Consider the following 56295-nt stretch of genomic DNA (forward strand, 5'->3'; position numbering starts at 1 on the left):
GCCGATCAATGTCACAGGATTCATTTCACCACCCCAAGGCCATCACGCCAGCAGCGATCAGCACGGCACCTGCGATGCGTGGGCCCCGGTCTTTTTCGCCCAGCAGATGGCCGCCCAGCAAGGCGGCAAACAGCATGGACACCTCCCGCGCCGGGGCCACATGCGACAGCGGGGCGACCTGCAGGGCGTAAAGCACCAAGACATAAGACACGGGGCTGAAGATGCCGACGATCAAGGCGTAGCGCTTTTGCTGCAGCCACAGTGCCCACACAGCTGGTCGATCGCGCAGCAGAGTGGGCGTCAAAAAAACCAGGCGCACCAGGTTGCCAAAGTAGTCCACCAAAACGGGCGACATCAGCGCCACCTTGACAGCGTAACCATCGACCACGGTGTAGCTGGCGATGAAGAGGCCCGTGACGCCGCCATAAAAAATGCCCGCGCGCACACGTGCTTTCTTCTCAGGGTCTTGCGCAGCCTGCCAAAGGCCCGGGCCCCCAGCAATCAAAAACACACCGCCCACCACCCCCAAGATGCCGAAGAGGCCCAGCGAAGTAATTTGCTCGCCCAGGAAGAAAATCGCCACCATGGACGACAGCAGCGGCCCCGAGCCCCTGGCCAGCGGGTAAACCACCGTCAGGTCGGCCTGTCGGTAGCCGCGCAACAGCACAATGAAATAAACGATGTGCAGCAAGGCACTGGCCAACACCAGGCCCCACTCCAACAGACCCCAAGCGGGCACTTGTTGCCAGCCCATCCACAGGCCCACGGGGGCCCAAAACAGCATCAAGACCACCGAGGTGAAGGCCACAAAGCGCACGTCGCCCCCAGCCTTTTTGGCGGCGATGTTCCAGCTGGCATGGATCAGCCCAGCCAGAACAACCAGGGCAAGTGCACTCAGGGGCATGGGCGTGAAAAAGCCCCTTGCGGGGCTTGGGGTGAAGGGACTTTTTAAGCCCGGCCGATGATGGAGGCCGTGGCCATCAGCTCTTCAAGCAAAGCCAATGAGACTTTACCCGAGACGTTGTAAGGGTCCAGCTCGGCTCGCTCGGAGTACTTGAGCAAGATGTTCGTGTTCACGCGCGAGGCATCGACCTGACCCATGGTCCAGCCACCAAAGCGGCGTTCAGAAATTTCTTCGTAATGCAGCAGCACCACATCTTTGTGTCGGGCATCTCTTTGGATGTGGCCGTACAACTCGCTCACTGCGGTACGACCGCCTTCAATGGCTTGCAAGAAAATGCCGCCGCCGTAACAAAGAATGCCGGTGATGCCACTGGTCGGGTTGAACTGGCGCGACTGAGCCAGAATGGATTCGATGGTCTCGGGGCGAGTATCCACCGCACGGCTGGCGTAAAGCAGGCGTACCAACATGGTCAGTTCTTCCCAGGAATCAATGACAGAAATTCACGGCGCAGATTCGGGTCCTTGAGGAACGCCCCGCGCATGACCGAATTGATCATCTTGCTGTCCATGTCTTTGACGCCACGCCAGCCCATGCAGTAGTGGCTGGCCTCCATGACGATGGCCAAGCCATCAGGCTGGGTTTTGCGTTGAATCAGGTCGGCCAATTGAACCACGGCCTCTTCCTGGATCTGGGGGCGGCCCATGATCCATTCGGCCAGGCGAGCGTACTTGGACAGACCGATCACATTGGTGTGTTCGTTGGGCAACACGCCGATCCAGATCTTGCCGATCACAGGGCAAAAGTGGTGGCTGCAGGCGCTGCGCACGGTGATGGGGCCGACGATCATCAGCTCGTTGAGGTGCTCGGCGTTGGGGAATTCGGTGATCTCGGGGCCTTCGACATAGCGACCCTTGAACACTTCCTTGAGGTACATCTTGGCCACACGTCGGGCAGTATCGCCCGTGTTGTGGTCGTTCACGGTGTCGATCACCAGGCTGTCGAGCACGCCCGCCATCTTGCTGGTGACTTCGTCGAGCAGCTTGTCCAACTCGCCGGGCTGAATGAACTCGGCAATGTTGTCGTTGGCATGGAAACGCTTGCGGGCGGCGTGGATGCGCTCTCGGATTTTTACGGAAACAGGTACGCCTTCGTCTTCGGGCGTGGGAGCAGAAGCAATCATGGCGTCTGGGGAATTCATTAACATGTTGAAGATACTACCAGCGAATGATCGACGCACAGCCATCAGGGACATCTGAAAAGGCTGCCATCAATAACGATAGCCTGTTAAAAAAAGTGCCAAGCGCATCAAGCCAAATGCGATGCGGTCGCGCACACGTTGGTGCCATTGCCGCTGGCTGTAAACCCCCATTTCCACAAGCGTGCTTTGCGTGTCAATCACATGGCACAAACGACGATGCAAGCCTTGCGCAAATTCCCGGTCAGCCACCACCACATTGGCCTCCCGAGCAAGCAATAGGCTCAAAGGGTCCAGGTTCGAGGACCCCACTGTGGCCCAAGGCCGGTCATTGTCGGGATCGACCACCGCCACTTTGGCATGTAAAAAACTCGGCGCGTATTCATGAATTTCAATGCCTGCGGCCAACAAGGCACCATACACGGGCTTGGCGGCATGGTATTGCATGAAATATTCATATCGACCTTGCAACAACAAGCGCACCCGCACTCCACGCTGGGCCGCGTGCACCAGCGCTTGGCGCAATCGGCGACCTGGCAAAAAATAAGCACTGGCAATCAGAACATCATGACGCGCCGAGCCAATCGCCTTCAAGTACGCTCGCTCAATTTGCCCTCTGTGCAACAAGTTATCCCGCAGTAAAAGACCTGCTCTTCCCTTGGCAAAACCATCCTTGGGGTGAAGCGCGTTGCGCTGCCAAGGCAAGGTCAGGCCTGCTGTTTTGAACAAACGGATGGCTTGGGGAATCTGGTGCCTGCGCACGCTCTCGACGCTTTGTAAGCGCAGCCTGAGTTGGGACATGGCTTCCTCGATGTGTGACACCAAATCACCCTGCACACCGACAGCGAAGTCCAAGCGCGGCTGACTCAATGGGCCGTGGTGCGGATCATGCCAATCGTCCAAAATATTGATCCCGCCACAAAAAGCCATTTGTCCATCCACCACACAGAGTTTGCGGTGCAAACGACGCCAACGACTGGGGATGAGCAAGCCCAAAGCACCCAAGGGTGAATAAACATGCCATTCAACCCCAGCCACATCGAATCGCTTTCGCCATGGTGCAGGCACATTGGACGTGCCCACACCATCGACCAGCAACCAGACATTGACGCCACGCGCAGCCGCTTTCTCCAATGCCTCTGCCACGATGAGCGCGGCACCATGAAAGTCAAAAATATAGGTTTCCAGCAAAACATGGCTTTGCGCTTGGGCCAAGGCCTGTGCCAATGATTCGAAATACGCCTGACCGCCTTCGATCAAGCGAATTTGATGGCCATCGCTCAACGCGTTGTGCCGCATGCTCAGTCGTTCCAAGCGAATTCCGCCACCAAAGGCAAGTGATCTGACATGCGACGCCAAATGCGCCCCGAAGGCACCATGGCGTGCACAGGCGTGAGCCCTCGGGCATAGACATGGTCCAACTGGTTCAGGGGTAAGCGTGAGGGGTAGGTGGGCGTCGACTGCTCGCGCCACTCCTGAAACCCCGCCAAGGCCATGCGTTGGCCCAGCCCCCGCCCCCAATCATTGAAATCCCCCGCGACCAAAACAGGTTCGTGTGAGGGAATTTCCTTCTCAATGTGAGAGAGCAATTGCTGGACCTGACGCACCCGACTGGAGGGAATCAAACCCAAGTGAACCACCAACACATGCACCAAACGGTCCACAACTTGCACTTGGGTGTGCAGCAGCCCACGTTGCTCAAAACGATGATCTGACATGTCACGGTGCTGGTGCGTCAAGACGGGCCAGCGCGACAACAGGGCATTGCCATGCTCGCCGTGACGGGTGATGGCATTGGTGTGATAAATGGCCTCATAACCCTCTGGGGCCAGGAACTCGGCCTGCGACTGTTCAGGCCAGCGACTGAAGTGTGCAGCTTCAAGGCGATGCATGCGCCTGACTTCTTGCAAGCAAACAATGTCGGCATCGAGTTGTTCCACCGCATGTCCAAGGTTGTGGATTTCCAGTCGCCGAGCGGGACCCAAACCTTGCACGCCCTTGTGAATGTTGTAACTGACCACCCTCAAAACCGGGTGTTCATGGCGCTGCGGGGTCAAGGGGCGACCTGCTGCAAAAAACGCGGCAACATCAGGATGGCCTCTGCATTGGAGGCTGAAAAACACTGATCTGCTGCGGCGTGAAGGGGTAACCACTGCGACTCGGTGTGCTCTTGCGGGCTCAACACAATGGGATGATCTTGCGGCACCAACAAGCCAAAAACCCGCTCTGTGTTCCGACTGACATCAGGGTGATAACGCCAACGCCATTCTGGGTAGATGTCATATTGATTTTCAAGTTGCCAATCGTGCAAATGACAACCCGGGCTGTGCGCTTGGATGCCGGTTTCCTCGAATACCTCTCGCACAGCCGTGTCAGCCCAGCTCTCATGGGGGTGGTCTTTGCTGCCGGTCACCGACTGCCATGTGCCCGAATCGGTGCGGCGAATCAACAAAACTTGACCCGCTGGGGTATGGATGACCACCAGCACCGACTGCGGAATTTTGAAGAGTTTTGTCGTATCGCCCATGGCGACATTCTAGGGTGACACGCACAACCCTTGAGCAGCATCCAACTCACAAGAACACTGAATTCTTGACCCAAATCATGTGGCGGCCATCCAAGCCCGAAATTTGTGCTCTCGGCTCAGAACTGAAAAAACAATGGCCTTTTTTTGCTGTTTGTAAGGTGCCTTGACATGACATGTCAAAGACCAAGTTCTGAAAATCAGATGGGCTTGGGAGTGGGACGCAAGTCAAAGCCGATCAGAAAAAGCACTTTGACTTTTTTCAGGCAACAAATGGGCAAGCAATGATTTTTGAAGTGGTTTAGACAACACCTCCTGCATGCCTGCCAATTTGGCTTGCTCAACGGTGTGGGCATTCAAATCAGCGGTTAAAGCCACCATGGTCACAAACGCTTGAGGCCCAGGCAATGCCCGAATGAGTCGGGCACAGGTCAAACCATCCATGAGCGGCATATGGATGTCCATCAAGACCAAATCAATGCCCCCCAACTTGGCCAACTCCAAAGCCTGAACACCATCCTCGGCATAACTGACACGATGTCCCATGCTTTGCAGCAAAACACCCACCACCTTGCGGCTGAGTTCTTGGTCTTCTGCTACCAAAACATGGTAACCGTGTGGTTGAGGCGAATGTGCCGATGCAGATGGGGCTGTGTCTGAAAAAAATTCGTCAGTGGTCTTTGAATGGACGGAAAACCGCTCCGCTATTTTTTTTAATAAAGCGATCATTGTGGGCAGATAAATACATGAATGTAATTCTTAAATGAACTTTAAACCCTTTCACCCAAGCACTCCAACATCTTGTGCTGACAAGCTTGCTAGGATGACGGCATGCTGATCTCATCACTTTCACCATTTGTCATTGAGGTGCACCAACTCCAAGGTGGCCCAGCCCATCAAGACCTTTTTAATGACCTCCATCACGGCTGGCCGCCTGGCGTGAACTGGATTTACGGAGAAGAAGGCTGTGGAAAAACCACGCTGTTGAGGCTTTTGGCGGGTGATTTGAGTCTCTTTTCAGGCGAAATCCGCAGGCCTTCGGGGGGTGTTTTCTGGGTCAACTTGCAAACACCTGAATTCGACGAAGCCACCGTTCAAGAATGCTTGGACAAGCTAAGTCCCCTGTACCCAGGCTGGGACAAGTCATTATTGGAAAGTTTGACCGACGAGTTGTCCATGCGTGCACACCTGAACAAACGTCTGAACATGTTGTCAACCGGCAGCCGACGCAAAGTCGGATTGCTCGCCGCCCTGGCTTGCGGTGCCGATGTGACACTTTTGGATCAGCCCTTTGTCTCTTTGGACACCGCGTCCATCCGGATCATCAAATCCTTTTTGAACGAAGCGAGTGATCATCCCAGTCGGGCTTGGCTGGTGGCTGACTACGAAGTGCCCAGCGATATCCCTTTGGCATCCGTTCTTGGGCTTTGATGCAGTCCTGCCGACAAAATACTGAAATTGCGCCAATCAAAGCGCTTTTTGCCCATCCCTCTTTCATCAAACCAAAAGCCATGATGGGGGTCACTCGTCCACTGCCATGACCCCCTTCGTACTGCTGCCGGAAGGCGGACATCACTTTACCAGTGCGCCGTACACCAAATCCTGCATCTGTTCTCTGTAGTACTTGCGCAAGTCACCAGGAGCTGCAGTGCCAAACGCCACCACCAACTGTGCCTTGGGGTCGGCAAAAAAGCCCGTGCCATTGGCGCCATTCCATGAATATTCGCCAGGGTTGCCAGGCACAGCGGCCAAGCCAGGCTCCATTCTCACAGCCACGCCGAGTCCAAAGCCATATCCAGCGCGATGCGGCTCCACATTGGCCACGCGGTTTTGAATGCCTGGGCCCAGATGATTGCTGGTCATCCATTGCACAAAGGCAGGACTCAAAATTTGTTTACCCTCCAAACTGCCACCGTTGAGCAACATTTGACCGAAACGCACGTAATCGCCCATGGTGCCAAATGCACATGCACCTCCGCAGTCAAAGGTGGCGGGCTTGTTGATCAGTGCAATGGCCTGGGGTTTGCCATCCAATGGGTTTTGTGGAAAGGGTTGCGCCACTTTGGCACGCTGCGCATCGCTTAACTTGAAGGTGGTGTTCTCCATTTTCAAAGGTTTCCAAACAGTTTCGCTCAAGTGGTCACCCAGCGATTTTCCTGCTACTTTTTCGACCACTGCACCCAGCACATCCACAGACAAGCTGTACTCAAAAACCGTTCCTGGTTGGTAAACCAGCGGCAGTTTGGTCAGCGCCTCTGCAAACTCCTTGGAAGTGCCCATATAAGAAGCGGCACCACCACTGGGCCATAACGCCGCAATGGGACTGCCGCCATCGGGACGCCCACCATATGTGATGCCCGAAGTGTGACGAAACAGGTCATGAATCAAAATGGGACGTTTTTGAGGTTCCAAAGTGAACTTACCATCTGCCGTGGGCACCCCCACTTGCATGGCTTGATAACCTGGGAAGTAGTCTGATAACTTGCTTTGCAATGGGAGTCGGGCCTGCTCAGTCAGGGCCAGAGCTCCGACAGAAGCCATGGGCTTGGTCATGGAAGCGAGTTGAAAAATCGTGTCGGTGGTGGCAGAAATACCCTTGGCCTTGTCTGCATGTCCAAACGCTTTGAAATAAACCAGTTTGCCTTGTCGGGCAATGGCCACCACAGCACCGGGCACCCGCTGACGCGCCATCTCATCCTCTAAAAAGCGGTCAATATTGCGCAATCGCTCAGTTGACATGCCGACACTCTCGGGTGAAGCCACTGGCAGGGGTTGAGCCTGCACAAATGATGCACAAGCAAGCGTCAGCGCTCCCAAATAAACGACTTTCAACATGGCATTCTCCTTGGATGGATCAAAAATGTCTGGTGATACTCCAGCACCGAAAAACTTTAGCACCCCCATTTCACTGCATGTGAGCCAAAGGCGTCACCACGCAAACACATCCAAGGGTCTGATTTATCAACACCACCGCGATCCAGCAATGCCGCTGAACCGAAAACTGTGCACTTTGCACAACTCAACCGATCCAGCAAGTCATTTCAGCCGACATGCTTGGATGCAGACCAACCGTTTGGCGTCTTCAAAAACGATCAGCGTTCATCACCAGGGTCCACGCGGTCACAAAGTCACGCGCCAACTTCTCGCGGCTGTCGTCTTGGGCATAGACCTCGGCATAGGCCCGCAGCACCGAATTGGAGCCGAACACCAGGTCCACCCGACTGGCCGTCCACTTGGTTTGGCCTGTTTTGCGGTCACAAATGTCGTAAGAGTTGCGGCCCGTGGGCTTCCACTGGTAGACCATGTCGGTCAAGACCACAAAAAAGTCGTTGCTCAAGACCCCCACCCGATCGGTGAACACGCCGTGCTGGCTGCCACCGTGGTTGGTGCCCAGCACGCGCATGCCGCCGATCAGCGCCGTCATCTGGTGCGCGGTCAGGCCCATGAGTTGGGCTCGGTCGAGCAACAACTCTTCGGGGCTCACGGCGTAGTGCTGTTTGACCCAATTGCGGAAGCCATCGTGGATCGGTTCGAGCACCGCGAACGACTCGACATCGGTCATGGCCTCGCTGGCGTCGCCACGCCCCGGCTGGAAGGGCACCGGAATGTCAAAGCCCGCCGCTTTGATGGCCTGCTCCACACCCACATTGCCAGCCAGCACAATCACATCGGCCACACTGACGCCGCTGTCCTTGCCAATGCCTTCAAGCACGCCCAACACCTTGGCCAGACGGGCAGGTTCATTGCCTGCCCAGTCCTTTTGCGGGGCCAGGCGAATGCGTGCGCCGTTGGCACCGCCGCGCTTGTCGGAGTGGCGGAAGGTGCGGGCACTGTCCCAGGCAGTGGTCACCATCTCGCTCACGCTCAAGCCACTGGCCGCGATCTTGGCTTTGACCGCTGACACGTCGTAGTTGGCTTGGCCTACAGGCACCGGGTCTTGCCAAATCAGGTCTTCTTGCGGCACTTCGGGGCCAATGTATCGGGCTTTGGGGCCCAGATCACGGTGCGTCAGCTTGAACCAGGCGCGGGCAAAAACCTTGGAGAAATACTCGGGGTCTTTGTGAAAGCGCTCTGAAATCACGCGGTAGGCCGGGTCCATCTTCATGGCCATGTCGGCGTCGGTCATCATGGGTTGCAGGCGAATCGACGGGTCTTCCACATCGACTGGCATGTCTTCTGGCTGGATGTCGATGGGCTGCCACTGGTGCGCACCAGCGGGGCTCTTGGTCAGCTCCCACTCGTAGTTGAGCAACAAATGGAAGTAGCCGTTGTCCCACTGCGTGGGGTGGGTGGTCCAGGCTCCTTCGATGCCGCTGGTCACGGTGTCACGACCCACACTGCGTGTGCTGTGATTCATCCAGCCCAGGCCCTGTTCGTTCACATCGGCACCTTCTGGAGCGGGGCCCAGGTTTTGCGCCTTGCCGTTGCCATGTGCTTTGCCCACGGTGTGACCGCCTGCGGTCAGGGCCACGGTTTCTTCGTCGTCCATGGCCATGCGGGCAAAGGTCAGGCGCACGTCTTGCGCCGTTTTCAAGGGATCGGGCTGGCCGTTGACGCCTTCGGGGTTCACATAGATCAAACCCATTTGCACGGCGGCCAAGGGGTTTTCCAGAGATTGACGGTCACCGCCGTCGTAGCGTTCCGAACCCAACCATTCTTTTTCTGCGCCCCAATAAATGTCTTGCTCGGGGTGCCAAATGTCTTCGCGGCCAAAAGCAAATCCATAGGTCTTGAGGCCCATCGATTCATAAGCCACGTTGCCCGCCAGCACGATCAAGTCGGCCCAGCTGATGCGGTTGCCGTATTTCTTTTTGATCGGCCAGAGCAGGCGACGCGCCTTGTCGAGGTTGGCGTTGTCGGGCCAAGAATTGAGCGGCGCAAAGCGCTGGTTACCCGTGCCCGCACCGCCCCGGCCGTCGGCAATGCGGTAAGTGCCCGCGGCATGCCAGGCCATGCGGATCATCAAACCGCCGTAATGCCCCCAATCGGCAGGCCACCAGTCTTGGCTGTCGGTCATGAGCGCCGTCAGGTCTTTTTTGAGCGCAGGCACATCCAACTTTTTGACTTCTTCGCGGTAGTTGAAATCGGCCCCCATGGGGTTGGTCTTGGTGTCATGCTGGTGCAGGATGTCCAGATTCAACGCCTTGGGCCACCACGCCTTGGCGGCGTTGGCGGAACTGGCATGGGTATTGGCACCGTGCATGACGGGGCATTGGCCTGCGGTGGTGGAAGTGGGGTTCATGGTGCATCCTTCGTGGTGGGTATCTCGAGGTTCGGTGTTTGCAAATACGGTCTTGTGGAAACCGCTGCAGAAAGAAAAAACTTTCACATCCGAGATCTCAGTTTACGCATGCCGTGACGACTGAATCAGCGATTTATTCAATGACCGCGATAGCCACGGCCTGCTTGCGTTATCCAAGCCACACAACGTGGCGCATGCTCGAATAAACCTTTTGCACTGACTCCAATGACGCGGAAACACCTTCGATCAACGAGGTCAAATGCACAACAAGTGAAGTTATTGACCCCTTTTCTACGCTATGCCCCATAATGCATGCGTGTACGTCATAAAAAACGGCACAAGTCAGGTGATCGGTCAGTTTCGCGCGCTACGGCGGCAGTTCTCAGTTTGTTGTGCTTTCGGGACCCCATCGCTTTGTTTTATGTATTTCTGAGGAGTCCCCATGGGCAATAAACTTTACGTCGGCAACTTGCCGTACACCGTTCGCGACGAAGACCTGCAACAGGCCTTCGGCGAATTCGGCGCCATCACCAGCGCCAAAGTCATGATGGAACGCGACACAGGTCGTTCCAAAGGTTTCGGCTTTGTCGAAATGGGCAGCGATGCCGAAGCACAAGCTGCCATCGCTGGCATGAACGGTCAATCTTTGGGTGGCCGCAGCATCACCGTGAACGAAGCCCGTCCGATGGAGGCACGTCCTCCCCGTACAGGCGGCTTCGGTGGTGGTGGCGGTTACGGCGGTGGCGGTGATCGCTCCGGCGGTGGCGGCTACGGTGGCGGTGGCCGCTCTGGCGGTGGTGGCTACGGCGGTGGCGATCGCTCCGGTGGTGGCGGCTACGGCGGTGGTGGTGATCGTTCCGGTGGCGGTGGTTACGGTGGCGGCGGTCGCGGCGGCTACTAAGCCCTCCCTTTTCGCTCGTGGCAGACGTTCTGCTGCGTAACTTCTGAACCAGTCAACACTGGGATACAGATGTCAAAGGCTTCAAGACTTCGGTTTTGAAGCCTTTTTACTGGGTCGGTGCCAAAACCACTTTCATCCCACGAACTTGCAAAAAAAACGCCACATCTGTGGCGTTTTTTTCAAAACCACATCAACGAAGATGTGGCACTGATCAAGTCATCAAGCTGACTTGACGGCATCCAAGTTACGCAAGCGAATGTGCAGTTCTCGCAACTGTTTCTCGTCGACCGGGCTTGGTGCCTGGGTCAGCAAACACTGAGCACGTTGGGTCTTGGGGAAGGCGATCACGTCGCGGATGGATTCAGCACCGGTCATGAGCGTGACGATGCGGTCCAAACCGAAAGCCAGGCCACCGTGTGGAGGTGCACCGTATTGCAGCGCGTCGAGCAAGAAGCCGAACTTGATCTGGGCTTCTTCGGGTGTGATCTTCAAGGCGTCAAACACCTTTTGCTGCACATCGGCACGGTGAATACGCACTGAGCCGCCGCCCATTTCCCAGCCGTTCAAGACCATGTCATAGCCCTTGGAGATGCACTTCTCTGGCGCGGTGACCATCCAGTCTTCGTGACCGTCTTTGGGCGCGGTGAAGGGGTGGTGCACAGCGGTGTAGCGCTGGTTTTCGTCGTCGTACTCGAACATCGGGAAGTCGACCACCCACATCGGGGCCCAACGGTCTTCAAACAGACCATTGGCTTTGCCAAATGCGCTGTGACCGATCTTGATGCGCAGGGCACCAATGGCATCATTGACGATTTTTTCTTTGTCAGCACCGAAGAAAATCAGGTCGCCGTTTTGAGCACCCGAGCGCTCCAGCACAGCCGTCAATGCAGCGTCGTGGATGTTTTTAACGATGGGTGACTGCAAACCTTCGCGGCCCTTGGACAGGTCGTTGACGCGGATGTAGGCAAGACCCTTCGCACCGTAAATCTTGACAAACTCGGTGTACGCGTCGATTTCGCCACGGCTGATGCCACCGCCTTCGACCGAACCATTGGGCACACGCAGGGCGACCACACGGCCGCCTTTCATGTTGGCAGCACCGGAGAACACCTTGAAGTCCACGTCACCCATGACGTCGGTCACTTCGGTGAACTGCAGCTTCACGCGCAGATCAGGCTTGTCGGAGCCATAAATGTGCATCGCGTCCTGGTAGGTCATGACCGGGAACTCGCCCAGGTCCACGCCAATGGTTTTGACGAACACGCGCTTGATCATGCCCTGGAACATGTCGCGAATTTCTTCTTCGGTCAGGAAGGAGGTTTCGATATCGATCTGGGTGAATTCGGGCTGGCGGTCAGCACGCAAGTCTTCGTCACGGAAGCACTTGGTGATTTGGTAGTAACGGTCATAGCCCGCCACCATCAAGAGCTGCTTGAAGAGCTGAGGCGACTGGGGCAAAGCGAAAAACTGACCATCGTGCACGCGGCTGGGCACCAGGTAGTCGCGGGCACCTTCGGGCGTGCTCTTGGTGAGCATGGGGGTTTCAATATCAACAAACCCATTTTCATCGAGGTACTTGCGCACTTCCATGGCCACTTTGTAGCGCAGCATCAGGTTGTTTTGCATGTAGGGACGGCGCAAGTCCAGCACACGGTGTGTGAGGCGAGTCGTTTCAGACAGGTTTTCTTCGTCAATCTGGAAAGGAGGTGTGACGGAGGCGTTGAGCACGATCAGTTCGTGGCACAACACCTCGATCTTGCCGCTCTTCATGTTGTCATTGGTCGTGCCATCAGGACGGGCACGCACCACGCCTTTGATTTGCACGCAGTACTCGTTGCGCACGTCTTCGGCCACTTTGAACATGTCGGGGCGGTCCGGGTCGCAAACCACTTGCACATAGCCTTCGCGGTCGCGCAGGTCGATGAAGATCACGCCACCGTGGTCACGGCGACGGTTGACCCAGCCGCACAGGCTCACGGATTCGCCCGTCAGGGCTTCGGTCACCAGACCGCAGTAGTGGGAACGCATGGACATGTTGTTGGACTTTCAGGATACGCAGGAACAAGATTCAAAAAAAGGCGCGTCAGTCCAGCTTGGCTTGGGCCGGGTCTGACGGAGGCTTGGGGACAGGCGTGCCGGGCACCACCACCCCCATGGAAATGATGTATTTGAGTGCATCGTCAACACTCATGTCGAGCTCAATGACATCGGCTCGGGGCATCATCAGGAAAAAGCCCGAGGTCGGGTTGGGCGTGGTGGGCACATACACACTCACCATGGGTTGACCCAAGTGCTTGGCCACTTCCCCCCCAGGGGTTCCGGTCAAAAAGGCAATGGTCCATGAACCCTGACGGGGGTATTGGACCAACAAGGCTTTGGAAAACGCATGGCCACTGCCCGAAAACAAGGTGTCGGCCACCTGCTTGACACTGGTGTAGATGCTGCGCACCACAGGAATGCGGTTCATGAGGCCGTGCCATTTGCGCAGCCACCACTGGCCAAACATATTGGCCACAAAAACGCCCGTGGCAAAAATGAACACGGCCACTATGGCCACACCCAGACCAGGCACACCTCGAAGGTATTCGGCGCTGGCGTGAATGCCAGGAATCAAGGTGTCGGCTGCATGCAAAACGGCCAAGAAAATGGCGTCGAGCAGCCCAAGCAACCACATCAGCACCCACACAGTGATCCCCATGGGCAGCCACACCAGTAAACCGGTGATGAAATACTGTTTGAAGCTGCGGTGTTTCATGGGCAAGGGCAATCGTGGAATCTGACGAAAAAACTTCAATGACAAGCACAAGAGGCTGCGCAGCCAGCCGCACTGGAAGTTGCTGCCGCCGTACCAGCCTCAGGACTTGCGGCAGGTGCAGAACCCGGTGAGGCATCGGAAGACGGAACAGCTGCTGCTGCAGCAGGCACTGCCGCGGTTCCACCGCCCTTAAAGTCGGTGGCGTACCAACCAGTGCCCTTGAGCTGAAAGCCAGGTGCTGTCAATTGCTTGCTGAATTTGGGTGCACCGCAAACCGGACAATCGGTCAGAGGAGCGTCACTCATTTTTTGCAACACATCCTTGGCATGGCCGCAGGCGTCACATTTGTAAGCATAAATGGGCATATGAAAAGCCTTAAAGGGTAATGCGGGAAAACCTTTAATTATAGGCGCGCAGAGATTTTGCAACCGCCGCCTGTCCTGCAAACCTTAGGGCTGTACATGGACTGCTTGACCCTCTAGGGCATCACTTGCCTCATTGACCCTCAGTGATTGCGCCCTCACCCAAGTCGTCAATCCATCAATGCTTGTCCGAATGCCCACCCATGCTGGCACGATGCAAAGCACTGAGCATTGAATGACCCTGGTTGGGAATGAGGCTCGGCATCAATGAGCCAATGACCATGCCCAAAATCGATGCAAAAAGGCCGAGCAAGTTGGCTGGAACCAAAGTCTCTGTCCCCAGCAAACTCAGAACCAACCAAGTGCCCACCCCCATAACCACCGACATCAAGGCCCCTTGCGTGTTGGCCCTTGGCCAAAATGCACCAGCCACCAAGGGCACAAAGGCCCCGGTCAAAGTGACGTTGTAGGCGTTCTGCACCATTTCGTACATGGTGCTGTTGCTGTTAAGTGCAAACAACAAGGCACAAGCACAGAAGGTGACCAAAATGATCCTCAGCAGCAGCAAGAACTGACGATCACTCATGTGGGGCACAAAGGGCTTGAGCACGTTTTCGGTGAAAGTGGCCGTGGGGGCCAACAAGGCACCGCTGGCGGTGGACAAGATGGCCGAGAGCAAAGCGCCGAAGAACAAAATCTGCGCCCACATGGGCATTTGGCCTAACACCAGATCGGGCAGGATGCGCTGGATGGCGCGCGCGTCCTCTGACTGGAACAAGGCCTTGAGCTCGGGGTGGGCGATCAGGGCCGCATAAGCGATGTACAGCGGAATGAAGGCGATCACAAAATACATCAGACCGCCAATGAGGGTCCCACGCACGGCGGTTTTTTCGTCCTTGGCACTGGTCATGCGCTGGAACACGTCCTGCTGCGGGATGGAGCCAAAAGCAAACGCAAAGAAAGCACCTGCCATGGCCCACCAGGCGGCGGCATCCATGTCGGCAGGGAACATGTCGAACTTCCCGTCAGCGGCCGCTTGTGCCACGACCTTGTCAAAGCCACCCGCATTGCCACCCACCAGGGTGGCCACCAGGATCAGGCCGACCACAATGATCACGGTCTGGAACAAATCGGTGAAGGCCACCGACCACATGCCACCAAAGACGGTGTAGACCAGCACCACGGCTGCGCCCATCATGATGGCGTAATTCAAATCAATCGCCCCGGACGAGAGCACATGGATGACCAAGCCCAGCGCTGTCAGTTGCGCCGAGGTCCAGCCCAAGTAAGACAACACAATCGCCACACTGGTCAGCACCTCCACCGACTTGCCGTAGCGGACCTTGTAGAAGTCGCCAATGGTGAGCAGGTTCAGGCGGTAAAACAGCTTGGCAAACAGCAAAGCCGCCAGCACGAGGCAAACCGTGGCCCCAAAGGGATCACCGGGAATACCGTTCAGACCATCTTTGGCAAAGGTGGCCGACACCGACAAGACCGTCTCGGCCCCGAACCAGGTGGCAAACACGGTGGCCACGTTCATGTACAACGGCAAGCTCCGTCCCGCCACCAGGTAATCCTTGGCCCCATGAACCCGGCGAGCAGCCAATAAACCAATGCCAATGGTCACGGCCAAGTAAGCGATCACAAAAGTCAGCAACACCTTCGTACCCTCCAAAATTCAGGCTTAGTAAATCAGTTGCAGGTGCATGCCCACCTGCAAAACGACCAAGGAAACCACAAAGCCCAACCCGGCGTAAATCAGGGTTTGCAGCAATCTGTTGGTTCGTCGCTGCTCAGCCAGCAACTGCTCCATCTGACGCACATCGTTTTGGCGTGGTTGTTTCAAGTACTCGTGCAGCAAGCGTGGCAACTGCGGCAGCAGTTTGGCGTAGTGCGGAGCTTGCGACTTGAGCTCTTCCCATAACTTTTTAGGGCCAATTTGGTCCAGCATCCACTTTTCCAGGAAAGGCTTGGCCGTGCTCCACAGGTCCAGCTCCGGGTCCAGATCGCGCCCCAGGCCTTCGATGTTGAGCAGGGTTTTTTGCAGCAACACCAATTGGGGCTGGATTTCGACCTGAAAGCGGCGCGAAGTCTGGAACAGGCGCATGAGCACCATGCCCAACGAAATCTCTTTGAGCGGACGGTCAAAGTAAGGCTCACACACCGCACGGATGGCCGACTCCAGCTCATCCACCCGCGTCTCCGGCGGGACCCATCCCGATTCAATGTGCAGTTCGGCCACGCGCTTGTAGTCGCGGCGGAAAAACGCGGTGAAGTTTTGCGCCAGGTACTCTTTGTCGTACTCGGTGAGCGTGCCCACGATGCCGAAGTCCAAGGAGATGTAGCGGCCAAAGGTCTCAGGGGCCAGGCTGACCTGGATGTTGCCGGGATGCATGTCGGCATGGAAAAAGCCGTCGCGGAACACTTGTGTGAAAAACAGGGTCACGCCATCGCGGGCCAACTTGGGAATGTCCACACCCGCTTCACGCAGGCGGTCCACCTGGCTGATGGGCACACCGTGCATGCGCTCCATGACGATGACCTCGGGATGACAAAAGTCCCAGATCATCTCGGGGATCAGCACCAGATCGAGGCCTTGCATGTTGCGGCGCAGCTGCGCTGCGTTGGCCGCTTCGCGCACCAGGTCCAGCTCGTCGTGCAGGTATTTGTCAAACTCGGCCACCACCTCGCGGGGCTTGAGTCGTTTGCCGTCGGCGCTCAGGTTTTCCACCCAACCGGCCATCATGCGCATCAGGCTCAGGTCTTTGTCGATGACGGGCAGCATGCCGGGGCGCAAGACCTTCACGGCCACTTCGCGCACTTCACCCGATTTGCCTCGCAAGGTGCCAAAGTGAACCTGAGCAATCGAGGCACTGGCCACGGGCTCGCGCTCAAAAGTTTCAAAGATGTCGTCGACTTTGCGGTTAAAAGCCCGCTCGATCGACGCCACTGCGATTTCCGAGCTGAAGGGGGGCACGCGGTCTTGCAGCTTGGCCAGTTCTTCGGCGATGTCGGGGGCCAGCAAGTCGCGCCGGGTAGACAGCACTTGCCCAAACTTCACAAAGATCGGACCCAGACGCTCGAGCGCCTCGCGCAGGCGCACCGCCCGGGGCGAGCGCAAGTCGCGGCCCACCGAGAGCACACGGGCCAGCAGGCGTATCCAGGGTTTTTGAAAGCTCGAGAGCACCAACTCATCCAGGCCGTAGCGCAGGACGATGAAAACAATGAAGGCGCCGCGCCCGAAACGGCCCCAGCGCATCATGCTGCGCTGCCCGTACGCAACCCGGTACCGGGTCGCTGGGCGACAAAACTGCGCAAAGCGGCCAAAGCCTGACGAGCGACTTGTGCCAAGGTGTGCGCGGGGGCGTCGCCGATCAGGCGAGCCAAGTCCTCTTCGGCATCCCAGCGGACATGGTCAATCAGCCAATTGACTTCAGCAGCCAACTGCACATCGCCTTCAATGCGCACCTTGGGTTTGTCGCCCCGAGCCAAAGCCGAAGCGATGGAGACGGGCGAGTCTTCGGTCACCGTCAGGCGCAGATCGAAGCCTTCAAAATGACCACGCTCAAGCAAACCTGCGGGGGTAGGGCTGAGTTGAAGTTGCATGCGATCCCAAACCAGCTCGATGCGCTGGCCTTTTTGGCGGGCCAGACGGGCCATGGCTTCGGGCTCGTTCATGAGCACATGGTTGAGGAACAAAACAAGGCGGTTGACGCTCTCGTCCACCACCCAGGCTGGGGGCTGGAAGTTGGCTGCGAGCCGGTTGACCATGTCGGGGAGCGCCTGAGCGGCCCATGAAAAAGGGGACTGTGTTGCCATAGTCCCCGATTATTCCCGAAAGTACAGGCCCCGAAGCATCAGGGCTTTGTCGTTCCCGCTTTATTGCAAGGCTTGCACGCCTGCAACCAGCCAACCACCGCCTTGCTTGGATTTGGTCATGTTCCAGACTTCGCGGAATGGGCTAGGACCCGACACTGCGTCTTCACGGATCATGCCGTTGAACTCGACACTGGCCATGTAGGCGTCGGCCTGCTCTTCAATGCCCAAAAGCTGGGCGTCAAGCATGACCACTTCGGTCTTGTTTGGTTGACCTGGGAATTGCGCTTCACGCTCTGCCAATTGGTTGCGTATTTCCAAAACCATGGCATCCGTCATCATGGAGCGCAAAGCACTGATGTCAGAACGATCCCAAGCGTCTTGCAATGTCACAAAATTGCGTTTCGCAGCGGTGATGAAGCTGTCCACATCAAAACCCGCAGGAATGCCCCAGGTTTGTGTGCCGCCCAAGTTCGAACCGATGCCCGAACCGATCATGGAACCTGTGGATTGCGAGGCAGCAGAGCTGTCAAAACGCGTGTTTTGGGCTTCCCAAGGACGCGCTGAAGCGTCATTGCCAACATTGTGAGGGCTGTATTCCTTGAGGGATGCAGGGTTGTTGGCAGAGCCTCCTGCACCTTGGTAGGCCAGACCATTCGTCTGCGTTGCACCACCTCGGCGAGCTCGCATGATCATGCCGATCACAGCGATCACTGCCACACCGATCAACAAAGCCATCAAGATGTTGCCAAAGGCCTCACCCATACCGAGCGAACTGGCCAGCCAAGCCAAGCCCAAACCAGCGGCCAAACCGCCCAACATGGCACCCCATGGTTTCTTCGGTGCAGCAGCAGCTGGTGCGGCAGCAGGTTTGGCCGCATTGGTGGGGGCTGCATTTTGTGCCGGCGCGGCAGGTGTTTGAGGCGCTGCATCGCGCTTGGTGACCTGATTCGATTGCTGCCCAATGGATTTTCCGCCACCCATGCGGCGTGCGGCCTCGGCGTTCAGGCTACCCAAGGCCATCACGCCCGCGAGCATCAGTGTCATCAACTTTCTGTTCATGGTGTCTCCAACTCAGGAAATTCAATTTTCGGACATCAACATTTGATGCCCATGTGCAAGGCTACCACCCCGGCCGACAAGTTGTGAAAATCAACATGGCCAAATCCGGCATTTTTCATAAGGGTTTTCAGATCCTCTTGGCTGGGGTGCATGCGGATGGATTCTGCCAAATACCGGTAGCTGTCGGCGTCACCCGCCACCAGCTTGCCCAACTGGGGCAAGATCTTGAAGCTGTACCAGTCGTAGGCTTTTTCCAGGGGTTTGGCCACTTTGGAAAACTCCAAAACCAACAATTTACCGCCTGGCTTGAGCACCCGGCACATTTCCTTCAAAGCCACGTCCTTGTGCGTCATGTTGCGCAGGCCAAAGGCGACGCTGACCACATTGAAGTGGCCATCGGGAAAAGGCAGCTTTTCGGCATCACACACCAAAGTGGGCAGCACCAGACCGTGGTCAACCAAACGGTCACGGCCGGTGGACAACATGGCTTCGTTGATGTCGGTGTGCACCACGCGGCCCGTGGCCCCCACTTTTTTGGCAAAGGCCATGGACAAGTCGCCCGTGCCGCCTGCGATGTCCAGCACCTGATCGCCCTCTTTGAGGTTGGCCACCTGCACGGTGTAGGCCTTCCACACGCGGTGCAAGCCCATGGACATCAGGTCGTTCATCACGTCGTATTTGGACGCGACAGAGTCGAACACGCCACGCACATGCTTGGCTTTTTCGCTCTCGTCGACGGTTTTGAAACCGAAGTGGGTGCTGCTCATGCCGACTTCCTCAATGCTTGTGACCGCAGCTGCCGCCCGCCGAGGCTTCGACCATGGGCGCGTCACGGCTCATGCCCGCCGCTTGCAGGCGGTCTTCGTACTGTTTCCACAGGGCGGCTTCCTGGTCACCCAGAAAGTACAGGTACTCCCAAGTGAACAAACCCGATTCGTGCCCATCGGTGAAGGTGGGTTTCACGGCGTAATTGCCCACAGGCTCGATTTCGGCAATGCCGACCTCGCGCTTGCCGGTCTGCAGCACTTCCTGGCCGGGGCCGTGGCCTTGCACCTCGGCCGAGGGCGAATACACGCGCATCAGCTCAAACGGAATGCGAAACTGAGCCCCGTCGGAAAACCCGATCTCCAGCACCCGGGTCTGACCGTGCAGAGTCAGCGACTCGGGGTGGGGCATGTCTTTTTTCAATCCGGCCATGTTTTGCTTTCGAAATTTTGCTGTCGGGTAGCGTGTCGGGCTTACACCAGCACGCGCTCAATGCCGCCTGCATTGGCGGCGCTCACGTACTCGGGCATCCATTCTTCGCCAAGGATGTGCTTGGCCATCTCAACCACAATGTAGTCGGCTTCGAGAAGGCCGTTTTTCATGTCGTCGCCAAAGCGCGACAAGCCTTGCAGGCAGCTGGGGCAGCTGGTCAGGATTTTCACGTTGGCCTGAGGGGCCAGTGCACCGCTGCTGCGCAAGGCGGCTTCGCCTTTGAGCAGCTCTTCTTCCTTGCGAAAGCGCACCTGGGTCGAGATGTCCGGGCGCGTCACGCCCAGCGTGCCCGATTCGCCGCAGCAGCGTTTGCTTTCCAGCACGTTGTCTCCCATCAAGGCCTTCACTGTCTTCATGGGCTCTTGCTGCTTCATGGGGCTGTGGCAAGGGTCGTGGTACAGATAGGCCCCGCCCGCATCGAGCTTCATGCCTTTTTCGAGCAGGAACTCGTGGATGTCGATGATGCGGCAGCCGGGAAAGATCTTGTCGAACTGGTAGCCCTGCAGCTGGTCGTAGCAAGTGCCGCAGCTCACCACCACAGTCTTGATGTCCAGGTAGTTGAGCGTGTTGGCCACTCGGTGGAACAGCACGCGGTTGTCGGTGATGATTTTTTCGGCCTTGTCGAACTGGCCCGAGCCTTTTTGCGGGTAGCCGCAGCACAGGTAACCCGGTGGCAACACCGTCTGCACGCCCACATGCCAGAGCATGGCCTGGGTGGCCAAGCCCACCTGGCTGAACAGGCGCTCCGAGCCGCAACCGGGGAAGTAAAACACCGCTTCAGATTCAGAAGTGGTGGCCTTCGGGTTGCGGATGATGGGCACGTAATCGTTGTCTTCGATGTCCAGCAAAGCACGCGCGGTTTTCTTGGGCAAGTTGCCCGGCATCTTTTTGTTGATGAAGTGGATCACCTGCTCTTTGATGGGCGCAGTGCCCACCGATGCAGGCGGTGCGCTGGTCTGCTTGCGGGCCACGCCCTTGAGCAAACCGGCCACAAAGCGCTGCGCACGCATGCCCACGCCCACCATGGCGGCACGCGCCAGCTTGATGGTCTCGGGGTTGGTGGCGTTGAGCATGAACATGGCGGCGGCGTTGCCGGGGCGGAAGCTTTTCTGGCCCATCTTGCGCAGCAAGTTGCGCATGTTCATGGACACATCACCAAAGTCGATGTTGACCGGGCAAGGCGTCAGGCACTTGTGGCACACGGTGCAGTGGTCGGCCACGTCCTCAAACTCTTGCCAGTGCTTGATGGAGATGCCCCGGCGGGTTTGCTCTTCATAGAGAAACGCCTCGACCAGCAAAGAGGTCGCCAAAATCTTGTTGCGCGGGCTGTAGAGCAAATTGGCACGCGGCACATGCGTGGCACACACGGGTTTGCACTTGCCGCAGCGTAGGCAGTCTTTCACGCTGGCGGCAATCGCACCAATGTCCGACTGTTGCATGATCAGCGACTCGTGGCCCATCAGACCAAAGCTGGGGGTGTAGGCGTGCGTCAAATCGGCGGCGTGCACATCGTCGCCCAGCCCCGTGAGGGCCGCACCACGCAGCAGCTTGCCTTTGTTGAAGCGCCCTTCGGGGTCCACTTTGGCTTTGTAGGCGGTGAAGTTGGCCAACTCGGCATCGGTCAAAAACTCCAGCTTGGTGATGCCAATGCCGTGCTCGCCCGAGATCACACCGTCCAGGCTGCGGGCCAGCACCATGATGCGGGCCACCGCCTCATGCGCGGTTTGCAGCATCTCGTAGTTGTCGGAGTTGACCGGGATGTTGGTGTGCACATTGCCGTCACCGGCGTGCATGTGCAGCGCCACCCACACACGGCCTTTGAGCACGCGTTGGTGAATGGCCGTGACTTCGGTCAGGATCGGCAAAAAGGCCGAGCCCGAGAAAATGTTCTGGAAAGCCGGGCGAATTTGCGTTTTCCAGCTGGCCCGCAGGCTGTGCTCTTGCAGCTGAGGGAACAGCGCATCGACATCGGTCAACCAACCTTGCCACTGCGCACGCACCTCGCGCACCACCGCCAGGGCTTGCGCTACGCGGTCTTCCAGCAGCTCGGCCGAAGGAATGTCGCTGGCGTCGTCTTGCTTGCCCAAGGGCAGGTTGCCCTTTTCCAGAAAATCTTCCAGCTCACGGCAAAACTGCAGCTTGTTGCGCAGGCTCAGCTCAATGTTGATGCGCTCGATGCCATCGGTGTATTCGGCCATGCGCGGCAGCGGAATGACCACGTCCTCGTTGACCTTGAAGGCGTTGGTGTGGCGCGAGATGGCCGCTGTCTTTTTGCGGTCGTGCCAGAACTTTTTGCGTGCCTCGGGGCTGATGGCGATGAAGCCTTCGCCGCTGCGCGAGTTGGCAATGCGCACGATCTCGCTGGTCGCCTTGGCCACGTCGTCGGCGTTGTCTCCGGCAATGTCACCGATCAGCACCATTTTGGGAAAGCCGCCGCGCTTGGACTTGGTGGAATACCCCACGGCTCGCAAATAACGGTCGTCCAAATGCTCCAGGCCCGCCATCACGGTGCCGGTGCGCTTTTGCTCGGCAAACATGAAGTCTTTGATCTCCACGATGCTGGGCACCGCCTCACGGGCGTGGCCAAAGAACTCCATGCACACGGTGCGGGTGTGGGTGGGCATGCGGTGCACGACCCAACGGGCGCTGGTAATCAAGCCGTCACAGCCTTCTTTTTGCACGCCAGGCAGACCCGCGAGGAACTTGTCGGTCACATCTTTGCCCAAGCCTTCCTTGCGGAAAGTCTTGCCCGGGATCACCAGGGTTTCGGTGCGGATCGGGGTTTTGCCGTCGGCCTTGAAGTAGCGCAGCTCAAAAGTGGCCACTTCGGCGTCGTGGATCTTGCCCATGTTGTGGTCCATGCGCACCACATCCAGCCATTCGGCGTCGGGCGTGACCATGCGCCAGCTGGCCAGGTTATCCAGTGCCGTGCCCCACAACACCGCCTTTTTGCCACCCGCGTTCATGGCGATGTTGCCGCCCACGCAGCTGGCTTCGGCCGAAGTTGGGTCCACCGCAAAGACAAAACCGCCGCGCTCGGCCGCATCGGCCACGCGCTGGGTGACCACACCGGCTTCGGTGTAAATGGTCGGAATCTTGTGCGCAATGCCCGGCAGGTCGATCATTTCGACCTCGGTCATGGCTTCGAGCTTTTCGGTGTTGATGACCGCGCTCTTCCAGGTCAGCGGGATCGCGCCCCCCGTGTAGCCCGTACCGCCGCCGCGTGGGACGATGGTCAAGCCCAAATCGATACAGCCTTTGACCAGCCCAGCCATTTCGACCTCAGAGTCAGGCGTCAGCACCACAAAGGGGTATTCCACACGCCAGTCGGTGGCGTCGGTCACATGGCTCACGCGCGAGAGGCCATCGAACTTGATGTTGTCTTTGGCGGTGAGGCGGCCCAAGGTCTTTTGCACCTGGCTGCGCAGCTTGGCCATGCGGGTGAAGCGCTCGCTGAACTGCGTCACGGCCTGGGAGGCCATGGCCAGCAATTGGCCCACCAAGGCGTCGCGGGCGGCATCCACACCCGGGGTGCGGCGCTTTTGCACCTCGCCCAGGCGGTGCTGCAGGGCCTCGACCAGCAATTTACGGCGGGCCGGGTTGTCCAACAGGTCGTCCTGCAAATAGGGGTTGCGCTCGACCACCCAGATGTCACCCAGCACTTCATACAGCATGCGGGCAGAGCGGCCTGTGCGTCGCTCCTCGCGCAGCTGGTTCAGCAGGTCCCAAGCTGACTCACCCAGCAAACGCAGCACGATTTCGCGGTCTGAAAAGCTGGTGTAGTTGTAGGGAATTTCACGCAAACGCGGCGCTTCGGCGTCGGCTTGCATCAAATGTTGGAGCGTAATGGGTGCATTCATGGGGCTAGGCTCAGTCAAAGGCGTCGCTCAAGACGCTGTCAGCCAGACCCGAAACCAATGTCAAACCGGCTGAGGCTGAATGTTACCGCAGTGCAACAAACACGCGCCGGGGGTGGGGGCACCTGTCACCTGAGAGTCACGGCTCATGGAAAATCCGGATTGTCACTTTGAATTCATCCATCCTTAATAGACTTGTCATTTTTCAAAGGCACAGTCATCGCGTCAGAATGCCCCAAAACAGGGGGCTTTTTGATTGTTCAAGCTTTTTTCAGGAACTTTCATGAAACTCAAACTCTCCCTCACCGCCCTCGCCTTGGGCCTGGCCAGCGTGTCAGCCCAAGCCCAAACCGAAGTCCAGTGGTGGCACTCCATGGGCGGTGCCTTGGGCGAGTGGGTCAACGACCTGGCCAAAGACTTCAACGCCAGTCAAAAAGATTACAAAATCGTGCCCACCTTCAAAGGCAGCTACGACGAGTCCATGACCGCCGCCATCGCCGCCTTCCGTGCCGGCAATGCCCCGCACATCCTGCAGGTGTTCGAAGTGGGCACCGCCACCATGATGGCCAGCAAAGGTGCCATCGTGCCTGTCGGCGAGGTCATGAAAAAAGCCGGCGTCACTTTTGACGCCAACGCCTACGTGCCTGCAGTGGCCGGTTATTACACCGCTCCCAACGGCCAGATGTTGAGCTTCCCCTTCAACAGCTCCACCACGGTCTTCCACTACAACAAAGACGCCTTCAAGGCCGCTGGCCTGGACCCTGAAAAGCCACCAAAGACCTGGCCTGAAGTGGCGCTGGCCGCAGGCAAGCTCAAGGCCTCTGGCCACAAATGCCCATTCACCACCAGCTGGGTGAGCTGGACGCAGCTCGAAAGCTTCTCGGCCTGGCACAACACCGAGTTCGCCTCCAAAGGCAACGGCATGCGCGGCATTGATGCACGCCTGACTTTCAACAGCCCGCTGCATGTGCGCCACATCGACAACTTGGCCAACATGGCCAAAACCGGACTGTTCGTCTACAAAGGCCGGGGCAACGCGGCCGATGCGGTGTTTGTGTCGGGCGAATGCGCCATGACCACCGGCTCGTCTGCGCTGTACGGCAACATCAAGCGCAACGCCAAGTTCGCCTCCGGCATCTCCACCCTGCCTTACTACCCCGATGTGGCGGGTGCACCCCAGAACACCGTCATTGGCGGTGCCAGCCTGTGGGTCATGTCGGGCAAGAAAGACAACGAATACAAGGGCGTGGCTCAGTTCTTTGCCCACCTGTCCAAGGCCGAAGAAGCGGCCAAGAGCCACCAGCGTACCGGCTACCTGCCACTGACCAAGGCGTCTTATGAGATGACCGAGAAATCGGGCTTCTACAAGCAAAACCCTGGCACCGACGTGTCGGTGGAGCAGATGATCCGCAAGACCACCGAGAAGTCACGCGGCATCCGTTTGGGCAATTTTGTGCAGATCCGCACCATCAACGACGAGGAACTCGAACAGGTCTGGGCCGGCAAGAAAGCCCCCCAAGAAGCCCTGGATGCCGCAGTAAAGCGTGGCAACGAGCAGCTCGAGCGCTTCCAAAAAGCCAACAAGTGAGCCCGCGCCCCGGGCCGCCTGCCCGGGTTTTGTCTTGAAAGCAGGGGCCATGTGCCCCTGCTTTTTGAGCTTTTGTGGCTCGCCTAAACTCTGCCCCTATGGAAAAACGCGTTCGATTTCAGTCTCACTGGTTGCCTTGGCTTTTGGTGGCCCCCCAAATGGCCATCGTGCTGGTGTTCTTTTTTTGGCCCGCCGGGCAGGCGCTTTACCAAAGCGTGCTGTCACAAGATGCTTTTGGCACCAGCACCGAATTTGTCGGACTGGAAAATTTTGAGCGCCTGTTTGCCGACAGCACTTACCTCGAATCCTTCAAGACCACGGCGGTTTTTTCCTTGCTGGTGGCTTTTTTCGGCTTGAGCATTTCGCTGCTGCTGGCCGTGATGGCCGACCGGGTGCTCAAGGGCGCTGCCATCTACAAAACCCTGCTGATATGGCCTTACGCCGTGGCCCCGGTGGTGGCAGGCGTGCTGTGGCTGTTCATGTTCGCCTCGCCCATGGGCGTGATCGCCTTTTATTTGCGCTCGGTGGGCATCGAGTGGAACCACTTGCTCGATTCGGGCCATGCCATGACGCTGATCGTGGTAGCGGCCGTGTGGAAGCAAATCTCCTACAACTTCCTGTTCTTTTTGGCGGGGCTGCAGTCCATCCCCAAATCCCTGCTGGAGGCGGCGGCCATTGACGGGGCCAGCCCTTGGCACCGCTTTTGGACCATCGTGTTCCCGCTGTTGTCGCCCACCACGTTTTTCCTCTTGGTCATCAACGTGGTTTATGCCTTTTTTGACACCTTCGGCATTGTCGACGCCACTACCCAAGGCGGCCCCGGCAAAGACACGGCCATTTTGGTCTACAAGGTTTATTACGACGGCTTCAAGGCGCTGGACATGGGCGGCTCGGCCGCACAGTCGGTCATCCTGATGCTGATCGTGGTGGCACTGACAGTGGTGCAGTTCCGTTTTGTCGAGAAAAAAGTCCAGTACTGAGCCCGCCCCATGATTGAAAAACGCCCCGGCCTCACGGTCCTGTCCCACCTGGTGCTGATCCTGGGGGTGGTGATCGTGGCCTTCCCGCTGTACCTGACTTTCATCGCATCGACCCAAAGCGCCGCCGAAATCGCCCAATCGGTGCCCATGTCCATGTGGCCCGGCAGCCACGCCCTGGAGACCTATAAAACCGCCTTGTTTGGCGGCGAAACCAGCGCTGGCAGCCGCATCCCGGCGGCCGCCCCCATGATGTGGGTCAGCCTGGTCAGTGCACTGGTCATTGCCATTGGCAAGATCGCCATCTCTTTGCTCTCGGCTTTTGCCATCGTGTATTTCCGCTTTCCGCTGCGCAACTTGGTGTTCTGGATGATTTTTGTCACCCTGATGCTGCCCGTCGAAGTGCGCATCGGCCCCACCTACGAGGTGGTCTCCAACCTGGGCATGCTCAACAGCTACGCGGGCCTGACCGTGCCGCTGATCGCCTCTGCCACGGCCACGTTTTTGTTCCGGCAGTTTTTCCTGACGGTGCCCGACGAACTGGTGGAAGCGGCCCGCATGGACGGCGCGGGGCCGATGCGGTTTTTCATCGACATCCTGCTGCCACTGACACGCACCTCGATCGCGGCGCTGTTTGTGATCCAGTTCATCTACGGCTGGAACCAATACCTGTGGCCGCTCTTGGTGACCACCAACGAAGACATGTACCCGGTGGTCATGGGCATCAAACGCCTGATCGCTGGCGAGGCCTACACCGAATGGAACGTGGTCATGGCCACCGCCATCTTGGCGATGCTCCCCCCGGCGCTGGTCGTCATCCTGATGCAAAAATGGTTCGTCAAGGGCCTGGTTGATACGGAAAAATAATAACCCCGGGGACAGACCGCTGCGAAGCGGCGCTCTGTCCTCGTCAAATTAAAAACCCGGGGACAGACCCATTTGAAGCATTGCGCTGTCCTCGCCTGATCAAAAAACATATGGCTGCCATCACCCTCTCTCACATCCTCAAAACCTATGGCCAAGGGGCCAAGGCCAACACCGTCATCCACGACCTGAGTGCACAGATCGCACACGGAGAGTTCGTGGTCATCGTCGGGCCTTCGGGCTGCGGCAAATCCACCTTGCTGCGCATGGTGGCGGGCCTGGAAGACATCTCGGGCGGCACCATCTCGATCGGTGATCGCGTGGTCAACGACCTGGAGCCGGCCGAACGCGACATCGCCATGGTGTTTCAAAACTACGCGCTGTACCCGCACATGAGCGTGTTCGACAACATGGCCTATGGCCTGAAAATCGCCAAAGTGCCAGTGGACGAGATCAAAGCCCGGGTGGACAAGGCCGCAGGCATTCTGGAACTCTCCCACCTCTTACAGCGCAAGCCGCGCGAACTCTCTGGCGGCCAGCGCCAGCGCGTGGCCATGGGCCGCGCCATCGTGCGCCAGCCCCAAGTCTTTTTGTTTGACGAGCCGCTGTCCAATCTGGACGCCAAACTGCGTGCCCAGACCCGGCTGGAAATTCAAAAACTGCACCGCGAACTCGGCATCACCAGCCTGTTTGTCACACACGACCAGGTCGAAGCCATGACCCTGGCCCAGCGCATGATCGTGATGAACGGCGGCCACATGGAGCAGTTCGGCACGCCCGAAGAGGTCTACAACCGCCCGGCCAGCACCTTTGTGGCCAGCTTCATTGGCTCGCCCCCGATGAACTTGCTCCAACAAGCCCCAGACACCCCGGCAGGCCGCATTCTGGGCATTCGACCCGAGCACATGGACATCACGCCAACAGGCTGGCCTTTGCTGGTGGAAACCGTGGAGCTGCTCGGCGCTGAGCGGCTGGTGCACGCCCGTTTGGGTGCAGAAAACCTCACGCTGCGCCTGGACGCATCCCTGCCCGCCCCTTTAGCAGGCGAATCTTTTTGCATCACCCCCCGCGCGGACAAACTCCACTGGTTTGACGCCAAAACCGGTCAACGCATCGCCACAGCATGAACCCCACCAACGCCGAGACCGCCCTCCCCGCCTGGCCCTACCCGCGCTGGATCGCGCACCGGGGTGCGGGCAAGCTCGCCCCGGAAAACACCTTGGCCGCCTTCCGGCTGGGCGCGGCGCACGGCTACCGCATGTTTGAATGCGACGCCAAGCTCAGCGCCGATGGCATGGTGTTCCTGATGCACGACGCCACGCTGACGCGCACCACCAATGGCCAAGGCATCGGCGGTGAGCTGCCCTGGCATGCCCTGTCGCAGCTGGACGCAGGCAGCTGGCATTCGCGCGCTTTTGCGGGTGAAGCCCTGCCCACGCTCGAAGCACTGGCGCGGTTTTGCCTCAGCAATGGCCACCTGCTGAACATCGAAATCAAACCCACGCCGGGCACCGAAGCCGCCACGGGCGAAGCCGTAGCGCGTCTGGCCGCCCGTCTGTGGGCGGGCGCTGCCGTGCCACCGCTCCTGACCTCGTTCAAACCCGATGCATTAGCAGCCGCACAAACAGCGGCACCCGAATTGCCACGCGGCTTGCTGGTCGACACGCTTTGGACCGGCTGGTTTGAGAAAGCGCAAGAACTCAAATGCGTGGCGGTGGTCGCCAACTACGCGCTGTGGGACGCGGCCACCGTGGCCCAAGTCCATGGCGCAGGCATGCGGTGCCTGAGCTACACCGTCAATGACGACTGGGCCGCGCAGCACCTGTTGGCTCTGGGCACCGACGGCATCATCACAGACCGGGTGGATTTGTTCAGCCCGGCCTGAGCGCCCCTTAATCGAGCTTGGCCCCCGATTTCTGAACCACCGCCGCCCAGCGCGGCATTTCGGCCGTCAGGAATTTTGCAAAGTCATCGGCCCCCAAATAGGCCGGATCGGCCCCTTGCGCCACCATGCGTTGGCGGATGTCGGGCTGGTTCATCACAGCCTTGAACGCGTCGCTGAGCTTGTTGACCACGTCCTTGGGAGTGCCTGCCGGGGCCAAAAAGCCATAAAAGCCGACCACTTCGAAATTCTTGATGCCGGTTTCCATCACGGTGGGGATATCGGGCAAGGCCGGATTGCGCTCGCGGCTGGTCACGGCCAGTGCCCTGACTTTGCCTTGCTTGTGGTACTGGGCGGCTTGCGGAATGCTCTCGGCCATGAATTGCACCTGCCCCGCCATGAGGTCGGTGAAGGCGGGGGCGCTACCGCGGTAAGGGATGTGCACCATGAACAGCCCAGTGGCCGACTTGAACATCTCGGGCACCAAGTGGCTGCTGCCGCCATTGCCCGCCGAGCCGTAGTTGATCTGGCCGGGACGGTCTTTGGCATAGGCCACGAACTCCTGCAAGGTGTTGGCGGGCACTTTGGGGTTGACCAGCAGCGCCAGTGGCTGCATGGCGGTGCGGGCCACCGGCACAAAGTCACGCAAGGTGCTGTAAGGCAGCTTGGTGTACAGCGCCGGGTTGATGACCATCACCCCGGTGTTGGCCAACATGAGCGTGTGGCCATCGGGCGTGGCACGCATGACTTCTTGAGCGCCCACGGTGCCGCCCGCACCTGCTTTGTAATCCACCAAGATGGGCTGCCCGAGCTGGGCCTGCAGCCGGTCGGTCAGCAAGCGGGCGTGCTGGTCGAGCGGGCCACCCGCCGGAAAACCCATCACCACCCGGATCGGTTTGGTTGGAAAAGCCCAGGCACTGCCCATGGCTGCGGCCAAGCCAATCGAAACGATGAGCTTGGTGATCCGTTTTGTAGTCTGTGTCATGTGATCTCCCTTCAGTGGTTGAAATTGGCAGAGAAAGCCTTACAGGGTTGTCAACGGCGTTTCCAGGCTTTGTTCAAAACCCATTCCAGCGTTGCGGCGGTCAGCACCAGAGCGATGTAAGTGTTCATTTTTCCATCTTGCCCCTGTACCCACAAGCCGGCCACCAACACCAACACCCCACTCAAGGCGTGCAGTCCCATTCGACGTCTCCACGATGAACCACCCGGCCCCATGACCCATCGCCCGGCCAAAGGCATGAACACGGCCATGGCCAAGGCGGGCATGACAAAGCCTAAAAAATGCAACATCAATTGCCAAAATGTCATATTGACTCGATTTTGTGGAATAGAGAGACAGCTTTTACCTGTTTTTTGACTTTAAATTGTGCCTTCAAAGACACGTCAATCAAATTCCTCGCCTATCGTGTCAACCCAAGTTGACAGACCGTGCCTATAATGGACCTCATGGCTGTTTGGACTTTGGGCTTGAACCACACCACTGCACCGCTCGATTTGCGCGGCAGGTTTGCTTTCGCCGTTGACAAATTGGTCCCTACTTTGCAAGGTTTGCGCCGAGACTTGGCCCACCGCATCGCACAAGAGCCCGAAGCGGCCATTCTTTCGACCTGCAACCGAACCGAAATTTATTGCGCCGCTGACCAAGCGGCCACCAACGACACTTTGCGTTGGTTGGCGCAAACAGGCGGCGTCAGCGCTTCTGAACTCCATGCGCACACTTACTTGCTCGAAGGCAATGAGGCGGCCCGACACGCTTTTCGTGTGGCCAGTGGTTTGGACTCGATGGTTCTTGGCGAAGCCCAAATTCTGGGTCAACTCAAAGATGCCGTGCGGGCGGCCGAGCAAGCTGGTGCTTTGGGCAGCACCCTGAACCAGCTCTTTCAGCGCAGCTTTGCTGTCGCCAAAGAAGTGCGCAGCTCTACCGAAATTGGAGCCCACTCCATCAGCATGGCCGCCGCCTCGGTGCGACTGGCGAGCCAATTGTTTGAAGACCTCAAGGACATTCGCATTTTGTTTGTGGGTGCCGGAGAAATGATTGAGTTGGTGGCAACCCACTTTGCCGCCAAACAGCCCCACAGCATGGCCATTGCCAACCGCAGCCTGGACCGGGGTGAACTCTTGGCCAGCCATTTTGGTGCCGAAGTGATGCGCCTGGCCGACCTGCCCGAGCGTTTGCACGAGTTTGATGCCGTCATCAGTTGCACCGCCAGCACCCTGCCCTTGATTGGTTTGGGCGCGGTGGAACGGGCCCTGAAAAAGCGCAAGTACCGCCCCATGTTCATGGTCGATTTGGCGGTGCCCCGGGACATCGAACCCGAAGTCAAGTCCCTTGAAGATGTGTACCTCTACACCGTGGACGATTTGGCCAGCGTGGTTCAAGCAGGTCAGGCTCAGCGTCAAGCGGCCGTGGCCGAGGCCGAGGTCATCATTGACGCTGGGGTACAAAGCTTCAGCCATTGGCTGGGCCAGCGCGACACGGTGCCCCTGATTCAACAACTGCAAAACCAGGCCGACGCTTGGCGCGAAGCCGAATTGGCCAGGGCAAAAAAGCTCCTGGCCCGGGGCGACGACCCTGTTGCCGTGATGGAAGCCTTGTCCAAAGGTTTGACCCAAAAAATGATGCATGGTGCTCTGGCCGAATTGCGCGGCGCAGACCCGGAACACCGCGCACAGACCATGCACACCGTGCAGCGCGTGTTTTTGCGCAAAGAGCGTTAGCGACAAACTTTGTAGGCCAGGGCTTTCGCTCTGACACATGGCTTTTTCTGGCACTCAAGCGCCAAGCTACACAAATTTTGTTCGCATGAAACCTTTTCTCATCCAACAACTCGAACGCTATGCCCTGCGTTTGACGGAGCTGGACTTTCTGCTGTCCCGCGAAGACATCATGGCCGACATGACGCAGTTCCTGAAGCTGTCGCGTGAACATGCCGAGGTCAGCGCCGTGGCCTCGCGCTTTGCCCGCTTTCAGCAACGCAACGCTGACTTGTTCTCAGCCCAAAGCATGCTGGACGACCCTGACTTGCGTGACATGGCCGAAGAGGAAATCGCCAACGCCAACGCCGAGCTGCAAACCCTCGAAGCTGAACTGCAGCGCATGCTGTTGCCCAAAGACCCCGACGACGCCCGCCCTGCCTTTGTCGAAATCCGTGCAGGCACCGGGGGCGACGAGTCGGCCCTGTTTGCAGGGGACCTGCTGCGCATGTACTCGCGGTACGCCGAAAGCCAGGGCTGGCGGTGCGAAATCGTCTCGGAATCGATGAGCGAGCTGGGCGGCTACAAAGAAGTCGTGGTGCGCATCGAGGGCGACCAGGTTTACGGCGCACTCAAGTTTGAATCCGGTGGTCACCGGGTGCAGCGCGTGCCCGCCACCGAAACGCAAGGCCGCATTCACACCAGCGCCTGCACCGTGGCGGTCTTGGCCGAGCCTGACGAAGCCGAGGCCATCAAGATCAACCCTTCGGACTTGCGCATCGACACCTACCGCGCCAGCGGGGCGGGTGGGCAGCACATCAACAAAACCGATTCGGCCGTGCGCATCACCCACTTGCCCACCGGCATCGTGGCCGAGTGCCAGGATGGCCGCAGCCAGCACAGCAACAAGGCCCAGGCCCTGAAAGTGCTCACAGCCCGCATTCAGGAAAAAGACCGTGCCGAACGCGCCGCCAAAGACGCGGCTGAGCGCAAGAGCCTGATCGGCAGCGGCGACCGCAGCGACCGTATCCGCACTTACAACTTTCCGCAAGGGCGCCTGACCGACCACCGCATCAACCTGACTTTGTACAAGCTGCTCACAATCATGGAGGGCGATTTGCAGGACGTGGTCCACGCGCTGCAAAGCTACGAAGCGGCCGAACAGCTGGCCGCGCTGGAAATCGGGGCCACCGCCTGATGCAGACCGCCGACACCGTCACCGCGTGCCTGCGCCAAGCCCAAACCCAAGGATTGGCCCGGGTGGACGCGCAGATCTTGCTGCTGCACAGCCTGCAACGCCCGCTGCACGACCGCGCTTGGCTCTTGGCCCACGACAGCGACACCTTGACGCCTGCGCAATCAAACGCATGGCAAGACGCGCTGCAGCGCCGCCTGAGCAGTGAGCCCGTGGCCTACATCACCGGACGCAAGGATTTTTTTGGCCTGACGCTGGCCGTGGACGCCCGCGTGCTGGACCCGCGACCCGACACAGAGACTTTGGTGGACTGGGCTCTGGCGTGTCTGGCTGATTCCGCGCCCTCATCTTCCTCCTCCAATCGCTCGCTCCGCATTCTCGACCTGGGCACGGGCAGCGGCGCGGTGGCCCTGGCGCTGCAACACGCCCGGCCCGATGCCACCGTGTGGGCCGTGGACGCCAGCGAAGACGCCCTGGCCGTGGCCAGCGCCAATGCCGCCCGCTTGCAGCTGGGTGTGCAATTCATCGCCAGCGACTGGCTGAGCGCAGTAGACATCCAGCGCACGGGCCGCTTTGACCTCATCGTCTCCAACCCCCCCTATGTGGCCGAGGGCGACCCGCACCTGGCCACCCTGACACACGAGCCCCTGCAGGCCCTGACCAGCGGCCCCGACGGCCTCGATGACATCCGCCAAATCATCGCCCAAGCCCCTGCCTGTCTGACCCCGGGCGGCTGGTTGCTGCTCGAACACGGCTGGGACCAGGCGACCCAGGTACAAGCGCTGCTGCGCGAAGCCGGGTTTGAGCAGGTGCAGTCGCGCCGCGATCTGGGCGGCATCGAGCGGTGCACGGGCGCGGCCATGCCGAAGTGACAGCAACATCCCTGTGAAAATGGCAGACTTTCAATCAGAGACATAATTCACCCCACTCGACATCGACCCCATTTGGAGCAACACCATGAGCGACACCCAGCAACGCATCGACGAACTCGTCAAAGGCAACGAGATCACCCTGTTCATGAAGGGCAGCGCCAGCTTCCCCATGTGCGGTTTTTCTGGCCGTGCCATCCAGATCCTCAAAGCCGTCGGCGTGGACCCCAAGACGGTCAAAACCGTGAACGTGCTGGACGACGCTGAAATCCGCCAGGGCATCAAGGAATACAGCAACTGGCCCACCATCCCCCAGCTCTACGTCAAGGGCGAGTTCATCGGTGGCTCGGACATCATGATGGAGATGTACGAATCGGGTGAATTGCAGCAAGTGATCAACGGCCAAGCCTGATCGACCGCCACACCCGGGCCACAAGCCCTGCCAGAGCCACCTTCGGGTGGCTTTTTTGCGGGCGGTCCAGGGCCTGTATGCCCCGATATTCAGTTCTGGAGGGTCTGCGTTTTGCCCTCGTACTCGCGCCAGACCTGAGCAAGGTCTGCCTTGCGCCAGATGCGCTGGGCCACAAAGGTGAGCACCAGCGCAATCAGGGTCATGACAGCCAGCCAGACGCCATGGCGGTGGCCCCAGTGCTGCAACCAGGCCCAGCGGCTGTCCGCCTGCGTCATCCCGATCAACACCACAGGCGAGAGGATCAAAGCGCAACTGAACAACAGCCGTCCCCATGGTTTGAATAAGCCCATGAGACAGACCACCAGCGCAGTGGCCACCCAAAAATCCACAATCATCACAGGCACATACAAAGCCAGATGGGTCAGGATTTGCCAGCCGCTTTGGTCAGAAAAGAAGAACTGCTTGGCCCCATAAAACACGGCCCACCCCGGGCAAAACCACAAAGCCACAAACCGCAGGGTGGAGGTGATCAGGTTCAGGCCCAAATGGCGGCGCATTTGCCCACCAGGCGACAGCCAATACCGCCAATGCCATTGACTGGAGCGAAGCACAGGCAGAAAAAACAGACAGAGAAACCCCATTCGCGAAAGTTCGTAATGCGTGAGCTCACTGCCCCAGGGCTCCAGCAAGCGGTAGCTCCCCAGTTGATGGGTCGGGATCAGGGCAAATGTCACACCTGCCCCCAGGATCGCGCTCCAAGGCCGCCCTGCCAAATCACCCTGCTCAATGAACCCAGCATGGGCCAGCAAGCCCCTGAACCAGGCTTCGAGTCGCCCGCCTGGACCGGGTTGCCATGTCAGCCCCAAGCGGGTGTGCGTCAACATACGACGAAACATCCACACCGCAGCGCCCAGACCATAAGCCGCTGCCAGCAACCACAGTGCCAACGGCGCTTGCTGCCAAGCACCCAACACCGAACCGGGCCAAAAAATGGTGAGCAGACCGCCCAGCAGGGGTACGGCCAGATGCACCGGATGCGCCATGCCCCACCAAGAGTGCACCGCACACACCCAGACCGTGTGCCAGACCAGTGCCAACAACAACACAGCGCCCAACTCGGGCAGGTGGCTGACGAACGTGACGCCGAACGACACCCAGGCCCCCATCAGCGTTGCCAGAGAAAGCAGCATGCCGGAAACCCACCAACCGTGGGTCATATCGTGCATGCGCTGATGCACCCGATGCACAGGCACCAGCCGCCGCACCCAGATGTGCATGTCGCGCAGGCCGGCGTGGGTGACACACACCGCAGCCAGGCTGCTGAGAGCGCACAGTACAACGGCGAACTCAGAAAATCCTGAATGGCTGACCATCGCCAACAGCACCGTGATGATGAACAGCACCAGCCACAGCCAGATCAGGGCCTCGGGCGTTCTGCGCCCAAAACCGGGGTAAACGGACACGGCTTGCTGGCCGAGGGCGGTCGTGTTGTTCATGTCATGACCTCCTGACTTTGACCCACCACTCAGAATTGCGACCCTTGCTGAGCCACGACCAATTGGACGTTTCGAAGTTTTTGTTGGCACGCAGCACCATGAGCCATGCGGCGGACAGCATCAGGGTGTCCTGTAGAGATGAGGGCGCACCGATCAGAGCGTACTGTAGCCATGAGCGTGCACCAATGAGCCGAGGGGACGTTAGCAGCATCACCAGCAACAACAAACAAAACAGGGCCGTCATGTCAGGCACAGAACGCCAGTGGGTAGAGCGCAACCAGACGGCACAACCCAGCGCAAATGCCCCATCCACCATCAGTGGCCAAGCCAGCAAGCGCCATATTCCGATCACATCCGCCAACGAATAAGGATCCAAAAACCAACGAAGGACGGCAAATGCAAGCAAAAAGACGACCACATCCAGGGCCCAATACTGCGCAGTGCACTTGTATATATCCGTACCAAGCCGCTTTCTGAAGCCTGAGCCGGGCACCATCTGCCAGCGCCAGTGGCTCCGTTCGGACCGCAAGGTGACGAACATCAAGATTGCCAAAAAAAACACCCGGTCGGCCCAAAAATTATTGCTCACCAAGGACGCAGGGAAATCTGGATGTTCGATGGCTCGGGGAATCACCTGAACGACCATCACAATCAAAAGCCAAACCAAGTTCGTATCAAGTTGAGGGGGGCGGTTCAACCACCGGTGCAGCCAAAACTTTCCCCATTTCAAATACGCTGCGGGCTGTGTCCATGAAGCTCCGCCAGGTTTCAGCAGCAAGTGCCGAACCCACACCAGCCCCAATGTCCCGATGGCCAACAAGGCCGTGACAAGCCAAGCCCCCAGGCCCACGCCCCAGTTCAAGGCCAGCGCGTAGTGCACCGTCCAATGGGTGGCCGACAGCAACCAGACGGCTACCTTGCCCCACCAGGGCCACGGCCTGTACCAGGCCATGCCACTCAACATGCACAAAGGGGCACCCACCCACACAAAAACAGGTAATGTCCAGGGGTTGACGGCCACGGCAGGTACCTCAACGGCCATGTGACTGATCACAACCAAAGGGATGAGCCCTATGAGGAAAAACAGTGCAAGGTGTCGGAACATGCGATTGACCGAGACTCGCGCATGACCTGCCGGTGCGATGCGATTTCGCAAGGTGTGCATTTCCCGCAAACACGCCAAAGATGCAGACAAAGCCGCAACCAACACAAGCCCTTGAGCTATGCCCCAGGCGGTGTTGAGCCAAAAACGCCCGAGGCTGCCATGCACAGTCTGCACCGCAAAGGCCACCAGACAATACAGCCCCAGAAACAGGGTCGTGCCCATCAGCTGCCAACCTTCAAGCACCGTGAGCCCCGAAACCCGACGCACAGCGGCTGTCATGCGTTCAGCTCCAAAAACAGGTCGTCCAGGTTCAGCGCCCGTCCGTTGCCGGGTGCACCCGGCAAGCGGGTGTCCACCAGCCACAGGCCCTGCTCCAGGTGCCGACTTTGGAAGATGGCACCCCGAGGTGCCTCTGTGCCGTGCACATGCACCAAACGCAAGTGTTCGGTCAGCGCATCCCATTCGTCCATGAGCTGGATGTGGCCTTCACGCATGAAGGCCACATGGGTGACCACGCGCTCCAGATCGCTCAGCAGGTGGCTGCTGATGATGACGGTGCGCGGGCGCTCGCTGCTGCGTTGATCGAACAAGGCCCGCATGAAGGCGCGGCGCGTCATCGGGTCAAGGCTGGCGACAGGCTCGTCCAGAATCAAGATGTCCGGGTCATGCCCCAGGGCCAGCACCACGCTGAGTTTTTGCTGGTCGCCCAATGACAAGTCTTTGGCCTTGGTGTGCAATGGCAAAGACAATTGCGCTGCGAGTGCACAGGCTCGGTCCTGATCCCAGTGGGCATAAAGACGGCCGATGCGTTCAAAGTGCGCATCGCCCGTCAGCCAGTCCAACAAATCCGGGGTTTGCGCCACATACCCCAGTCGCTCACGCACGCTGTCGCTCAGGTCGGTGCTGAGGCAGCCGCCCAGTTTGCAAAAACCTTTGTCAGGCACCGTCAGGCCTACCAGGCTGCGCAGCAAGGTGCTTTTGCCCGCACCGTTGCGACCGACCAGACCTAGCACAGCCCCCTCCGGCACATCCAGATTGACCTGATTCAGCACGGCTTTGCGCTGGTAGACGTGCTGCACGCCATGAGCGCTGATGATGGGCTCGTTCATGGTGTCTCCTCCTGATGAGTTTCTCTCAAACATTCTTCAAATTGCGCCATTGCGGCCTGTGCAGTCAGACCCAACTGCCGGGCTTGTTGTGCGGCCGCTTGCAGGCTTGGGCGCAGCAGGCCTTGTCGCTCGGCTGTGTCGCTTTGTCCGGGGTGATTGGCCACCACCATGCCCATGCCCCGGCGACGCTCCAGCAAGCCTTCGGCCTCCAGCAGGCTGTAAGCTTTTGACACCGTCATGGGGTTGATCGCGTGCAGTTGCGCCACGGCGCGAACGCTGGGCAGCTCAATGCCTGTGCGCAACTGCCCGCCCGCTATCTGCCGACGCACCTGCTCCACGATCTGGCGGTAGATCGGGGTGGGGTCGCTGGGGGCAATGGCGAAGTTCATGTGCATTGGTGTATTAGTTCAATAATACAAAAAAACAAAACTTCAAGCCATAAATTTAAATACCTTAATGATCATTTCAATCCACCACATGAACCCACAGCCGCTGTGCCGCGAACACGGCCTGTGGATAGGCTGACTTGCCACGGCTGCCGTTGTAGCGGCCAAGCCCCATGAACAGATCCCCACGCTCTCGATCCAGCAAATACCGAAGAATGACGCATCCAAAACGCAAATTGGTCTGCATGTGGAACAAACGGCTTGCGTTGCCATCCCCAATCAGCCTTGCCCAAAAGGGCATCACTTGCATATAACCCATGGCCCCAGCGCTGGAAATGGCGTATTTTCGGAAGGCGCTTTCGACCTGTACCACACCCAGTACCAGGGACAGGGGCAGGCCCGCTCTGCGGGCTTCGTACCAAAGGGTTTGCAAAAACTCCTGGCGCTCAGTGGGGTGGTTTTTGTAGCGAGCCAGTCGCTGACTGCTGAACGCCTGCCATTGGGCATAGGCCTGCTGCTCTTGGGGCGTGCTCAGCAGCGGTTCAGGCGGGGCAGCGGCCATTACCGCCGCACTCAGGGCAGAACGCACCGAGTGGGACAAAGGCTCTTCGATTTGGGAGCCGGCCCGGACGACACCGGCCGGACATAGTCCCAGCAGCATTTGGGCCAGGAATGCGCGGCGCATTGGGCGGGTACTCAGCGGCACCTTTGCATGTTTCAGGCCGCCAGTCGCGCCTTGAGGTGATCAAGGATCTGTGCCACAGCGACTTTGCTCGATTCGACATCGCGGCGGTGTTGGTATTCCACCAGAGCGTCTTTGAGGCCCTTGTCGCCAATCGTGATGCGGTGCGGCACACCGATCAACTCCCAGTCTGCAAACATGGCACCCGGACGCTCACCCCGGTCGTCCAGGATCACGTCCACACCGTCGGCCAGCAAAGCGGTGTAAATCCGCTCGGCTTCTTGCTTGACGGCTTCGCTGCGGTCCATGCCAATAGGGCAAACCACCACGGTGAAGGGGGCAATGGCGTCGGGCCAGATGATGCCACGCTCGTCGTGGTTTTGCTCAATGGCGGCGGCGGGCAAGCGCGTCACACCAATGCCGTAGCAACCCATTTCCAGAAACTGTGGCTTGCCGGTCTCGTCCAAGAAAGTGGCATTCATGGCCTTGGAGTATTTGGTGCCCAGATAGAACACATGGCCCACCTCAATACCTCGCTCAATGGCCAGCTCGCCCAGGCCGTCGGGCGATTTGTCACCCGCCACCACGTTGCGGATGTCGGCCACCAAGGCGGGCTCGGGCAGGTCACGCCCCCAGTTGACACCCGTGATGTGGAAGTCTTCTTCGTTGGCCCCACAAATCCAGTCGGCCATCACGGCCACGTCGCGGTCAGCCACCAAGTGCACGGGCTTCTTCAGATCCAATGGGCCCAAATAGCCGGGTTTGCAACCAAAGTGATCTTCAATTTCGCTCAGAGTGGCAAAGCGGAAGCCGCCCTCCATGCCGGGCAGTTTGCCCACTTTGACTTCGTTCATGTCATGGTCGCCGCGCAGCAGCAACAGCCAGACTTGTGACTTCACGATCTCGCCCTGCTCATTGAGTGAGTCGGTGGCCAGCACCAGCGACTTGACGGTGGTGGACAGAGGCACGTTCAGCAAGGCGGCGACGTCTTCACAAGTGCTCTTGCCGGGCGTGGGCGTCTTGGTCAAGGCTTGCTTGGCCTCGCTGCGAGGCACGCTGGGCGCCAAGGCCTCTGCCTTTTCCATGTTGGCGGCGTAGTTGCTGGTGGGGCAGTACACGATGGCGTCTTCACCGGTGGCTGCGATCACCTGAAATTCTTCGCTCAAGTCGCCACCAATGGCCCCGCTGTCAGCGGCCACTGCGCGGTAGGTCAAGCCAAAGCGGTCAAAAATCTTGCGGTAAGCCCCTGCCATCACCTGGTAGCTGGCCTTGGCGCTGTCCATGTCGCGGTCAAAGCTGTAAGCGTCTTTCATGATGAATTCGCGACCACGCATCAGGCCAAAGCGAGGACGGCGCTCGTCACGGAATTTGGTCTGGATTTGGTAGAAGTTTTTGGGCAGCTGTTTGTAGCTGCGCACTTCCTGACGCACCACATCGGTCACGACCTCTTCACTGGTCGGCTGGATCACGAAGTCACGGCCGTGGCGGTCCTTGATGCGCAAAAGCTCTGGGCCCATCTTGTCAAAGCGTCCCGTTTCTTGCCACAGCTCGGCCGGCTGCACCACGGGCATGGTCATCTCGATGGCACCGGCACGGTTCATCTCTTCGCGCACAATGGCTTCGACCTTGCGGATCACGCGCAAGCCCATGGGCATGTAGTTGTAGATGCCCGCACCCAATTTTTTAATCATGCCGGCGCGGGTCATCAGCTTGTGGCTGGCGATCTCTGCGTCAGCAGGTGCTTCTTTGAGGGTTGAAATCAGGAACTGGGAAGCTTTCATGGCATGAAACTAACAAAACTGGGACATCAGGGAAACATCCAAGAGCCAGCGCTGATGCGGCGTGCATAATGGACACAATTTAAAATTTTGAGGTTGATTATGCTTGACCGTGAAGGCTTTAGGCCGAACGTCGGCATCATTCTGCTCAACCAGAGAAACCAGGTTTTCTGGGGCAAGCGCATCAGAACCCACAGTTGGCAGTTTCCACAAGGTGGTATTGACCGGGGTGAGAGCCCCGAACAAGCCATGTTTCGGGAACTCCATGAAGAAGTGGGGCTCCACCCAGAGCATGTGCGCATCGTTGCCCGAACCCGTGACTGGTTGCGCTATGAAGTGCCAGACCGCTTCATCCGTAGGGATGCGCGTGGGTTTTACAAAGGCCAGAAACAAATCTGGTATCTGCTCCAATTGGTCACGCACGACCACCATTTGAACCTGCGTGCCACGGACCACCCGGAGTTTGATGCTTGGCGCTGGAACGATTACTGGGTGCCTCTGGATGTGGTGGTGGAGTTCAAGCGTGGCGTTTACGAAATGGCGCTCACCGAGCTCGCCCGTTTTTTGCCGCGAAACGAACGACAAAATCGCTACCTGCGGGGCGGTATGCGTGGTCCACGAGAAGCTTATGAACCCGACCACTCCTCCATGGAGATCCACCCACCTGCCCACATGGAATTACCCCCAGGGGCCAGCTTTGACCCCAACCCACAAGGTTGAATGAGCATCTTGTTCGGCGTGGCGCGATCTCAGTGCGACAAAATCATGTTGTCGCGGTGCACCATTTCGGGCTCAGCGGTGTATCCCAACAAGACCGCATAGTCGTGTGACGGTTTGCGGCACAGCAAACGGGCCTCAGCACTGGCGTAATTGGCCAAGCCACGGGCAATTTCAGCGCCTTGCTCGTCTCGGATGGCAATCACATCGCCCCGAGAGAACTCACCCGCCACACCCGTCATGCCAATGGGCAGCAGGCTCTTGCCCTCGGTCAGCACCTTGTGGGCTGCACCCGCATCCACCGTGACCGAGCCGCGCAGTTGCAGGTGGTCGGCCATCCATTGTTTGCGGGCTTGCTGTTTGGCGGTCTGGGCCACCAGCAAAGTACCCATGTTGTCACCTTGACTCAGGCGCAGCAGCGCATCGGGTTCGCGCCCCCAGGCGATCACGGTGGACGCGCCTGAACCTGCGGCCCGCTTGGCTGCCAGGATCTTGGTGATCATGCCACCCTTGCCGATGCTGGAGCCCGCACCACCCGCCATGGCTTCTAGGGCCAGATCACCGGCACGGGCTTCGTGCACGAAGGTGGCCGAGGGGTCTTTGCGCGGGTCGGCGGTGTACAGCCCTTTTTGATCGGTCAAGATGACCAGCAAATCGGCTTCGATCAGATTGGCCACCAAAGCGCCCAAGGTGTCGTTGTCGCCAAACTTGATCTCGTCATTGACCACCGTGTCGTTTTCGTTGATCACAGGCAGCACGCGGTGCTGGAGCAAGGTGAGCAGGGTCGAGCGGGCATTGAGGTAGCGCTCGCGGTCGGCCAGATCGGCGTGCGTCAGCAGAACCTGGGCGCTGCCCATGCCGTTTTCGCGCAACTTGGTTTCGTACATTTGAGCCAGGCCCATCTGACCCACCGCAGCAGCGGCTTGCAAAGCGGGCACTTCGCTAGGGCGGGTGGTCCAGCCCAGGCGCTTCATGCCTTCTGCTATCGCGCCGCTGGAGACCATGACCACTTCCTTGCCCTGGGCGCTGAGCAGCGCCATTTGTCGGCACCACTCGCCAATCGCACCCTCGTCGAGCCCCCGGCCTTCGTTGGTCACCAGGCTGGAGCCGACTTTGACGACGATGCGGCGTGCATCGCGCAACAGAGAGGAAACGGCGGCAGAGGTCATGCTGAAAAGTTGGCTTGGCGTTGAAACAGCGCTTGAAAGGGGCTGGGAGTGGCTGCGTCAGTCGGGCAGCGGCTTGAAGCGCGGATCATCGGCATCGGGCTCTTGCGGCTTGTCTTGCTCTTTGAACCGGGGATCAATGTCCACCACGCCTTGCTCGATGATCTGCTGAGCGCGGATGTGCTTGTAAATCTCTTTGATCAACGGCTCGCAGCCTTCGCGGGTCAGGGCCGAAATCTGGAAAACAGGCCCTTTGTAGCGCATGCGTTTGATGAAGTCCTTGACGCGGGCTTCGCGCTCATCGGCGGGCACCATGTCCAGCTTGTTGAGCACCAGCCAGCGCGGCTTGTTGTAAAGACCGGGATCGTATTTTTTGAGTTCGGCCACGATGGCCTTGGCTTGCTGCACCGGGTCGACGTTCTCGTCAAACGGCGCAAAGTCGACCACATGCAGCAGCAAACGGGTGCGCTGCAGGTGGCGCAAAAACAAATGACCCAAGCCAGCACCTTCCGACGCGCCTTCAATGAGTCCCGGCACATCGGCCACCACAAAGCTTTGCTCAGGGCCGACGCGCACCACACCCAGATTGGGGTGCAAGGTGGTGAAGGGGTAATCGGCGATTTTGGGGCGGGCGTTCGAGACGGCAGCAATGAAAGTAGACTTGCCCGCGTTGGGCATGCCCAGCAGGCCCACGTCGGCCAGCACCTTCAGCTCCAGCTTGAGCTCTTTCTTTTCACCCAACCAGCCGGGTGTTTTCTGGCGCGGGGCGCGGTTGATCGCGCTTTTGAAGCGCATGTTGCCAAAGCCGCCGTCGCCGCCCTTGGCGATCATGATGGTTTCACCCGGCACCAGCAGCTCATACAACACTTCACCGGTTTCGGCATCAGTGATGATGGTGCCCACCGGCATTTTGAGGGTGACGTCGTCGCCCGCTGCGCCGAACATGTCCGAGCCCATGCCATGCTGGCCCCGCTTGGCCTCATGGCGGCGCGAGTAGCGGTAATCGACCAGGGTATTCAGGTTGATGTCGGCAAACGCGAACACATGCCCGCCACGACCACCATCCCCCCCGTTGGGGCCACCAAATTCTTTGTACTTTTCGTGTCGGAACGAGACGCAGCCGTTCCCGCCGTCACCTGCGGCGATGTCAATATAGGCTTCGTCAACGAACTTCATGAGATTTCCAGTGTAGCGTGAGGCCCTGACGTTAATCCACGACAGGGCCAGAAAAGCGAAAAGCCCCGTCTTGCGGGGCTCCTCTGCGCCATGGGCGGGACGGGCTTAAACAGCCGGCGTCACGTTGACCATGTGTTTGCTCAGTTCGCCTTTGGTGGAGAACGACACGTGGCCGTCAACCAGGGCAAACAAAGTGTGGTCCTTGCCAATGCCGACATTGTTGCCCGCATGGAACTTGGTGCCACGTTGACGAACGATGATCGAGCCAGCGCTGATCAGTTCACCACCGAAAGCCTTGACGCCGAGCATTTTTGGCTTGGAATCACGACCGTTGCGCGTAGAGCCGCCGCCTTTTTTCTGTGCCATGACCTATTCTCCTCAGGCAGCGATCGCGCCGATTTGCAGTTCAGTGAACTGCTGACGGTGACCCTGACGTTTTTGATAGTGCTTGCGACGGCGCATCTTGAAGATGTGCACTTTGTCGTGCTTGCCATGAGCCAACACCGTGGCTGTGACTGTGGCGCCGGACACCAGGGGCGTGCCGATCTTGAGTTCAGCGCCGGTACCGACGGCCAAAACTTGATCAATCACGATTTCCTGGCCAACGTCCGCAGCAATCTGTTCTACTTTAATTTTTTCGCCAGCGACAACACGATACTGTTTGCCACCGGTTTTTATGACCGCGTACATATTAGACCTCTTGAATGGAAGTTTCCAAGGGCTGATCCCCAAGGAACCCGAAATTATAGCATGTTCGCATTTCTTTGACCAGACTTCGGCATCAACTTGCCCTTTGTTTCAGGCATCGGACACACCGCGCTCTATATAATCAGCATGCACATGAAGCATAGAATTTTTATGCTTTTACCGCCTCGGCTCAGCCAGGTCACCCTGCCGGATACCCCAAGTTGTCTGACTCTGAAAACAGCACCGCCGCCGTTCTTGACCTCGTGTCTCCCGACATGATTGAAGTTGACCGCGTCATTGCCCAACGACTCGATTCGGGCGTCCCACTGGTTGGGGAAGTGGCCAAATACATCATCTCGGCTGGGGGTAAACGACTTCGACCTGTTTTGCTGCTGTTGACATGCGGGGCTTTGGGCTTCAAAGGTACTCAGCGCCACAACCTGGCCGCCGTGGTCGAATTCATCCACACGGCCACATTGCTGCACGATGATGTTGTCGACGAATCTACTTTGCGACGTGGCAGACCCACGGCCAACGAGCGTTTTGGCAACCCCGCAAGCGTTCTCGTGGGTGATTTTTTGTACTCTCGTGCCTTTCAGATGATGGTGGATGCACAGAGCATGCGTGTGATGCAAATTTTGGCGGATGCCACCAATGTGATCGCCGAAGGTGAAGTGCTTCAACTGATGAACATGCACGACGCCTCACTGGACGAAGACGGCTACCTGAAGGTCATCCGCTCCAAAACCGCCAAGTTATTCGAGGCCAGCGCCAGACTGGGTGCCGTTTTGGCCAACAGTCCTGTCGAAATAGAGCAGGCTTGCGCTGACTATGGTCAAGCCCTTGGAACTGCTTTTCAAGTCATTGACGATGTCCTTGACTATGATGGCAACGCTGCTGAAATGGGCAAAAACCTGGGTGATGATTTGCGCGAAGGCAAAGCCACCTTGCCTTTGATTTTGGCCATGCAGCGCGGTGATGCAGCACAAAGACAAACCGTGCGTGAAGCCATTGAAACGGGCAGCGTGGATCGTTTGAGCGATATCGTGACAATTGTCCGGACAACAGGCGCTCTTGAAGCCACCCGCGACGCCGCAGCGGCAGAAGCACAACGGGCCATTAACGCTGCCATGCAGTTGCCAGATAACCCCTACCGAAATGCCATGCTGGTGCTTGCATCACAACTGCTCAACCGGCGAACATGATGAAAAGCGCCTGTCGGTAAGGGGGCATCTGCACCGCCTTTTACCGATGCCCAGTTTGTCACTTTGGTGATGCCAGAGGCCTGTTGACTGTGTGATAGTGATTTTCACCTTTGTTTCATAACAAAGGAATCACAACACTAGGAGACTTCATGCGTTCAACATCCAAATCAAGGCGTTTGATTTTCGCTTCTGCGTTTCTGGGCTTCTTGGCCATGGCCATTCAGCCCACCGCCATGGCGCAAACATACCCCACAAAACCCATCAAGATGATCGTTCCGTTTCCAGCGGGAGGCACCACTGACATCGTCGCACGCATCGTGGCACAAAAGATGAGCGAGTCCATGGGGCAAGCGGTCACGGTCGACAACCGTGGGGGGGCAGGAGGTGCAATCGGTGCCGATTTGATGGCCAAGGCTGCCCCCGATGGTTACACCATCATGATGCACAACTTGTCATTTCCGCTGGCTTCTGTTGCGCAGACCTTGGCCAATCGATCACCTTTTAACGTGGATACCGATTTTGCCGGTGTTTCCATTGCTGTTTACGTCCCCTTTGTATGGACCGCCAGCCCCAGCGTACCGGCCAAAGACCTCAAAGAGTTGGCCACTTTGTTGCGCTCTAACCCGTCCTTGCAATACAACTATGGATCAACCGGCCCCGGTTCCACCATGCATGTATTGGGTGAAGCTTTCAAAAAAGAAGGCAAAGTCAACATCACACACATCCCGTTCAAGGGCGCAGCCCCACTCAAACAAGAGTTGTTAGCGGGCCGCCTTCAAGTGGGCGGGGATCAGTTGTCCTCGTCTTTGGCCGAGATCAAAGCCGGCACCTTGAAAGCCTTGGCGACCACAGCCTCCAAACGCATTCCCGGCTTGCCAGATGTTCCAACCGTCAAAGAACTTGGTTTCCCCAACTTGGAGCTTGAAGGCTGGAACGGTGTTTTCGCCCCCGCAAAAACACCGAAGGACATCATTGAACGCCTGAACAAGGAAGTGATCGCTGCCGTTCGACACCCCGATGTGATCAAACGTTTGAACGATTTGGGTGCAGAAGGTGTCGGCTCAACCCCGGCCGAACAAGATGCCATGTTGCGTCGGCAAATGGACCAGTTCAGAGCCATCATTCAGGAAATGCGCCTCGAATAAGGCAACAAACAGGGTGGCTCTTTAGCCTTTCAGGCGCGGCCACCCTGGGACAACCACCACACCAATAGCTCAGAGCAATCTTTTCCGTCTAAACCGTTTTGGGCGGCCGCATCGAATTTTTGCAAAGCCAGGGCGGTCAGTGGAAGTACTTTTTGTGTGGCCTGACCTTGGTCCAGCATGGCTTGCATGTCTTTGCGCATGGTGGCCACATTCACGGTGACTTGATCGCTGGTTTGCTGCTTCAAGGTTTGGGCAATCATGTTGCCTCGAACCTTCAGCATGTTGGGGCCACCTGAAGAGTCCGACAAAATATCGATCACCCGTTGAGGATCAAGACCCAGAGGTTCAACCAATGACAAGGCCTCGCCCAAGGTTTGCCAATACACCATCAAGGGCAAGTTGACGGCCAACTTCATGGTCGCCCCAGCACCGTGTGGGCCGACATGCTCTACGCGTCGACAAATGACACTCAGCAAAGCATGGACCCTCGCCAAATCCTGCGCTTGTCCACCCACAAAACCCAGCAACTTGCCCTCTTTGGCGGGCCCTACGCTGCCGCCGACCGGACACTCCAGAAAATACGCATGGACGGCTTGGACAAGCCCGGCCATTTCCTGAGGTTTGGCTGGGCGAACTGTGCTCATGTCAATGAAGGTCTTCCCCTTCACCTGTCCGGCCAACAATCCAGACTCGGCACCATAAACCTGATCTAAAGCCGCCTCATTGGTCAACAAAGTCAGGACCACATCGACCGACTCAGCCAAGGCTTTGGGCGTTGGAGCCCATTGAGCACCTGCGTCGAGCAAGGACTGCGCCTTGACGGAGGTTCGATTCCAGACCGTCACCTTGTAGCCCTGCGACAAAAGTCGTGAACCAATGGCCGCCCCCATCTTGCCAATTCCAGCGATTCCAATATGCATGTTGTCTCCAGTCATTGATGTTGACGTTTGTCGAATATTTTGGGCCCACTCCCCAAGTTTTGCTGAAACACAGGTCCTTGACGAATTCTTTTTTTGACGGCAAAGCAGCCACGACTCCTACAAAATTTGGGGTTACATCATTTACAAACACAAGTTCAAGCACCATGATTTGAATAACTTGGTATTCAATCAACTTAGGAGGCAGCTTGGAGCCCTTACTTTCACGACCCTCGACCATGGGCGCTGACGATGCTCCAGTCGTCAGCTACGTGCAACAACTGCTCGAAAAGGCGGTGGCCCTCAAAGCCTCTGACTTGCACTTTGAGCCCTATGAGCACCATTACCGGGTGCGCATGCGCATCGATGGTGAGTTGCGTGAAATGGCCACTCCCCACATGGCGCTCAAGGATCGATTGGCTTCCCGTCTGAAGGTCCTGTCGAGACTGGACATTGCTGAAAAACGTCTTCCCCAAGACGGGCGAATGAAGCTCCAGCTGGGCGATGGTCGCTCACTGGATTTGCGCATCAGCACTTTGCCAACATTGTTTGGTGAAAAATTGGTTGTCCGCATCTTGGATTCAGCACAAGCACAACTGGACCTGACACGACTGGGTTACGAACCCGAGGACTTGGCACGACTGATTCAGGCCATTCGCGCCCCACACGGCATGGTGCTGGTCACCGGTCCCACGGGCTCTGGCAAAACACAATCGCTTTATGCTTGCCTGAACTTGCTCAACACCCCTGAAGTCAACATTGCCACCGTCGAAGACCCCTGTGAAATCCAGCTGACAGGCATCAATCAGGTCAATGTCCAGGACAAGCCCGGCTTGAGTTTTGCTGTAGCGCTGCGGGCGTTTTTGCGCCAAGACCCTGACATTTTGATGGTGGGTGAAATACGTGACCTCGAAACAGCCCATATTGCCGTCCAAGCCGCACAAACCGGTCATTTGGTTCTTTCTACTTTGCACACCAACGATGCACCAGGGACACTGATCCGCTTGCGAAACATGGGCTTGGCCCCCTACAACATTGCAGCGAGCGTGACCTTGATCACAGCCCAGCGTCTGGTGCGTTGTTTATGTGTCCATTGCAAACAAGCCACGCAAGTACCCTCTGCCGTGTTGCATCAGGCTGGGCTGGGCTTGGAACTGTTGCCCAACGAGCACGTCGAGGTTTTCACACCGGTGGGTTGCGAGCATTGCCACAAAGGTTTTTCAGGCAGAACAGGCATCTTCCAAGTCATGCCCGTGAGCCCTGACATGCAAAATCTGGTGTTACACGATGCTGTCGGCCAAGAAGTCGCCAAACTGGCCCAAAAAGAAGGCGTGGCCAGCTTGCGCATGGCTGGCCTGCACAAAGTCCTTCAAGGCATCACATCTTTGGACGAGGTGCTGGCGGCCACCCGGGAGGAAGCATGAATCCAGGCTCCAATGCTCGTCAAACGCCCAGTTTTGCTTGGAAGGGTCAAAATTCTCAAGGCCAATTGCATCAAGGCAAACTCCATGCGCTCAATGCAGATTTGGCCCGAGCCCATTTACGAAGACAAGGTCTGAAACACATTCAAGTGAACCGTCTTTGGTGGGACACGACACCCAAGGTGCGACCCAAAGACCTGTCTGCCATGACGCGCCAATTGGCGGCCTTGCTGCGTGCAGGTATTCCTTTGCTTCAGTCACTGAACATGCTGAGTCGCAGCATGACCTCACCTGGACTGGTTCAAACATTGCGCGATGTGCAAGAAGATGTTGAAGCAGGCCTGAGCTTGCATGCCGCCTTGGCCAAGCACAGCCAACATTTCAGCGGCTTGTACGTGCACATGGTGCAAGCGGGTGAATCAGCAGGCATTCTTGACGTCATGATGGAGCGCCTGTCGCTGACGCTTGAAAAAAACGAGGCACTTCGCTCCAAAATTCGCTCAGCGCTGATGTACCCCAGTGCGGTATTGTCGGTTGCCATTGGCATCTTGGTCATGATTTTGGCTTTTGTGGTGCCTGTTTTCCAAGACGTTTTCAAATCATTTGGCTCCGAATTACCTTGGGCCACCCAAATTGTGGTCGGTTTGAGCGATGCCCTTGTACACTCCGGCCCCCTGTTTTTGATCACTTTGACGGTGGCTTTCTGGTTTGCACAGCGGCCAAGTGATAGCCGCGATCGCTTGCGTCAATGGACCGCGAGGTGGTTGTTGCGCTGGCCTGTTGTCGGCCCGCTCATCACCACATCGGTGGTGGCACGTTGGGGCCAAACTCTCTCAGCCTTGCTGTCCGCAGGCGTCCCCTTGACGGAGGCTTTAGGACCCACCGCACAAGCTTGTGATCATCCGGTTTTTGCCCGATGGACACTGCAATTTCAGCGCCGCGTGGCGCAGGGCGGCAGTTTGAGTGAAGCCATGGGGCAAAATGGTCGTTTTCCCGCCATGATTGTTCAACTTTGCGCAATCGGTGAAGAGACTGGCGCTCTTGAGAGCTTGCTGGCCAGGGCCGCCGCCCTCATGGAAACCGAAATGGATGACCAGGTCAATGGTTTATCCAGCCTTCTGGAGCCGCTGATCATTGTGGTGTTGGGCGGGTTCATCGGTGCCATTTTGGTGGCCATGTATTTGCCTATTTTTCGACTGGGTCAGGCTTTTTAAAATGAACAATGCGGTCTTGACCTTGTGCTTGCCAGCTTTGCTGGGTCTGGTGGTGGGCAGTTTTTTGAATGTACTGATACACCGACTGCCCCGCATGATGCAGGCCCAGTGGGATGCCGAAGCCAGGCTCATGTCCAATCCAGCGGCCCCCTCCAATTTACCCACCTACAACCTGGCTTGGCCTGGCTCACATTGCCCTCAATGCCAGCACGATCTGCGGTGGTTCGACAACATCCCGGCACTGAGTTACCTCTTGCTCAAGGGCCGCTGCCGATACTGCAGCGCCCGCATTGGATGGCGGTATCTGGGGGTGGAGTGTTTGACAGGCATTTTGTTTGCATGGGCCTTCATGTACCACGGATTTGGGGTTGAAGCTTTGGCTTGGTGCGGATTTTCAGCGGCACTGGTCGCTTTGGCAGCGATTGACGCAGACACCACCTTGTTGCCCGATGCCATCACACAACCCTTGCTTTGGTCGGGATTGCTGATGAGCAGTTTGAGTTGGACAGGCATTTCCCTGAGCATGTCTTTGTGGGGGGCCTGTGCAGGCTACCTTTTACTGTGGCTTGTCTTGCACTTGTTCAAATGGATCACAGGCAAAGAAGGCATGGGACAAGGTGATCTCAAGCTGCTCGCCGCTTTAGGGGCTTGGCTGGGTTGGCCCGCTTTACTTTCCTTGGTATTGATTTCCTCGATCACAGGTGCATTGGTCGGCATTTGGTTAAAGTCTCGGGAAAAATTGTCTCCTGAGGGGTATCTGCCATTTGGTCCCTTTCTGGTGTTTGCGGGCTTGTGGGTCATGATGTTTGGCTCCTTGCCCCCTTTTCAGATCTGAACACGTATGACAACTCAACGCGTATGGCGGATTGGCCTCACCGGCGGCATTGGCAGCGGCAAAAGCACTGTGGCCAGCCTTTGGGCAGGTTTGGGGGCAGCCGTCATAGACGCTGATGCCATCTCCCGCAGCTTAACGGCCCCTCATGGACGAGCCATGGTGGCCATTGAACGCACATTTGGACCTGCCATGGTCAGTCCAGAAGGTGCCATGGACCGACAAGCCATGCGTGAACTTGTCTTCAAAGACCCGAATGCCAAAAGACAGCTCGAACTCATCATCCACCCTTTGGTCAGTCAAATCACCGCCGAACAAACTCAAGCAGCGCTGACCCAAGGCCAGCGCTGCTTGATTTTTGATGTTCCCCTGTTGGTTGAATCGGGGGAACGGTGGCGTCGTCAAATGGACCGTGTTGTGGTGATCGATTGCGATGAGGACACCCAATGTGACAGGGTCATGCTCCGCAATGGCCTGAACACCCAAGAGGTAAAACGGATCATCCAACATCAGGCTTCGCGGGCGCAACGGTTGGCTTGTGCCGACGTGGTTATTTTCAATCAGGGCTTGAGTTTGTCTCAATTAGAAATTCAAGTCACTCAAGTGGCCGCTGACTTCGGGCTATGATTACGGAATTGGAAAATGCTGCGTGATACTGTACGAATATCCCTTCAACGAGCGCATTCGCACCTATTTGCGACTGCATCAGCTCTTTAACCGCCTGAGTCAGCTGACTCAGCGGGTGGAATCCATCGACCATCATTTCGCACTGACCACCTTGTTTGAAATCATGGAGGTTGGCTCGCGTTCCGAGCTCAAATCCGACGTTTTGAAGGATTTAGAGCGACAAAAGCAACTCTATGGCAGCTACAGGGGCAATCCGGCCATCTCTGAAAAAGCGCTCGATCAGTTGATCTCCCAACTTGACGAGCTTTTCGACACCCTGAACCAAGTCAATGGAAAAATTGGCCAAAGCCTCACAGAAAGCGATTTCTTGATGGCTTTGCGCAGCCGCGTCGTCATCCCTGGGGGAACCTGCGAATTTGACTTGCCTGCCTACCATGCTTGGCAACACCACGATGCCAACAGCCGAACGTCCGACCTGAATTCGTGGGCTGCCCCATTTGCACCGTTGTCTAACGCGATTCAAATGTTGCTTCAAATGTTGCGCGAATCGGGTACCAATCAAAAAGTGATGGCGCCATCGGGTCAATTGCAGCAAAACCTGCCCCAAGGTCGCACTTACCAACTTTTGCGTCTGAAAATCGACTCTTCTCTGGGCATCACGCCAGAGATCAGTTGCAATCGCTTGCTGGTGGTCATCCGAATGATGCGTCAGCAAAGCGATGGCAAACTCGTGGCCACGACCGAGGATGTTCCATTTGAAATGTCCTTGTGCGCATGAGCAACGCTGAACCCACAGATTCATTCAAACCCCGCAAAGTGCGATGCCCCGCCTGTGCAGGGCAGAGCTTGTACAGCCCCCAAAACCCCTACCGTCCGTTTTGCAGCGCCCGTTGCAAAGGCGTGGACTTGGGGGCCTGGGCCAGCGAAGAGTTCAAGCTGCCCGACGAAACCCCGCCCGACGAGACTTTTGGCGATCCGCGTTTGCAGTGAGAAGCCCGGAACCCCTGGGGTTTCAAGCTTGTGTGGCGTTCGTGAACTGGCGCTCTTCGGCCAGCCAAGCCAGCACGGGAATGGTGCCCGGCAGCACCGGCGTCACAGCCACGGGCAGCAACTGCCAAGCGTGTGATTGAGCCTCGCGCATTTGCAACTCACCCTGCCAGTCCCACACCTTGCAAAAGTGCAGCCGCACCAGCGCGTGTGGGTAATCGACCATCTGGGTTTTCCAGACTTGGGCGGCACCGATGGTGATGCCCAGCTCTTCCTGCAACTCGCGGCGCAGCGCTTGCTCAACCGACTCACCCGCTTCGAGCTTGCCGCCGGGGAATTCCCAATAGCCTGCGTACACCTTGCCTTCGGGGCGCGAGGTCAGCAAAAAATGGCCATCGGCCTGCAGCAGCACACCCACGGCCACATCGACCACGGCGCGCTCGGCCTGGCCTGTGCTCAGGTCTTCGCGTGCGCGCTCGCCGTCGGCGACCAACAGATCCTGACTCATGTGTGGCTCATGCGGGATCGGCTTGGCGGCCCATCATGTCCCGCGCAAACTGGTAGGCCACCCGGCCGCTGCGCGAGCCGCGCTCCAAAGCCCAAAGCAAAGCGTCTGGGCGAGCAGCATCGATTTGCGCGGGTGTCGCCCCTAAGGCGCTGAGCCACTGCCCGGCAATGGTCAGGTACTCGTCTTGCGAGAAGGGGTAGAAACTGATCCACAAGCCAAAGCGCTCAGACAGGGAAATTTTCTCTTCCACGCCTTCACCGGGATGAACTTCGCCATCGTCGGTGTGCTTGTAGGTGAGGTTCTCGCTCATGTACTCGGGCAGCAGGTGGCGGCGGTTGCTGGTGGCGTACACCAGCACATTGGGGGTGGAGGCCGCCACGGTGCCGTCCAAAATCGACTTGAGCGCCTTGTAGCCCGGCTCGCCGTCTTCAAAGCTCAGATCGTCGCAATAGACCACAAACTTTTCGGGGCGACCCGCCACCACTTCGATGATGTCGGGCAGGTCGGTCAGGTCTTCCTTGTCCACTTCAATCAATCGCAGGCCTTGCGGCGCATAGGTGTTCAGGCAGGCCTTGATGAGCGAGGACTTGCCGGTGCCGCGTGCGCCTGTGAGCAGCACGTTGTTGGCCGGACGGCCGTGCACAAACTGCTCGGTGTTGCGCTGCAGCTTTTCCTTTTGGTCGTCGATTTCCTTGAGGTCGGCCAGCGTCATGGCCGCTACATGGCGCACAGGTTCGAGCACGCCGTGGCCGGACGAGCGTTTGCGGTAGCGCCAGGCAATGGCCTGCGTCCAGTCGGGTGCCGACAGGGGTTGAGGCAAGACCGACTCGATGCGGTCCACCAGCTGGCTGACTTTGGCCAGCAGTTGGTCCAAGGAAGAAGATGCGGGGAGGTTCATGAACGGTAATCGGCGTTGATGGTGACGTAATCGTGGCTCAGGTCGCAGGTCCACACGGTGTCGCTGGCGGTGCCCCGGCCCAGGCCCACACGCACGGTGATCTCGCTGCCTTTCATAACACGCTGACCGTCTTCTTCGCGGTACTCGGCCCGGCGGCCGCCTTGCGAGACCACATGCACATCGTCCAGGTGCAACTCGATCAGGCCTTGGTCCAGGTCATCGATCCCGGCGTAACCCACGGCCGCCAGAATGCGACCCAGGTTGGGGTCGCTGGCAAAGAAAGCGGTTTTGACCAAGGGCGAATGCGCAATGGCATAAGCCACTTGACGGCACTCTTCGCCCGTGCGGCCGCCTTCGACCTGCACCGTGATGAACTTGGTCGCGCCCTCGCCATCGCGCACGATGGCGTGCGCCAGTTGGCGGGCCACTTGCATCAAGCCTTGCACCAAGGTCTGGCCGTCTGCACTGTCCAACGAAGTGATCTGAGCATTACCCGCCTTGTGCGTGGCGATCAGGATGAAGGAGTCGTTGGTCGAGGTGTCACCATCGATGGTGATGCGGTTGAACGAACCATCGGCCAGTTGTTTGGCCAAAGCGGGCAGCAGGCCTGGATCGATGCACGCGTCGGTCGCCACAAAGCCGAGCATGGTGGCCATGTTGGGGCGGATCATGCCCGCGCCCTTGCTGATGCCAGTGATGCTCACGGTCTTTTCGCCCACTTGCACCTGCACACTGGCCGCTTTGGGCACGGTGTCGGTGGTCATGATGCCTTCGGCCGCTGTGGCCCAGTGCGCGGCTTGCGCGTCGGCCAGGGCAGCAGGCAGGCCCGCCACGATGCGGTCCACCGGCAGCGGCTCCATGATCACGCCGGTTGAAAACGGCAGCACCTGCGCGGGCGTACAGTGCAGCAATGCGGCCAAGGCCTCGCACGTCTGACGCGCATGGGCCAAGCCCGGTGCGCCCGTTCCCGCGTTGGCGTTGCCCGTGTTGATGACCAAAGCCCGCACAGAACTGCCCGCAGCCAGGTGCTCACGGCAGACCTGCACAGGGGCGGCGCAAAAGCGGTTGCTTGTGAACACACCCGCCACGCTCGCACCATCGTCCAGCAAGAACACGGTGAGGTCATTGCGGTTGGCTTTGCGCACACCCGCTTGGGCGATGCCGATGCGCACGCCCGCGATGGGGCTCAGCTGTGCGGGGTCCAGTGGGGGCAAATTCACGGGCATGAAGATCTTTCAAACAAATGGGATACACACAACATCAACGTCAAAACGGACCGAAGTCCGTTTTTGTTTCATTTGATCAAGCCAGTTTGCCGTGGCACTGCTTGTATTTTTTACCACTGCCACAAGGGCAAGGGTCGTTGCGTCCCACTTGGCCCCAATCGTTGGCCAAGCTGGACAAGTTGGTCGCAGGCTGTGTTTGTGCTTGACCATTTTCATCAGGTGCGCTGTAGGTCACATTGCTGATGTGCTCAGCACGCTCTTCAATGGCCTGAGCGGCTTGTTGGATTTGATCTCCTGAATCGATTCGCACCGTCATGAGCGTTCTGGTGACTTCGTTCTTGACAGCGTCGAGCAACTGGCCAAACAACTCGAACGCTTCGCGTTTGTATTCTTGCTTGGGTTGCTTTTGCGCATAACCTCTCAGGTGAATGCCTTGCCTTAAATAATCCAGTGCACTCAAATGTTCGCGCCAATGGGTATCAATGCTTTGCAACAAGATCATCCGCTCAAATGAGACGAATTGGTCTGGGCCCACTTGTTCGAGTTTTTCCGCAAACTGGGCATTGGCCGCATCAACGACCATTTCCAAAATGTCCTCATCGGTGATCGCATTGGCAGCCTGGACCTTGTCTTTCAGGCCCAACTCGATCCCCC

At 58.1% G+C, this 56295-nt stretch carries 56 protein-coding genes and 1 pseudogene (2 of these 57 cut by a window edge); 20 read left to right on the plus strand and 37 right to left on the minus strand.

Annotation, left to right across the window (positions count from 1 at the left end; all coding sequences use genetic code 11):
- The 8 genes from AMM41_RS13880 to AMM41_RS13915 form a co-directional block, all read right to left on the minus strand.
- Positions 1–24: the beginning of a DUF429 domain-containing protein gene (locus AMM41_RS13880; protein WP_194944791.1), read on the minus strand. 801 nt of this gene lie to the left of the window's left edge; only the first 24 of its 825 coding nucleotides appear in the window; the start codon lies at positions 22–24; its stop codon lies off the left edge, out of view.
- A gap of 1 nt (position 25) precedes the next feature.
- Positions 26–904 (minus strand): DMT family transporter, encoded by an 879-nt coding sequence (locus AMM41_RS13885; RefSeq protein WP_089959786.1) that lies wholly within the window; start codon positions 902–904, stop codon positions 26–28.
- A 44-nt stretch (positions 905–948) separates the two neighbouring features.
- Positions 949–1371, minus strand: coding sequence for a BLUF domain-containing protein (locus tag AMM41_RS13890; protein ID WP_089959789.1), 423 nt, complete (start codon positions 1369–1371; stop codon positions 949–951).
- Positions 1372–1373: 2 nt separating this feature from the next.
- Positions 1374–2102: a GTP cyclohydrolase I gene (gene folE / locus AMM41_RS13895; protein ID WP_089959793.1), complete on the minus strand. Its 729-nt coding sequence runs from the start codon at positions 2100–2102 to the stop codon at positions 1374–1376.
- A gap of 69 nt (positions 2103–2171) precedes the next feature.
- Entirely contained in the window at positions 2172–3398 is a 1227-nt protein-coding gene (clsB, locus tag AMM41_RS13900) for a cardiolipin synthase ClsB (protein WP_089959796.1), read from the minus strand.
- 2 nt (positions 3399–3400) lie between these two features.
- Positions 3401–4156 carry an endonuclease/exonuclease/phosphatase family protein gene (locus AMM41_RS13905; protein ID WP_089959801.1) on the minus strand — a complete coding sequence of 252 codons (756 nt, stop codon included), beginning with the start codon at positions 4154–4156 and terminating at the stop codon, positions 3401–3403.
- Positions 4153–4626 (minus strand): dihydroneopterin triphosphate diphosphatase, encoded by a 474-nt coding sequence (nudB, locus tag AMM41_RS13910; protein WP_089959806.1) that lies wholly within the window; start codon positions 4624–4626, stop codon positions 4153–4155. The genes AMM41_RS13905 and nudB overlap by 4 nt, the downstream gene beginning before the upstream one ends.
- A gap of 225 nt (positions 4627–4851) precedes the next feature.
- Complete coding sequence (locus tag AMM41_RS13915; RefSeq protein WP_158273294.1) at positions 4852–5226, minus strand: response regulator; 375 nt, start codon at positions 5224–5226, stop codon at positions 4852–4854.
- A gap of 228 nt (positions 5227–5454) precedes the next feature.
- On the opposite strand from AMM41_RS13915, the gene AMM41_RS13920 reads away from it, so the two are divergent.
- Complete coding sequence (locus tag AMM41_RS13920) at positions 5455–6054, plus strand: ATP-binding cassette domain-containing protein (RefSeq protein WP_089959815.1); 600 nt, start codon at positions 5455–5457, stop codon at positions 6052–6054.
- A gap of 141 nt (positions 6055–6195) precedes the next feature.
- Here AMM41_RS13920 and AMM41_RS13925 read toward each other — a convergent pair whose 3' ends face one another.
- Both AMM41_RS13925 and katG read right to left on the minus strand, forming a co-directional pair.
- Positions 6196–7458, minus strand: a complete 1263-nt coding sequence (locus AMM41_RS13925; protein ID WP_089959818.1) for a serine hydrolase domain-containing protein — start codon at positions 7456–7458, stop codon at positions 6196–6198.
- A gap of 247 nt (positions 7459–7705) precedes the next feature.
- Positions 7706–9865: a catalase/peroxidase HPI gene (gene katG / locus AMM41_RS13930; RefSeq protein ID WP_089960093.1), complete on the minus strand. Its 2160-nt coding sequence runs from the start codon at positions 9863–9865 to the stop codon at positions 7706–7708.
- A 442-nt stretch (positions 9866–10307) separates the two neighbouring features.
- Between katG and AMM41_RS13935 the strand changes: the two genes are divergently transcribed.
- Positions 10308–10766 (plus strand): RNA recognition motif domain-containing protein, encoded by a 459-nt coding sequence (locus tag AMM41_RS13935; RefSeq protein WP_089959821.1) that lies wholly within the window; start codon positions 10308–10310, stop codon positions 10764–10766.
- A 219-nt stretch (positions 10767–10985) separates the two neighbouring features.
- On the opposite strand, the gene aspS is transcribed toward AMM41_RS13935, so the two are convergent.
- The 10 genes from aspS to AMM41_RS13985 form a co-directional block, all read right to left on the minus strand.
- Positions 10986–12800 carry an aspartate--tRNA ligase gene (aspS, locus tag AMM41_RS13940; RefSeq protein ID WP_089959824.1) on the minus strand — a complete coding sequence of 605 codons (1815 nt, stop codon included), beginning with the start codon at positions 12798–12800 and terminating at the stop codon, positions 10986–10988.
- A gap of 49 nt (positions 12801–12849) precedes the next feature.
- Positions 12850–13521, minus strand: a complete 672-nt coding sequence (locus tag AMM41_RS13945) for a DUF502 domain-containing protein (protein ID WP_089960096.1) — start codon at positions 13519–13521, stop codon at positions 12850–12852.
- 35 nt (positions 13522–13556) lie between these two features.
- On the minus strand, positions 13557–13886 hold the full coding sequence (locus AMM41_RS13950; RefSeq protein ID WP_089959827.1) for an FmdB family zinc ribbon protein: 330 nt from the start codon (positions 13884–13886) through the stop codon (positions 13557–13559).
- Positions 13887–14061: 175 nt separating this feature from the next.
- The gene (locus tag AMM41_RS13955; RefSeq protein ID WP_089959830.1) at positions 14062–15543 is read right to left on the minus strand and encodes a high affinity choline transporter 1; all 1482 of its coding nucleotides are present in this window, start codon (positions 15541–15543) and stop codon (positions 14062–14064) included.
- Between the two features lie 24 nt (positions 15544–15567).
- Positions 15568–17142 (minus strand): ubiquinone biosynthesis regulatory protein kinase UbiB, encoded by a 1575-nt coding sequence (gene ubiB, locus AMM41_RS13960; protein ID WP_089960099.1) that lies wholly within the window; start codon positions 17140–17142, stop codon positions 15568–15570.
- Positions 17142–17702 carry a hypothetical protein gene (locus tag AMM41_RS13965; protein ID WP_089959834.1) on the minus strand — a complete coding sequence of 187 codons (561 nt, stop codon included), beginning with the start codon at positions 17700–17702 and terminating at the stop codon, positions 17142–17144. The genes ubiB and AMM41_RS13965 overlap by 1 nt, the downstream gene beginning before the upstream one ends.
- Before the next feature lie 60 nt (positions 17703–17762).
- Positions 17763–18761 (minus strand): Tim44 domain-containing protein, encoded by a 999-nt coding sequence (locus tag AMM41_RS13970; protein ID WP_089959836.1) that lies wholly within the window; start codon positions 18759–18761, stop codon positions 17763–17765.
- Between the two features lie 35 nt (positions 18762–18796).
- Positions 18797–19528 (minus strand): bifunctional demethylmenaquinone methyltransferase/2-methoxy-6-polyprenyl-1,4-benzoquinol methylase UbiE, encoded by a 732-nt coding sequence (ubiE, locus tag AMM41_RS13975; protein WP_089959840.1) that lies wholly within the window; start codon positions 19526–19528, stop codon positions 18797–18799.
- A gap of 10 nt (positions 19529–19538) precedes the next feature.
- Positions 19539–19958: a gamma-butyrobetaine hydroxylase family protein gene (locus AMM41_RS13980; RefSeq protein WP_089959846.1), complete on the minus strand. Its 420-nt coding sequence runs from the start codon at positions 19956–19958 to the stop codon at positions 19539–19541.
- A gap of 41 nt (positions 19959–19999) precedes the next feature.
- Complete coding sequence (locus AMM41_RS13985) at positions 20000–23878, minus strand: DUF3683 domain-containing protein (protein WP_089959853.1); 3879 nt, start codon at positions 23876–23878, stop codon at positions 20000–20002.
- 280 nt (positions 23879–24158) lie between these two features.
- Here AMM41_RS13985 and ugpB point away from each other — a divergent pair, with 280 nt between their 5' ends.
- The 5 genes from ugpB to ugpQ all read left to right on the plus strand — a co-directional run bounded on the left by ugpB (position 24159) and on the right by ugpQ (position 29189).
- Positions 24159–25463 (plus strand): sn-glycerol-3-phosphate ABC transporter substrate-binding protein UgpB, encoded by a 1305-nt coding sequence (gene ugpB, locus AMM41_RS13990; RefSeq protein WP_089959857.1) that lies wholly within the window; start codon positions 24159–24161, stop codon positions 25461–25463.
- 98 nt (positions 25464–25561) lie between these two features.
- Positions 25562–26443 (plus strand): sn-glycerol-3-phosphate ABC transporter permease UgpA, encoded by an 882-nt coding sequence (gene ugpA / locus AMM41_RS13995; RefSeq protein ID WP_089959861.1) that lies wholly within the window; start codon positions 25562–25564, stop codon positions 26441–26443.
- Between the two features lie 9 nt (positions 26444–26452).
- Entirely contained in the window at positions 26453–27307 is an 855-nt protein-coding gene (ugpE, locus tag AMM41_RS14000; RefSeq protein WP_089959865.1) for a sn-glycerol-3-phosphate ABC transporter permease UgpE, read from the plus strand.
- 110 nt (positions 27308–27417) lie between these two features.
- Positions 27418–28431 (plus strand): sn-glycerol-3-phosphate ABC transporter ATP-binding protein UgpC, encoded by a 1014-nt coding sequence (gene ugpC, locus AMM41_RS14005; protein ID WP_089959868.1) that lies wholly within the window; start codon positions 27418–27420, stop codon positions 28429–28431.
- The gene (gene ugpQ / locus AMM41_RS14010; RefSeq protein WP_089959870.1) at positions 28428–29189 is read left to right on the plus strand and encodes a glycerophosphodiester phosphodiesterase; all 762 of its coding nucleotides are present in this window, start codon (positions 28428–28430) and stop codon (positions 29187–29189) included. Before ugpC ends, ugpQ begins: the two co-directional genes overlap by 4 nt.
- 7 nt (positions 29190–29196) lie before the next feature.
- On the opposite strand, the gene AMM41_RS14015 is transcribed toward ugpQ, so the two are convergent.
- Both AMM41_RS14015 and AMM41_RS14020 read right to left on the minus strand, forming a co-directional pair.
- Positions 29197–30111, minus strand: coding sequence for a Bug family tripartite tricarboxylate transporter substrate binding protein (locus AMM41_RS14015; RefSeq protein WP_228769288.1), 915 nt, complete (start codon positions 30109–30111; stop codon positions 29197–29199).
- 110 nt (positions 30112–30221) lie between these two features.
- Complete coding sequence (locus AMM41_RS14020) at positions 30222–30497, minus strand: hypothetical protein (protein WP_089959877.1); 276 nt, start codon at positions 30495–30497, stop codon at positions 30222–30224.
- A gap of 138 nt (positions 30498–30635) precedes the next feature.
- Between AMM41_RS14020 and hemA the strand changes: the two genes are divergently transcribed.
- The 4 genes from hemA to grxD all read left to right on the plus strand — a co-directional run bounded on the left by hemA (position 30636) and on the right by grxD (position 34359).
- Positions 30636–31907, plus strand: coding sequence for a glutamyl-tRNA reductase (gene hemA, locus AMM41_RS14025; RefSeq protein ID WP_089960102.1), 1272 nt, complete (start codon positions 30636–30638; stop codon positions 31905–31907).
- 85 nt (positions 31908–31992) lie between these two features.
- Positions 31993–33081: a peptide chain release factor 1 gene (gene prfA / locus AMM41_RS14030; protein ID WP_089960107.1), complete on the plus strand. Its 1089-nt coding sequence runs from the start codon at positions 31993–31995 to the stop codon at positions 33079–33081.
- Positions 33081–33950, plus strand: coding sequence for a peptide chain release factor N(5)-glutamine methyltransferase (gene prmC, locus AMM41_RS14035; protein WP_089959880.1), 870 nt, complete (start codon positions 33081–33083; stop codon positions 33948–33950). Before prfA ends, prmC begins: the two co-directional genes overlap by 1 nt.
- An 85-nt stretch (positions 33951–34035) precedes the next feature.
- Positions 34036–34359, plus strand: coding sequence for a Grx4 family monothiol glutaredoxin (gene grxD / locus AMM41_RS14040; protein WP_053171770.1), 324 nt, complete (start codon positions 34036–34038; stop codon positions 34357–34359).
- A gap of 89 nt (positions 34360–34448) precedes the next feature.
- Here grxD and AMM41_RS14045 read toward each other — a convergent pair whose 3' ends face one another.
- The 6 genes from AMM41_RS14045 to AMM41_RS14070 all read right to left on the minus strand — a co-directional run bounded on the left by AMM41_RS14045 (position 34449) and on the right by AMM41_RS14070 (position 40918).
- The gene (locus AMM41_RS14045) at positions 34449–35855 is read right to left on the minus strand and encodes a hypothetical protein (RefSeq protein WP_089959883.1); all 1407 of its coding nucleotides are present in this window, start codon (positions 35853–35855) and stop codon (positions 34449–34451) included.
- A gap of 1 nt (position 35856) precedes the next feature.
- Positions 35857–37239 (minus strand): hypothetical protein, encoded by a 1383-nt coding sequence (locus tag AMM41_RS14050; RefSeq protein WP_089959886.1) that lies wholly within the window; start codon positions 37237–37239, stop codon positions 35857–35859.
- A complete protein-coding gene (locus tag AMM41_RS14055; protein ID WP_194944793.1) occupies positions 37236–38069 on the minus strand; it encodes an ABC transporter ATP-binding protein in 834 nt (277 codons plus the stop codon). The genes AMM41_RS14050 and AMM41_RS14055 overlap by 4 nt, the downstream gene beginning before the upstream one ends.
- Positions 38066–38464 carry a GntR family transcriptional regulator gene (locus AMM41_RS14060; protein ID WP_089959896.1) on the minus strand — a complete coding sequence of 133 codons (399 nt, stop codon included), beginning with the start codon at positions 38462–38464 and terminating at the stop codon, positions 38066–38068. Before AMM41_RS14060 ends, AMM41_RS14055 begins: the two co-directional genes overlap by 4 nt.
- A 70-nt stretch (positions 38465–38534) precedes the next feature.
- A complete protein-coding gene (locus AMM41_RS14065) occupies positions 38535–39140 on the minus strand; it encodes a lytic transglycosylase domain-containing protein (RefSeq protein WP_089959901.1) in 606 nt (201 codons plus the stop codon).
- A gap of 32 nt (positions 39141–39172) precedes the next feature.
- The gene (locus AMM41_RS14070; RefSeq protein ID WP_089959904.1) at positions 39173–40918 is read right to left on the minus strand and encodes a proline--tRNA ligase; all 1746 of its coding nucleotides are present in this window, start codon (positions 40916–40918) and stop codon (positions 39173–39175) included.
- Positions 40919–41017: 99 nt separating this feature from the next.
- On the opposite strand from AMM41_RS14070, the gene AMM41_RS14075 reads away from it, so the two are divergent.
- Positions 41018–41635 carry an RNA pyrophosphohydrolase gene (locus tag AMM41_RS14075; protein ID WP_089959910.1) on the plus strand — a complete coding sequence of 206 codons (618 nt, stop codon included), beginning with the start codon at positions 41018–41020 and terminating at the stop codon, positions 41633–41635.
- 29 nt (positions 41636–41664) lie between these two features.
- On the opposite strand, the gene proB is transcribed toward AMM41_RS14075, so the two are convergent.
- The 4 genes from proB to rplU form a co-directional block, all read right to left on the minus strand.
- On the minus strand, positions 41665–42801 hold the full coding sequence (gene proB, locus AMM41_RS14080; RefSeq protein ID WP_089959915.1) for a glutamate 5-kinase: 1137 nt from the start codon (positions 42799–42801) through the stop codon (positions 41665–41667).
- 57 nt (positions 42802–42858) lie between these two features.
- A complete protein-coding gene (gene cgtA / locus AMM41_RS14085) occupies positions 42859–43974 on the minus strand; it encodes an Obg family GTPase CgtA (protein ID WP_089959920.1) in 1116 nt (371 codons plus the stop codon).
- 105 nt (positions 43975–44079) lie between these two features.
- The gene (rpmA, locus tag AMM41_RS14090; protein ID WP_019430604.1) at positions 44080–44340 is read right to left on the minus strand and encodes a 50S ribosomal protein L27; all 261 of its coding nucleotides are present in this window, start codon (positions 44338–44340) and stop codon (positions 44080–44082) included.
- Positions 44341–44352: 12 nt separating this feature from the next.
- Positions 44353–44664: a 50S ribosomal protein L21 gene (gene rplU / locus AMM41_RS14095; protein WP_089959923.1), complete on the minus strand. Its 312-nt coding sequence runs from the start codon at positions 44662–44664 to the stop codon at positions 44353–44355.
- A gap of 218 nt (positions 44665–44882) precedes the next feature.
- Here rplU and AMM41_RS14100 point away from each other — a divergent pair, with 218 nt between their 5' ends.
- Together AMM41_RS14100 and AMM41_RS14105 are read left to right on the plus strand one after the other, a co-directional pair.
- The gene (locus tag AMM41_RS14100; protein ID WP_228769282.1) at positions 44883–45866 is read left to right on the plus strand and encodes a polyprenyl synthetase family protein; all 984 of its coding nucleotides are present in this window, start codon (positions 44883–44885) and stop codon (positions 45864–45866) included.
- A gap of 149 nt (positions 45867–46015) precedes the next feature.
- Positions 46016–47011, plus strand: coding sequence for a Bug family tripartite tricarboxylate transporter substrate binding protein (locus tag AMM41_RS14105; protein ID WP_228769283.1), 996 nt, complete (start codon positions 46016–46018; stop codon positions 47009–47011).
- 29 nt (positions 47012–47040) lie between these two features.
- On the opposite strand, the gene AMM41_RS14110 is transcribed toward AMM41_RS14105, so the two are convergent.
- Positions 47041–48039 (minus strand): NAD(P)-dependent oxidoreductase, encoded by a 999-nt coding sequence (locus tag AMM41_RS14110; protein WP_255350446.1) that lies wholly within the window; start codon positions 48037–48039, stop codon positions 47041–47043.
- 137 nt (positions 48040–48176) lie between these two features.
- Here AMM41_RS14110 and AMM41_RS14115 point away from each other — a divergent pair.
- The 6 genes and pseudogenes from AMM41_RS14115 to AMM41_RS14140 form a co-directional block, all read left to right on the plus strand.
- Positions 48177–49352, plus strand: a pseudogene (locus AMM41_RS14115) (GspE/PulE family protein); the annotation flags it as partial.
- Positions 49353–49498: 146 nt separating this feature from the next.
- Positions 49499–50563 (plus strand): type II secretion system F family protein, encoded by a 1065-nt coding sequence (locus AMM41_RS14120; RefSeq protein ID WP_228769285.1) that lies wholly within the window; start codon positions 49499–49501, stop codon positions 50561–50563.
- 1 nt (position 50564) lies between these two features.
- On the plus strand, positions 50565–51398 hold the full coding sequence (locus AMM41_RS14125; RefSeq protein WP_089959941.1) for a prepilin peptidase: 834 nt from the start codon (positions 50565–50567) through the stop codon (positions 51396–51398).
- Between the two features lie 6 nt (positions 51399–51404).
- Positions 51405–52022: a dephospho-CoA kinase gene (gene coaE, locus AMM41_RS14130; protein ID WP_089959944.1), complete on the plus strand. Its 618-nt coding sequence runs from the start codon at positions 51405–51407 to the stop codon at positions 52020–52022.
- 22 nt (positions 52023–52044) lie between these two features.
- On the plus strand, positions 52045–52800 hold the full coding sequence (gene zapD / locus AMM41_RS14135; protein ID WP_089959947.1) for a cell division protein ZapD: 756 nt from the start codon (positions 52045–52047) through the stop codon (positions 52798–52800).
- Positions 52797–53012, plus strand: coding sequence for a DNA gyrase inhibitor YacG (locus AMM41_RS14140; RefSeq protein ID WP_089959951.1), 216 nt, complete (start codon positions 52797–52799; stop codon positions 53010–53012). The genes zapD and AMM41_RS14140 overlap by 4 nt, the downstream gene beginning before the upstream one ends.
- A gap of 22 nt (positions 53013–53034) precedes the next feature.
- Here AMM41_RS14140 and AMM41_RS14145 read toward each other — a convergent pair whose 3' ends face one another.
- The 4 genes from AMM41_RS14145 to secA all read right to left on the minus strand — a co-directional run.
- Complete coding sequence (locus AMM41_RS14145) at positions 53035–53517, minus strand: NUDIX domain-containing protein (RefSeq protein ID WP_089959953.1); 483 nt, start codon at positions 53515–53517, stop codon at positions 53035–53037.
- 7 nt (positions 53518–53524) lie between these two features.
- On the minus strand, positions 53525–54415 hold the full coding sequence (locus AMM41_RS14150) for an ATP-binding protein (RefSeq protein WP_089959957.1): 891 nt from the start codon (positions 54413–54415) through the stop codon (positions 53525–53527).
- The gene (gene argJ / locus AMM41_RS14155; protein WP_089959960.1) at positions 54412–55641 is read right to left on the minus strand and encodes a bifunctional glutamate N-acetyltransferase/amino-acid acetyltransferase ArgJ; all 1230 of its coding nucleotides are present in this window, start codon (positions 55639–55641) and stop codon (positions 54412–54414) included. Before argJ ends, AMM41_RS14150 begins: the two co-directional genes overlap by 4 nt.
- Before the next feature lie 76 nt (positions 55642–55717).
- Positions 55718–56295, minus strand: partial view of a preprotein translocase subunit SecA gene (gene secA / locus AMM41_RS14160; RefSeq protein ID WP_089960110.1) — the 3' portion only. The gene runs 2173 nt beyond the window's last position; only the last 578 of its 2751 coding nucleotides appear in the window; its start codon lies beyond the right edge, outside the window; the stop codon is at positions 55718–55720.

It is taken from the genome of Limnohabitans sp. 2KL-3 (assembly GCF_001269405.1).
GTDB lineage: Bacteria > Pseudomonadota > Gammaproteobacteria > Burkholderiales > Burkholderiaceae_C > Limnohabitans_A.

What these genes read in the sequence shown, in the direction of transcription:
- AMM41_RS13885 (WP_089959786.1), bottom strand. Translation starts at nt 904, where the DNA reads ATGCCCCTGAGTGCACTTGCCCTGGTTGTTCTGGCTGGGCTGATCCAT.
- AMM41_RS13890 (WP_089959789.1), bottom strand. Translation starts at nt 1,371, where the DNA reads ATGTTGGTACGCCTGCTTTACGCCAGCCGTGCGGTGGATACTCGCCCC.
- folE (WP_089959793.1), bottom strand. Translation starts at nt 2,102, where the DNA reads ATGAATTCCCCAGACGCCATGATTGCTTCTGCTCCCACGCCCGAAGAC.
- clsB (WP_089959796.1), bottom strand. Translation starts at nt 3,398, where the DNA reads ATGCGGCACAACGCGTTGAGCGATGGCCATCAAATTCGCTTGATCGAA.
- nudB (WP_089959806.1), bottom strand. Translation starts at nt 4,626, where the DNA reads ATGGGCGATACGACAAAACTCTTCAAAATTCCGCAGTCGGTGCTGGTG.
- AMM41_RS13920 (WP_089959815.1), top strand. Translation starts at nt 5,455, where the DNA reads ATGCTGATCTCATCACTTTCACCATTTGTCATTGAGGTGCACCAACTC.
- AMM41_RS13925 (WP_089959818.1), bottom strand. Translation starts at nt 7,458, where the DNA reads ATGTTGAAAGTCGTTTATTTGGGAGCGCTGACGCTTGCTTGTGCATCA.
- katG (WP_089960093.1), bottom strand. Translation starts at nt 9,865, where the DNA reads ATGAACCCCACTTCCACCACCGCAGGCCAATGCCCCGTCATGCACGGT.
- AMM41_RS13935 (WP_089959821.1), top strand. Translation starts at nt 10,308, where the DNA reads ATGGGCAATAAACTTTACGTCGGCAACTTGCCGTACACCGTTCGCGAC.
- aspS (WP_089959824.1), bottom strand. Translation starts at nt 12,800, where the DNA reads ATGTCCATGCGTTCCCACTACTGCGGTCTGGTGACCGAAGCCCTGACG.
- AMM41_RS13945 (WP_089960096.1), bottom strand. Translation starts at nt 13,521, where the DNA reads ATGAAACACCGCAGCTTCAAACAGTATTTCATCACCGGTTTACTGGTG.
- AMM41_RS13950 (WP_089959827.1), bottom strand. Translation starts at nt 13,886, where the DNA reads ATGCCCATTTATGCTTACAAATGTGACGCCTGCGGCCATGCCAAGGAT.
- ubiB (WP_089960099.1), bottom strand. Translation starts at nt 17,142, where the DNA reads ATGCGCTGGGGCCGTTTCGGGCGCGGCGCCTTCATTGTTTTCATCGTC.
- AMM41_RS13965 (WP_089959834.1), bottom strand. Translation starts at nt 17,702, where the DNA reads ATGGCAACACAGTCCCCTTTTTCATGGGCCGCTCAGGCGCTCCCCGAC.
- AMM41_RS13970 (WP_089959836.1), bottom strand. Translation starts at nt 18,761, where the DNA reads ATGAACAGAAAGTTGATGACACTGATGCTCGCGGGCGTGATGGCCTTG.
- ubiE (WP_089959840.1), bottom strand. Translation starts at nt 19,528, where the DNA reads ATGAGCAGCACCCACTTCGGTTTCAAAACCGTCGACGAGAGCGAAAAA.
- AMM41_RS13980 (WP_089959846.1), bottom strand. Translation starts at nt 19,958, where the DNA reads ATGGCCGGATTGAAAAAAGACATGCCCCACCCCGAGTCGCTGACTCTG.
- AMM41_RS13985 (WP_089959853.1), bottom strand. Translation starts at nt 23,878, where the DNA reads ATGAATGCACCCATTACGCTCCAACATTTGATGCAAGCCGACGCCGAA.
- ugpB (WP_089959857.1), top strand. Translation starts at nt 24,159, where the DNA reads ATGAAACTCAAACTCTCCCTCACCGCCCTCGCCTTGGGCCTGGCCAGC.
- ugpA (WP_089959861.1), top strand. Translation starts at nt 25,562, where the DNA reads ATGGAAAAACGCGTTCGATTTCAGTCTCACTGGTTGCCTTGGCTTTTG.
- ugpE (WP_089959865.1), top strand. Translation starts at nt 26,453, where the DNA reads ATGATTGAAAAACGCCCCGGCCTCACGGTCCTGTCCCACCTGGTGCTG.
- ugpC (WP_089959868.1), top strand. Translation starts at nt 27,418, where the DNA reads ATGGCTGCCATCACCCTCTCTCACATCCTCAAAACCTATGGCCAAGGG.
- ugpQ (WP_089959870.1), top strand. Translation starts at nt 28,428, where the DNA reads ATGAACCCCACCAACGCCGAGACCGCCCTCCCCGCCTGGCCCTACCCG.
- AMM41_RS14015 (WP_228769288.1), bottom strand. Translation starts at nt 30,111, where the DNA reads ATGGGCAGTGCCTGGGCTTTTCCAACCAAACCGATCCGGGTGGTGATG.
- AMM41_RS14020 (WP_089959877.1), bottom strand. Translation starts at nt 30,497, where the DNA reads ATGACATTTTGGCAATTGATGTTGCATTTTTTAGGCTTTGTCATGCCC.
- hemA (WP_089960102.1), top strand. Translation starts at nt 30,636, where the DNA reads ATGGCTGTTTGGACTTTGGGCTTGAACCACACCACTGCACCGCTCGAT.
- prfA (WP_089960107.1), top strand. Translation starts at nt 31,993, where the DNA reads ATGAAACCTTTTCTCATCCAACAACTCGAACGCTATGCCCTGCGTTTG.
- prmC (WP_089959880.1), top strand. Translation starts at nt 33,081, where the DNA reads ATGCAGACCGCCGACACCGTCACCGCGTGCCTGCGCCAAGCCCAAACC.
- grxD (WP_053171770.1), top strand. Translation starts at nt 34,036, where the DNA reads ATGAGCGACACCCAGCAACGCATCGACGAACTCGTCAAAGGCAACGAG.
- AMM41_RS14045 (WP_089959883.1), bottom strand. Translation starts at nt 35,855, where the DNA reads ATGAACAACACGACCGCCCTCGGCCAGCAAGCCGTGTCCGTTTACCCC.
- AMM41_RS14050 (WP_089959886.1), bottom strand. Translation starts at nt 37,239, where the DNA reads ATGACAGCCGCTGTGCGTCGGGTTTCGGGGCTCACGGTGCTTGAAGGT.
- AMM41_RS14055 (WP_194944793.1), bottom strand. Translation starts at nt 38,069, where the DNA reads ATGAACGAGCCCATCATCAGCGCTCATGGCGTGCAGCACGTCTACCAG.
- AMM41_RS14060 (WP_089959896.1), bottom strand. Translation starts at nt 38,464, where the DNA reads ATGCACATGAACTTCGCCATTGCCCCCAGCGACCCCACCCCGATCTAC.
- AMM41_RS14065 (WP_089959901.1), bottom strand. Translation starts at nt 39,140, where the DNA reads ATGCGCCGCGCATTCCTGGCCCAAATGCTGCTGGGACTATGTCCGGCC.
- AMM41_RS14070 (WP_089959904.1), bottom strand. Translation starts at nt 40,918, where the DNA reads ATGAAAGCTTCCCAGTTCCTGATTTCAACCCTCAAAGAAGCACCTGCT.
- AMM41_RS14075 (WP_089959910.1), top strand. Translation starts at nt 41,018, where the DNA reads ATGCTTGACCGTGAAGGCTTTAGGCCGAACGTCGGCATCATTCTGCTC.
- proB (WP_089959915.1), bottom strand. Translation starts at nt 42,801, where the DNA reads ATGACCTCTGCCGCCGTTTCCTCTCTGTTGCGCGATGCACGCCGCATC.
- cgtA (WP_089959920.1), bottom strand. Translation starts at nt 43,974, where the DNA reads ATGAAGTTCGTTGACGAAGCCTATATTGACATCGCCGCAGGTGACGGC.
- rpmA (WP_019430604.1), bottom strand. Translation starts at nt 44,340, where the DNA reads ATGGCACAGAAAAAAGGCGGCGGCTCTACGCGCAACGGTCGTGATTCC.
- rplU (WP_089959923.1), bottom strand. Translation starts at nt 44,664, where the DNA reads ATGTACGCGGTCATAAAAACCGGTGGCAAACAGTATCGTGTTGTCGCT.
- AMM41_RS14105 (WP_228769283.1), top strand. Translation starts at nt 46,016, where the DNA reads ATGCGTTCAACATCCAAATCAAGGCGTTTGATTTTCGCTTCTGCGTTT.
- AMM41_RS14125 (WP_089959941.1), top strand. Translation starts at nt 50,565, where the DNA reads ATGAACAATGCGGTCTTGACCTTGTGCTTGCCAGCTTTGCTGGGTCTG.
- coaE (WP_089959944.1), top strand. Translation starts at nt 51,405, where the DNA reads ATGACAACTCAACGCGTATGGCGGATTGGCCTCACCGGCGGCATTGGC.
- AMM41_RS14140 (WP_089959951.1), top strand. Translation starts at nt 52,797, where the DNA reads ATGAGCAACGCTGAACCCACAGATTCATTCAAACCCCGCAAAGTGCGA.
- AMM41_RS14145 (WP_089959953.1), bottom strand. Translation starts at nt 53,517, where the DNA reads ATGAGTCAGGATCTGTTGGTCGCCGACGGCGAGCGCGCACGCGAAGAC.
- AMM41_RS14150 (WP_089959957.1), bottom strand. Translation starts at nt 54,415, where the DNA reads ATGAACCTCCCCGCATCTTCTTCCTTGGACCAACTGCTGGCCAAAGTC.
- argJ (WP_089959960.1), bottom strand. Translation starts at nt 55,641, where the DNA reads ATGCCCGTGAATTTGCCCCCACTGGACCCCGCACAGCTGAGCCCCATC.